Origin of the sequence: Lysinibacillus sp. NPDC058147 (assembly GCF_042884205.1) — a bacterium.
Lineage (GTDB): Bacteria > Bacillota > Bacilli > Bacillales_A > Planococcaceae > Lysinibacillus.
Genome location: NZ_JBHVUJ010000003.1, coordinates 171,273 through 228,943, shown reverse-complemented (window position 1 = coordinate 228,943; position 57,671 = coordinate 171,273). Strand labels below are relative to the sequence as shown.

Here is a 57,671-nt window from a genome sequence, read left to right as displayed (position 1 = left end):
GCGAAATACATAGCGAAATGCTCTGAAAAATTCTCGTCAGCTGCAGTTTGTGAAAAATAAGCAGGTGCTATTAGAACAAAAAGTAGCATCACGATGCCGTGACAATATAGAAAATCGGCTTGTAGCTGTGTTTTTCTCGTCAAAGGCAGACTATTTACGAACATTTCCCAATTTACTTTTTGATCGTCCTCATAGATCCCTCTAACAATGGAAGCAGAAAAAACTACAGCAAATATTACTATCGCGGGATTATCTAAAAAAGGTATTTCCATGTAACTTATGATCATACAAATAATGACTGCAAAAAGAATGGACCATTTTTGGACCATTATCCTTTGTAAAAGTAAAGCCTGCATTGTCTATTTCCCTCCTAGAATTCTTTGCGTTGATATATTGCGGTTGAAATGAGAGAGGACAGCCATAAGATTAAAAGTCCGGCAAAAGGAGCAAAAAACATATATTGTTTTAAGTTGGATAATGTTAATGTGATATCTGGTAAATACTCTTTTAAAAGATTAAATAAGATACTAGGTATGAAGCAAAGAGAAATAAGAAACAATCTGCCCTTTATAGAACCAAATTTAATGTAGATCGGTAATAATAGTGCTAGCATACAAAAGGCTAATGTCACAAGGAGATTAAATGTTAGAAAAAACTCTGCTGATGCCCAGTTATTTGTAAAACGATGAATGATAAATACAATCGGTAGTGCGAGGATAAGCCCAAAAAGCATAAGAAGGACACTAAGTATATATTTACTAAGTATTATGTCCCCTTTTGAAATGGGCAAAGTATTTGCATATTTATCCCAATTGCTTTGTTCATCATAAGTAAGAGCAGTTATAGCTTGAAAGGTCACGATAAATATAATAAGTGTAAAGAGTATTAAACTTTGTTGCATAAAAATTGATACAAATAGGAAGAAAATCAACAGGAAGGCCTGTGCTTTTATTTGACGCTGAATCGACATTAAATCTTTTAAGATAAGACCAGCCATAATCAAACACTCCCTTTCACATAAAATAGCATAATATCCTCTATAGAAGGTTTTTCAAGGGAAAATACCTCATTTACTTCATTTTTTAGAACTAAGGCTTCTATACCAAAGGCTCCATTACGTTTTCTTATAATGGCGTGTTCTGGTATTGCACTTACTTCCTCTTTATTAGCTTTAAATATTCCGTACTCATAGAGCAGTACGTCTTTACCTTCACTAAATAGAATTTCACCGTTATGAATAAATGTAATATAGTCCGCAATCTTTTCTAAATCGCTTGTTATATGAGAAGAAAATAGAATGCTATGCGTTTCATCTTGCATAAACGTTAAAAATAAATCGAGAATTTCATCACGAATTATCGGATCTAGTCCACTCGTTGGTTCATCTAAAATTAAAAGTTTTGGATGATGCGACAATGCTATTGCTATGGAAAGCTTCATCCTCATTCCACGGGATAATTCTTTAACCCTCTTCTTCTCGGGAACTTTAAATTGTGCTAATCGCTCAAAATAATAGCCTGAGTCCCACGTTTTGAAAACTTTTTTCATAATTTTGTCGAGTTGCGTCGCATTAAGTGTTTCAGGCACATGTAAATCGTCAAAAACCACACCGATGTCGTTTTTTATCGATAATTCATGTTCGACAACATCCTTACCGAATAGCAAAATTTCGCCATATTCTTTTTTGAGTAAATTAAGTATGCATTTAATTGTAGTAGACTTTCCAGCACCGTTTTCTCCTACAAAACCCATGACAGTTCCTTGAGGTACTGAAAAACTTACATCTTTAAGAGAAAACCCTTCAAAGCTTTTCTGTAAATCATGAACTTCAATAACATTCATTTAGTTGTCCTCCTCCAAAATTAATGAAAGTAACTCCTGTAATTCCTCTTTGGTCATTCCCGCAGTTTTGGCCGTTTTCACTGCTTTTTGCATGTGTTCTTCAACTTGACGCAATAATTCCTCGCGTAGAAAATCTTGATTTCGTTCTGTAACAAAGCTTCCTTTCCCAGCTACCGTTTCGATAAATCCATCCCTCTCTAAATCAGCATAAGCACGTTTCGTTGTCATAACGCTGATTTTTAAATCCTTTGCAAGTGCACGAATTGATGGTAGTGCGTCACCTGCCTGTAATTTATTGGCAAGTATCGCTTCCTTAAGCTGTACGGTTATTTGCTCATAAATGGGTTTATCACTGGCGTTGCTTAAATGGATATGCATAAATTTTTCACCTCGCACAACTGTATATATACACTATACACGGTTGGAATGGTAAATGCAACATTTTCATACTTTGGGTAAGGGTCACGAATTGCAAAATCTCGGCATATATTGGGGTAACGGTTCAAGGAGGGAGATGAGGCATGCTACTATCAGAGATGGTGGATAAAGAGTTAATTCAAATTGAGGGTGGCGTACATTTTGGTATATTGGCACATACAGAATGTCTAATAGATGTGCAAACAGGAAAGATTCACGGTTTTGAGATTGTTAAAGATAAATTACCATTCCAAAAAAAGAAAGTAAAAGTTAGTGAAATGATACCTTGGCATGAAATTATACTAATTGGAGAAGATCGTATTTTATTTAACAAAACAACGACGGTTCAGTCAGAATTTTTACAGTGAGGTGAGCTTTTGGAAAATGAAAAATGGCTTGTTATCGGTGAGGATCTAAGATTAAAGGAATTAGCTACAATGCTAAGAAGCCCATCGAGAACGGTATTTTATAAAAGAACATCAGTTTGGAATGAAGAGTTAAATAAACTTGTATTAGAATTCCAACCAAATAGAATTATCCTACCCATTCTTCCGCTTAAAATTGAAGTGGAACAGCTTTATGGGATATCTCAAGTTAAGTTTTACACAGGGCGTTTGACTATGCATTGGAAGCAATTGCTTGAGAAAAATGAAACAAATTGCTATTTACAACAAGAATCTTTTATTTGGCAAAACGCAAGATTAACAGCAGAGGGATTTATCGCCACGTTTTACGGACTCGAGCAAAAATGTATTTACGGACAAAACTTTACTATCGCAGGTTTCGGACGTACAGCCAAAATGCTCGCATCTTTACTCGTCAAAATGGGCGCTAATGTCCATATAGTTGCGCGTTCGGTTGTACAAGTGAGTGAAGCAAAGGCATATGGTTATAAAGCTACGAATTTAGATGATCGCAAATGGTCAATTAATGATGGGATTTTTATCAATACGATTCCAGCTAAATGGATTACAGAATCATTCCTAGATCATGTCCCAGCTGTCCTATATGATTTGGCTTCAGAGCCTGGATGTTTAGATATAGACACTGAGCAATTACAAACGTACGTACTATTGCCATCATTACCTGGGAAATACTTTGCACATGATGCAGCTACAATATTGTGCAAGGCAATAGAGGAGGAAGAAAATTGCTATTAGGTAAACGAATTGGTTTAGGTATTACAGCCTCTCATTGTACGTATGAGGATGTAGTACCTAAAATTCAAAACTTTATAGATGCAGGAGCAACTGTTATTCCAATAATTACGCATTCCGTGTTACATGCGGCTACGCGTTTTGGTACCGGAGAAGAGTGGATTGCAAAAATAGAGGAATTGACTGGAGAAAAGGTTGTTTCCTCTATTAAAGAGGCAGAACCATTTGGGCCATCTAATCCATTGGATGCGATGGTTATAGCACCAATGACAGGTAATAGTATTAGTAAATTTGCGAATGCAGCAACAGATAGTCCGGTATTGATGGCTGCTAAGGCAACATTGCGAAACGGTTCGCCTGTTGTCCTAGGCATCTCAACAAATGATGCTCTTGGCTTAAATGGTATGAATATTATGAGACTGCTAAATGCTAAAAACATTTACTTTATTCCATTCGGGCAGGACTCCCCACATTCCAAGCCAAATTCCTTGATTGCTGATTTTGATCAAATGGTCGCAACTGTACATGAAGCGATTACGGAGAAAAAGCAATTACAACCACTGTTTATACAATATTTCAAATAATTCACGAATTACACACAATTTTCAGTATTTTTGTGATACAATAGCACACATTATGTAACATGTATTCAAGGAGAGATGACAGATGACAAAGCAGTTAACAGTTGCGGTTGTTGGAGCAACAGGGGCAGTAGGCACAAAAATGATGGAGCAGCTAATTAAACGGAAATTTCCAATCGGAGATATTAAGTTCTTAGCTTCTGCACGTTCAGCAGGAAAACCAATCGAATTTAATGGTAAGACATATACAATTGAAGAAGCGACACCTGAAGCTTTTGAAGGCGTCAATGTCGCTTTATTCTCAGCTGGTGGATCTGTATCAGCGGTGTTGGCGCCAGAAGCGGCTAAACGTGGTGCGGTAGTGATCGATAATACGAGCCATTTCCGCATGGATCCAGAAGTACCACTAGTTGTTCCTGAAGTAAATAGAGGCGATCTTGCTAAGCATAAAGGGATTATTGCGAATCCAAACTGCTCTACAATTCAAATGATGGCTGCACTTGAACCTATTCGTAATACATTAGGTTTAACAAAAATTATTGTATCGACATACCAAGCAGTTTCAGGTGCAGGTATTTCTGCTATTCAGGAATTAAAGGCACAAAGTGCAAATTGGGATGCAGGTAAGGATGTAGAAGCAAATATTTTACCTTCTGGTAGCGACAAACGTCATTATCCAATCGCTCGTAATGTCATTCCACAAATTGATAAATTTACAGACAATGGCTTTACATATGAAGAAATGAAAATGATTAATGAAACGAAGAAAATCATGCACGCACCAGAGCTAAACGTAGCTGCAACTTGTGTTCGGGTGCCAGTTGTTTCAGGACACTCTGAATCTGTTTATATTGAAGTAGAAAAAGATGCAACGATACAGGAGATTTTTGAAGTATTACGCAATGCACCAGGTGTGGTATTACAAGATGATATCGCAACACAAACTTACCCTATGCCTATCTTTGCAGAAGGGGAAGATGCTACTTTTGTAGGGCGTATCCGTCAAGATTTAGACAACAAAAAAGGATTCCACCTATGGATCGTTTCTGACAATCTTTTAAAAGGCGCTGCATTAAACTCAATTCAAATTGCAGAAGCAATGCTGGAGGATAACTTACTATAAGAGGGGTGTAAGGATGAATTTAGGGCGAATTGGAACGGCGATGATTACGCCGTTCAAAGAAGATGGCACGATTAATTATCCAGAACTAGAACGTATTATTAATCATTTGATTGATAATGGTACAGATTGTATTGTCGCATGTGGCACAACCTCTGAAAATCCAACTATGTCCACAGAAGAAAAAATTGAAGTTGTACGCTTTACAGTAGAAAAAGTAGCAGGTCGTGTACCAGTAATTGCAGGTACAGGGGATAACGAAACTGCTTACTCTATTGCAATGACGCATAAGGCTGAAGAAAATGGTGCAGATGGTATCATGCTTGTAGCACCATATTATAATAAGCCAAATCAACGCGGTATTTTTGCGCATTTTGAAACAATTGCAAAAGAAACTAGATTACCTGTCATGCTTTATAACGTACCAGGACGTACAGGCGTCAATGTTGCCTATGAAACTTCCGTAGCTTTAAGTAAAATTCCTAATATTTCATGGATTAAAGAAGCAAGTGGCAATTTAGATCAAATGGGCGATATTATTGAGAATATTGATTCAGATGATGACTTTTTAGTGTATAGTGGGGATGATGGTCTAACACTTCCACTACTAGCAATCGGCGGAGCAGGAATTATTTCAGTTGCTGCTCATGTTGTTGGAAATGATATGCAATTAATGATTAAAGCGTTTGAAGAAGGAAATCACGAGCTAGCTGCTAAAATTCACCGAGCATTATTACCACTTGTACGTGCGCTGTTCGCACAGCCAAACCCATCGCCTGTAAAATATGCGATGACCAAATTAGGCTTTGATACACTTAATGTTCGTCTGCCAATGATGGAAATGACAGATGAAGAAAAAGCAAACTTTGACCGAATTTGGGATACGTATCAAGAAAAAGCGAGAAGCTTTAGAAAAATAAGTACCTTTAGTTAATTTACTTAAACCTTCAGACCGTAAACAAACTCGAGATTTTTTAGTTTGTTTACGGTCTTTTTGATTATATAGAAGAATAAGCTGTTACTTTCCACATTTCGGGTATTTCAGGGACATATATTTAATAAGAATGTCGGAATCTTTTCGTGAAAAATATCGGTATCATTCCTGAATTTATCGAAATACTTTTTAACTTGCTCTAATAGTACACATAAGTTGTTTTGTAAAAAATTTCTGTTTCCACCATGAAAGATGTATTTTTAATTTGTGCAAAAGCTTTGCAAACCGTATAATGAATCTTAAGTGGTTGCTGTTCGGGATATTTTTTAGGAGGAAATAAATTGACAAAAAAGAAAAATGAACTAATTCGCATCATTCCACTTGGTGGCGTGGGCGAAATTGGGAAAGCAATGTACGTAGTAGAGATTGACGAAGAGCTATTTGTAGTGGATAGCGGCTTAATGTTCCCAGAAGACGAAATGCTGGGCATTGATATCGTAATTCCTGATATTACGTATTTAGAAGAAAATAAAGATCGTGTGAAAGGGATATTCTTAACACATGGTCATGAAGATGCAATTGGCTCGATTGCCTATGTACTACAAAAAATAAAAGCGCCGGTGTACGGATCAAAATTAACTATTGCACTTGCAAAAGAGCATTTAAAAGAATTGCCTGCACCACATCAGGTGAAATTCTTTGAGGTTACGAACCGTAGTCGTATGAATTTTAACTCAACGTATGTGACATTCTTCCATACAACACATAGTATTCCCGATTCGTTAGGGGTAGTGTTCCATACATCTGAAGGAGCAATTGTTCATACAGGTGAGTTTAAATTCGATCAATCTGCGACAGGTAAATTTAAACCTGATTTAGCAAAAATGGCTCAGTTAGGAGAAGAAGGCGTATTTATTCTGTTATCTGAGTCGTGTGAAGCTGAGCGACCAGGTTATACGACATCTGAGATTGTGATTGAAGAGCAATTATCAAAAACATTCCATTCAGTACCAGGTCGTATTTTAGTTGCTGTTTATGCATCGAATTTTATTCGTATTCAACAAGTATTTACACAAGCTCAAAAGTCGTTCCGAAAAGTAGTCATTGTAGGAAAACCTTTAGAAAAAGCTGTGGATTTAGGTGTACAGCTTGGCCACTTAACGGTAGAGGAAGAAACAATCATCCCTATCTCAGAAATGCAAAAATATCAAGATGATGAGATTATTATTATTGCTACAGGTAATAAAGGGGAACCACTTGATGCATTAGAAAAAATCGTCCGCAAACATCACCGAGACATTAAAATTAAGAAAGATGATACAGTCTTAATTACATTTACTCCGTCTCCGGGTATGGAAGTACAGATGGCTAACACGATGAACTCTATCGCAAAAGCGGGTGCAGAAATTCTAACATCTAGCAAAAATGTACATGTGTCGGGTCACGGTAGCCAAGAGGATTTAAAATTAATGCTAAACTTAATGCAACCGAAGTACTTTATCCCTGTGCAAGGTGAGTATCGCATGCTTATTGCTCACTCTAAGCTTGCTCAACAGCTAGGTATGCAAAAATCACAAATTTTTATCGCCGATAAAGGGGATATTGTAGAATATAAAAATGGTAAAATGCGAATGAGTGGCCGTGTACAAGCTGGTAACGTATTAATAGACGGTATTGGTGTTGGCGATGTAGGTAACATAGTACTTCGCGATCGTAAGTTATTATCGCAGGATGGTATTTTCATTGTTGTAGTAACACTAAACCGTGCTCAGAAGAAAATTGCATCTGGTCCAGAAATTTTATCACGTGGTTTCGTATACGTACGCGAATCAGAAGAATTAATGGTAGAAGCTTCTGATATTGCGAGAAATGTTATTGAAAAATACGTTGGTAAAGATACATTTGAATGGACAAATATTAAACAAGAAATTCGAGATACACTGAATACGTATTTATTCCAAAAAACGAAGCGCCGCCCAATGATTATCCCAATCATTATGGAATATTAAAAATGACAGCTCATCATTAAATGAAAAAGGATTTTCTAGCCGAATGTGAACGGTGGAAAATCCTTTTTTTGGCTCAATCCTAAAAGATAGGAATGGCATTTATTGAAACATATACTATTTATATAAGTTGATCTTCGTTCCGGCGGGGTGACTCCTTGGTGCGAAAGCGAAGCGACAGTACAAAGCGATCAGCCGGAACAGAAATCAACCACACGTTATGGTGATGAGTCTTTTTTTTGAAATAATCAAGTTCTACATGTTATTATTCGCTACATATAAAGAATGGATTACAAAAGAAGGTGAAATAGATGGCGACTAGTAAAAAAAGAAAAGTCACTAAAGGAAAAACGACTACAGAAAAAAAAGAAATGCATCCGCTTATGTATGAAATTTTAGGGCTTATTTTAATTGCATTAGCGGTGATCATGATTTTTGAATATGGTATGACTGGACGTATTTTACAAACGATAGCAATGTTTCTTTTAGGAAATTTACATTTTGCTGTGCCATTTATGCTTATATTTGTTGCGTTATTACTGATGATTGGGCAGAAAAAAATAAGCATTTATGATCGTCTAATATTGGGTATGCTCCTCATTGTTATGAGTTTAACAATTTTTAGCCATGGTATTTTGTTTGAACAATTATCTAAATCTGGTGGTTTATTATCAGACTCTGTTTTGCGAGAATCTTGGCGAATTTTAATTAATTCAGAGGGTATTATCCATCGGAGTAATGCACTTGGTGGCGGTATGATTGGTGCACTGTTATTTAGTGCTCTACACGTATTATTTGAGGCAACAGGTGCGAAGGTCGTCGCATGGGTTATTTTCTTTATCGGCTTAATTTTAGTAACAGGAAAGGCACTTGTTCCATATTTAGCGGCAAAAATGCCCGACCTTTTTGGTAAATGGCAAAAGAAACATCGTGAGAAGAAAAAGGGTGTGCCAAAGAAACTTAAAAATCGCCGCTCAAAAGTAGAAAGCAAGGATGAAATTGCAGCTGTCGATCAGGAACCTGAGATACATGAGGAAGAAGAGGATTCTCATGAACCGATCATTTCTGCCTTCACTCAAAATGTGTCTCATGAACGAGAAACATATACAGTAGCTGAAAATGAAGATATTGAACATGGATATCTTGTTGATGATGTCCATATTGAAGGTGCAGATGCTGTAGAAAATGCAGATTATCAACTTCCGTCTTATAATCTATTACAATTACCGCCACAGCATGACCAAAGTGGGGAATATTCTGTCATTCAGGCAAATGCGAAAAAGCTTGAGCAAACTTTGCAAAGCTTTGGTGTAAAGGCAAAAGTAACGCAGGTACATTTAGGCCCAGCTGTAACGAAATACGAAATATTACCAGATATAGGTGTGAAAGTAAGCAAAATTGTAAACTTACAGGATGATCTTGCCTTAGCACTTGCTGCGAAGGATATTCGTATGGAAGCACCTATTCCTGGGAAGTCAGCAATTGGCATTGAAGTACCAAATAGTGAAGTAGCAATTGTTACACTACGTGAAGTGTTAGAGTCTAAAGATGGTGCAAAGCCAGAAGCATTATTACAAGTCGCATTTGGTCGTGATATTACTGGACAAGCAGTACTCGCTGAACTCAATAAAATGCCACATTTACTTGTTGCAGGTTCAACAGGTAGTGGGAAAAGTGTGTGTATAAATGGTATTGTCGTATCAATCCTAATGCGTACAAAACCACATGAGGTAAAGCTGATGATGATTGACCCGAAAATGGTGGAGTTAAATGTTTATAACGGAATTCCCCATCTACTGGCTCCAGTTGTTACAGATGCACGTAAAGCGTCACAGGCTTTAAAGAAAGTTGTATCAGAAATGGAACGTCGCTATGATCTATTTTCTCATACAGGTACTCGTAATATCGAAGGCTACAATGGCCATGTACAAAAGGTCAATGAACAAACGGGTGAAAAACAACCGAAATTACCTTATATTGTGGTAATTGTAGACGAGTTAGCGGACTTAATGATGGTTGCTTCAAGTGATGTAGAGGACTCTATTACTCGTTTAGCCCAAATGGCACGTGCAGCAGGGATTCATTTAATCATTGCAACCCAACGACCAAGCGTAGATGTGTTGACAGGTGTTATTAAAGCAAATATTCCTTCGCGCATTGCCTTTGCGGTGTCATCAGCAATCGATTCTAGAACGATATTAGATATGGGTGGAGCAGAACGCTTGCTCGGTCGAGGAGATATGTTATTTTTACCAGCGGGTGCTTCTAAACCAAAACGTGTGCAAGGTGCTTTTTTATCAGATCAAGAAGTTGAGTCAGTTGTTAACTTTGTTATAGAACAGCAAAAGGCACAGTATCAGGAGGAAATGATTCCGACCGAAGAAGAGGCAATTTTAGAGGAAACGGATGAATTATTTGATGAGGCTGTACAGCTAGTTGTGAGTATGCAAACGGCCTCAGTTTCGATGTTGCAACGCCGCTTCCGTATCGGCTATTCGAGAGCTGCTCGTATTGTCGATCAAATGGAGCAACGCGGTATTGTCGGGCCTCCAGAGGGTAGTAAGCCTCGACAAGTACTCATTCATCAATACGATAATTAGTGCCAAAAAGGCGACAAAAAAATGAATAATGTTGAATACTTCAAGTAGACCAAATTCAATTTAAAATTCGAAAGCAATTACGCTAAGGTGTAATTGCTTTCAGTCTATAAAAATGTTATATTAATGAACGATTAGTAGGAATGTTGTACATCAGATGTCTGATCTCTGATTTTGGTGGTGATATATGTGACTATTAAAGCAGATCATCGTCATCTCTATCTTCAAGTAATTGATCGTTTAAAGTCTGACATTGAAATAGGCGTTTTTAAAGAAAATGAAAAACTGCCTTCAGAGTTTGAATTATCGAAATCACTAGGAGTAAGTCGAGCAACACTAAGAGAAGCGCTACGACTGTTGGAAGAGGAAAATGTTATCGTGCGTCGACATGGGGTGGGGACATTTGTCAACCCTAAGCCGTTGTTTACATCAGGTATCGAGCATTTATCGAGCATTTCTTCTATGATCGAGGCGGCAGGTATGGAACCCGGTTCCCGCTTTTTAAAGGCGACGGAAAGCATACCTTCTGAGGAAGATTTAAAACGCTTCCAATGTGATGGCGAAGATAAGATACTCACAATTGAACGTGTCAGAACAGCGGATGGTGAGCCGGTAGTATACTGCATAGACAGATTACCAGCAAGCTTCCTGCCAACTGACTTTGTAGAAAAAAAGGAAGTTTCACTTTTCTCTGCACTTGAACAATCCGGTAAAATTCATGTTGCCTATGCTGTTACATATATTGATCCAATTGGGTATCATGAGCAAGCTTCACCGATTTTAAATTGCGGGCGTGAAACAGCTCTTTTAGTATTAAAGCAGTTGCATTACGATGATCATGATCAAGTAGTGCTGTATTCAAAAAATTATTTCCGAGCTGATAAATTCAGCTTCCATGTAGTTCGTAAACGGGTGTAGAACATTTCTAAATATTTCCTGCTAATTACAATACCTTTGGGGGGTTAATCAAATGAAAAAACGTAAATTTGGCTTAGTATTATCATCAGTTTTAGCTGCAAGTGCAATCTTAGGTGCATGTGGTACGAAAGACGAAGAAAAACCTGCAAAAGAAAATGAAAATGCATCATCTGGCGAAAGCAACAAAGAGGAAGCATTCTCAGTAGCAATGGTTACTGACGTAGGTGGCGTTGATGATAAATCGTTCAACCAATCTGCTTGGGAAGGTGTTCAAGCTTACGGTAAAGAACATAACCTAGAAAAAGGTAAAGGCTTCGACTACTTACAATCAAAAACAGATGCAGACTATGAAACAAACTTAAATAACTTAATACGTCGTAACTTCGATTTAGTATATGGAATCGGTTTCATGATGGCTGATGCAGTTGATGCTGTTGCTGCAGAAAACCCTGAAAAACAATTTGCATTAATCGACGCTGAAGTAAAAGCAGATAACGTTGTTAACGTTCTTTTCAAAGAGCAAGAAGGCGCTTTCTTAGCAGGTGTAGCTGCTGCGAAAATGTCTAAATCAGGTAAAATCGGTTTCGTGGGTGGCGTAGATATTCCAGTTATCAACCGCTTCGAGGCTGGATTCGTTGAAGGTGCAAAAGCTGTAAATCCAAAAATCGAAATCAAATCAAAATATACTGGCGCATTCGATAAAGCTGACCTTGGTAAAATTACTGCAAACAGCATGTACTCTTCTGGTGCAGATGTAATCTTCCACGCTGCTGGTGCAACTGGTAACGGTGTATTCTCTGAGGCAAAAGAACGTAAGAAAAAAGACCCTAATGCAAATGTATGGGTAATTGGTGTCGACGCTGACCAATACGAAGAAGGTAAAGTAGACGATAAAACAAATGTAACTTTAACTTCTATGTTAAAAGGTGTTAACACAGCAGTTGTAGATATTTCAAATAAAGCGAAAAAAGGTGAATTCCCAGGCGGCAAAACGCTTACTTATGGTTTAGCTGAAGACGGAGTGAAACTTGCAGATTCTCGTGGTGCAATCCCAGCAGATGTTCAAGCTATCATTGACGAATATAAAGAGAAAATTGCTAAGGGTGAAATTAAAGTTCCGGAAAAAGTGAAAAAATAATTCATCTTTTGATCATCATAAGGGACTTTTAGATGGCCCTTATGATGATTTTTCAATCTATCGTTATATTATGACTATTTGCAATACTCTATCGGATCATATTTCATAGAGGTAGTAATTTTTCTATGAGTTTATCGTAAGAATAGTAATGATGGTAACAAGTTGATAGAAGAAAGGTTTCTAACGATGACCTTTCCTGTATTAATTTATCTTCATTCAGAAGAATATCTACCTTTATTAGTGGGACAAGGTATGCATGAATTTTTGTTAATAGGGTACATAATGCCGCTGAACGAAGATGGAACCTTTAGCTAAGTCATTGCTGTGCTATGTTGAAAAACGTTGAACTAACAGTGACTATTGCTAGGATTATTAACAGGACGTATTGTTTATCTGTGCGCAAGCGGAGTGTTAACGAAGCGTCAGCAACACATGTTTTCCGTAGTGAAAGCAAAGTGATTAGCAACACATGTTTTCTGAAGCGAAAACAAAATGTCAGCAATACATGTTTTCTGTGGCGAAAGCAAAGCGACAGCCACAAGACGAAATTGCTAAAAGTGCCTATTAAGGGAGTGACGAAATTGGAACACGTGATTGAGATGCTAGGAATCCGAAAAGAATTCGGAAATTTCGTAGCGAATAATAACATCACCCTCCAACTGAAAAAAGGCGAAATCCATGCATTGTTAGGTGAAAATGGTGCAGGTAAATCGACTTTAATGAACGTCCTTTTTGGTTTGTATCAACCAGAGGGTGGCGAAATTCGAGTACGTGGGAAGGCTGTTAAAATTACAAACCCAAATGTGGCCAATGATTTAGGGATTGGTATGGTCCATCAACACTTTATGTTAGTGGAAAATTTCACAGTGACGGAGAACATTATTTTAGGTTCTGAACCTACAAAAATGGGGATTGTAAACATTAAAGATGCTGCGAAGAAAGTACAAGCACTTTCTGAAAAATATGGTTTAGATGTTGATCCATATGCCAAAATCGAAGATATTACTGTCGGGATGCAACAGCGTGTTGAAATTTTAAAAACACTATACCGTGGTGCAGAAATTTTAATCTTTGACGAACCTACTGCATCTTTAACACCACAGGAGATTACAGAGCTTATGCAAATAATGAAACGCTTAATTGCAGAGGGCAAATCCATTATTTTAATTACCCATAAGCTAAAAGAAATTATGGAAGTATCTGACCGTGTGACGATTATCCGGAAAGGGGAAGGGATTGGAACAGTAATAACTGCTGAAACAAATCCTAACCAATTAGCTGAAATGATGGTTGGTCGCCAAGTTGAATTTAAAACAGAAAAAACAGAAGCAAATCCTACTGATGAAGTACTTGCAATTGAAAACTTGATTGTTACAGACTATCGTAATATCGATAAAGTAAAAGGTTTGAATTTAAAAGTACGTAAAGGTGAAATTGTTGGTATTGCGGGTATCGATGGCAACGGACAATCCGAGTTAATCGAAGCCATTACTGGCCTACGTAAAGTAAAGAGTGGACATGTTAAATTAAATGGTACTGATATTACAAATATGAAACCTCGAAAAATTACTGAGGAAGGCGTTGGGCATATCCCACAAGATCGTCATAAGCATGGTTTAGTATTAGACTTCCCAATCGGTCATAATATTGCACTACAAACATATTATCAGTCTCCAATCGCTAAAGGCTTTGTCATGGACTACAAGAAAGTGTCTGAAAAAGCGCGCCAAATTATTGAAGAATATGATGTGCGTACTGGTAATGGTGAAATGACTCCAGCACGTGCCCTTTCAGGTGGTAACCAACAAAAAGCAATTATCGGCCGTGAAATTGATCGTAATCCTGATTTGTTGATCGCAGCATTACCAACACGTGGACTTGACGTAGGTGCTATTGAATTTATTCACTCTCGCCTTATCGAGCAACGTGATAAAGGAAAAGCAGTACTGTTAATTTCATTTGAATTAGATGAAGTCATGAATGTTTCGGACCGTATCGCTGTTATTTATGACGGTCAAATTGTTGATGAGTTAAATCCAAAAGAAACGACAGAACAAGAGCTTGGTCTATTAATGGCAGGACAAAGTAGTAAAAATAATATGAATGATGCGAAGGAGGGGAACGACTAATGTCAAATCGTGTCATTAATATACTCGTTCCTATTATCTCTATCATTATCGGTTTAATTGTTGGTGCTATCGTAATGGCAGTCAGCGGCTATGACCCAGTACTAGGTTATAGCGCCCTTTGGACAGGTATTTTTGGAGATTCATACTCAATTGGGAACACAATCCGTCAAATAACACCGTACATATTGGCGGGTCTTGCGGTAGCATTTGCCTTCCGCACAGGTTTATTCAACATTGGTGTTGAAGGACAGTTAATTTTAGGTTGGCTAGCAGCAGCTTGGGTAGGATATGCGTTTGAATTGCCTAAAATCATTCACTTACCATTAGCATTGCTTGCAGCAGCAGCTGCAGGTGCATTATGGGCCTTTATTGCAGGTTTCTTAAAAGCGAAATTTAAAGTTCACGAAGTTATAGCGACAATTATGTTAAACTACACTGCGCTTTATATTGCGAATGCAGTGATCAAAAAATTGTCTGACGGTAGCTTTAAAACAGAACGCGTTCATGAATCAGCTTCTTTACGTTCTCCGTTTTTAAGAGAGCTTACAGACAATTCAAGTCTTCACTATGGGATCATTGTTGCACTGTTAATGGTAGTAGTAATGTGGTTCATTTTAGAAAAAACAACACGTGGATATGAGCTGAAAGCGGTAGGCTTTAATAAACATGCTGCAGATTATGCTGGTATGAGCGTCAACAAAAACATTATTTTAGCTATGACCATTTCAGGTATGTTCGCTGGGCTTGGTGGTGCTATGGAGGCACTAGGTACTTTCGGAAACGCCTCTATTAAACCAGGCTTTACGGGTATAGGTTTCGATGGTATCGCCGTGGCCTTACTTGGTGCTAATACGCCACTTGGGGTTGTATTTGGGGCTTCATTATTCGGCTCACTTAAATACGGAGCGTTAAATATGCCAAATGCTGCGGGTATTCCAGAGGAAATCGTATCTATTATTATAGCGTTAATTATTTTCTTTGTAGCATCAGGCTATATCATAAGAGTAGCATTACAAAAATTGAGCAAGAAAAAGGAGGGGCAATAACATGAGCTTTTTAGAAATGTTATATTTCATCATCCCTTCGGCAATTCTTTATGCAACACCATTAATCTTTACGGCAATCGGTGGTGTATTCTCTGAACGTTCAGGAGTTGTAAACATCGGACTAGAAGGTTTAATGATTGTTGGTGCATTTGTTGGTATTTATGTTAATCTAGAATATGCTTCAACATTCGGTGCAGCAACAATTTGGGTGGCAATGCTGGCAGCTGTCATTATTGGGGGAATCTTCTCACTTCTCCATGCAGTTGCGTCTATTTCCTTCCGTGCCGATCAAACAGTATCGGGGGTTGCTATCAACTTATTAGGTTTAGCGGTATCCGTATTCTTGGTAAAAATGATTTATGATAAAGGTCAAACAGATATGATTACCCGATCAATAGACCGTTTTGGTATCCCGTATTTACAGGATATCCCGTTCTTTGGTCCATTATTTTTCCGTGATGTCTATAGTACGTCAATTTTAGCTTTTGCAGTAGCTATTGGGGCATGGTTTATCATTTATAAAACACCATTTGGGTTACGTTTACGCGCTGTCGGTGAACATCCAATGGCTGCAGATACGATGGGCGTAAATGTTAATAGAATGCGCTATATTGCTGTTGTTATCTCTGGTGCATTAGGTGGTCTTGGCGGTGCAGTATATGCGCAATCAATTACACTTAATTTCTCACATGCAACAATTGCTGGTCAAGGCTTTATGGCCATTGCAGCAATGATTTTTGGTAAATGGCATCCAATTGGTGCTTTAGGTGCAGCATTATTCTTCGGGGTAGCGCAAACGTTAAGTATTGCAGGAAGCGGAATTCCTTATGTGAAAGAAATTCCTGCTGTTTACCTACAAATTTTACCTTATGTATTAACAATCTTTGCATTAGCAGGATTTATCGGTAAAGCAAATGCACCAAAAGCTAGTGGCCAACCTTATATTAAGGGTAAACGCTAAAACAAACAGACAATTGTTTACAGAAAAGACTGGGCGAAAATACCTAGTCTTTTTTCTTGTACATATCTCAAGTGTTTGGGAAAATAATGGTTAGATGTAGATCTTTATTTGCTAATATGAATAGGCTCATAAATCGACCAAATGTAATTTCACATTTTTCATATACATACTTTGGATTCTTTTTGCAATTATAGACAATAGACATGTATAGTATGTGTAGTACTTTGTTATATTAAGAAAGATAAGGAGGGTTCTATATATGTTTAAAACAATACCTTTTGCAAAAGGTGTCAATTTGCATATCCGACAAACAACCCAATTTAAAACCGTGAATTTTTCAATTAAATGGAGAAGAGCATTAACGGCCACAAATGCGTCTGAACGCACTGTGTTAACAAACGTATTGCAACACAGTAATGAAAAATATAAAACAACAGCTGCATTCCGAGGTTTCTTGGATGACTTGTATGGCACAGTGTTGTATTTTGACACATCTAAACGTGGAAATGAACATACAGTACTGATGAATGTAGAAGCCGTTAATGATCATTATTTGGCAAATACAAGTGTTTTAAACGAGGTAATCGGTTTATTGCACACAGCAATATTTGAACCGAATTTAGAAAACGGTGTATTTAAGGAATCTATTGTAGAGCGTGAAAAGAAAACGGTCATTCAGCGTATTGAGTCTATTTTTGACGATAAATCTCGTTATGCGCAGCAACGTCTTCAACAAATTTTACGTCCAAATGAACCGGCCTCTATTTCTGCTAACGGAACTGTCGAGGACATTCAAAAAATAACTCCTACATCATTATTTGAAGCATATCAATCCATGCTTGCTAATGATAAAATAGACATTTATGTCGCAGGTGATATCAATGAAGACGAAATCGTAGCGAAACTAAAAAAAGCGCTACCATTTACTGATCGTACGCCTGATGAAATCCCAGCTGTGCTTCCGCAACAACATCCACAAAATGATTATGTACGTGAGCAACAAGAAATGAAGCAAGGAAAGCTGCATATTGGCTTTAGTACACCAGTACGATTTGGTGATCCGGATTTCACTAAAATGCAAATCTTTAACGGCGTGTTCGGTGGCTATCCTCATGCCAAATTATTTATGAATGTTCGTGAAAAGGAAAGTTTAGCTTACTATGCGTCTAGCTCATATGCGTCACATTATGGTTTAGTCTTTGTTGTGTCTGGGATCGAACCAAAGAATGAAGAAAAAGCATTCTCACTTATTAAGGAACAACTTACTGTTATGCAAGCAGGCAATATTACAGATTTGGAAATAGAGCAAACAAAGGCAATGCTGACAAATCAGCTAAAAGAAGCATTGGATTCTGCTCGAGGACAAATAGAAATTTTTGACCAATATAAAGATTTACCTGAGGAATTCTCTGTTGAAGCTTGGGCAAATAAATGGAAAGCTGTAACCAAGGAAGATATTGTTGAAATGGCGAAGCAAGTACAGCTAGAAGCGGTCTATTTCTTATGTGGAAAGGAGCAAGCCGCACAATGAAAACAATTGAATTCAAGCAATTAGATGAAACATTGTATTATGAAAAATTAGAAAATGGCTTAGATGTCTATATTTTACCGAAAAAAGGCTTTTCAAAAACGTTTGTGACGTTTACAACTAAGTACGGTTCTGTTGATCGTACATTTGTGCCGATTGGTGAGACGGATAGCATTACAGTACCAGATGGCATTGCTCACTTTTTAGAGCATAAAATGTTTGAAAAAGAAGATGGCGATGTCTTCCAAAAGTTTAGTGAATTTGGCGCGTCAGCCAATGCCTTTACATCATTTACACGTACGGCGTATTTATTTTCTTCGACGAACAATATTTATAACAGCACAGAAACATTATTAAATTTTGTTCAAGAGCCTTTCTTTACAGAAGCAACAGTCAATAAGGAGAAAGGCATTATTGGTCAGGAAATTACAATGTACGACGATCAGCCAGATTGGCGTCTATATTTTGGTACAATCGAAAATATGTATCATAATCACCCAGTAAAAATTGATATCGCTGGTACAATAGAGACAATTGATGGCATTACTGCAGACCATTTATACACTTGCTACAATACATTTTATCATCCATCCAATATGTTATTGTTTGTCATAGGCGCAGTAGATCCAAACGAAATGATGACGTTTATTCGTGACAATCAAGACAAAAAAGAATTCCCTGAACAAACACCAATTCAACGCTTCTTTGATCAAGAGCCGACTGAGGTTGCTATTAAAGAACGTGAGTTGCGTATGGATGTACAAAAGCCTAAGGTCTATATTGGCTTAAAAGCAAAAGAAACAAATCTTTCTGGTCGTGACATGTTAAAACATGAGCTGTCCGTTCAAATTGCACTTGAACTTATTTTTGGACGTACATCTAAATTTTATGAGAGTGTCTATGAAGATGGCTTAATTGATGAAACGTATGCATTTGATTTCACGTTAGAAAATGGCTTTGGTTTTGCTATGATTGGCTCAGATTCTACAGAACCGGCTGCATTAGAGAAAGCAATTAAGGAAGAATTAGCAAAGTATGATGGAGATGCACAATTTGAAAGTGCAGATTTAGAACGAGTGAAACGTAAAAAAATAGGTTTCTTCTTACGTGCGCTGAATTCTATTGAATTTATCGCCAACCAATTTACACGTTATTCATTTAATGATATGAATTTGTTCGATGTTGTTCCTGTACTAGAGGAACTAACGATTGAAGATTTGAAAAAAGCATTTTCTTCAATTCAGGGTGAATCTCAACAAACTGTCTTTAAAATTTTGCCAACAGAGAAGGGCGTACAGTGAAAAAGTTTGCCCTAGTGTTAGGTGCATCTGGTGAGATTGGCCGTGCTATTTGTCAGAGTCTGGCAGAGGACGGTTGGTCCATCTACATACACTTTTCAAACAATGAAATAGCAGCACAGGCTTTATACCGCTCTCTTTCAGAAAACTTCCCTATACAGGAATTTATGCTTGTACAGGGAGATTTTTCGAAAGAATCCGGGGCACAGTTGCTAGCATCGCAGATTTTTAATGTGCAAGCGATTGTCTTTGCAAACGGTCAAGCACATTATTCACTGCTTGAAGATACTACGGTGGAGGATATGGATGCATTATGGCGTGTTCATGTGCAAAATCCAATGCGTCTGACGGCATTGCTGTCATCGAAGCTTCGCACTCACGATGTCAGCTATGTGCTTTTTATCGGTTCGATTTGGGGAGAGGCTGGATCGGCTGGTGAAGCACTTTATGCCACCGTGAAGGGCGCCCAGCATGCTTTTGTGAAGTCCTATGCGAAAGAAGCGGCTCTATCACGCATTCGTGTTAATGCCATTGCACCCGGCTTTATTAATACCTCGATGAACAGTCATTTATGTGAAGAAGAGCTTGAATATATTTTAGAGGACATTCCACTAGGTATAGTTGGGCAAACAACGGATGTTGCTGAAATGGTGCGTTTCTACCTTTCTGGAAAAGCAGATTATGTAACGGGACAAATAATTCGATTAAACGGTGGCTGGTACATATAATGTTCTTTTTTGCACATGCTAAATGTGTAAAGGAGGAGAAGCATATGACGATTTTAGAAAACTGGCAAAAATGGACATCGTTTTTAGGTCAAAATGTTATGCGAGCAGAATCAAGCGGTATGTCAACGAAAATGATTCAATCGGCTGCTGTACAAATTGGGGAATATTTGGCGACAAATGTCGATCCTAAAAATGAACAAGAACGAGTGCTGTCGGATTTATGGAGCGTTGCCTCTGAAGATGAAAAACATGCATTGGCGAATTGTGTCATTAAACTTGTACAAGATAAGCATGTGCAGTAAAAAAAAGAGGAGAACTATCTCCTCTTTTTTCTGTTTATAAAGGAATTTTTTACGTTGAAAAGGGAACGTATGTAAGCCTATTTTATATGTTCAAAAAAAAAATAGTAAGTTTTTAAAAATAACGCCATAATTCCACGTATTCTAACTTTCCATTACATAAAAAATCAGCTATGATGGAACTTATAAAGGATTTTTTACGTTAACTAATAGGAAGGGAACGAGTGTGTTTGAGCGATTGGTACTTTGAATATGAAATTCAGGTGAATCGCCCTGGATTATTAGGAGATATTGCTTCACTTTTAGGGATGCTTCGTGTCAATATTATTTCAATAAATGGTGTCGATGAGGATCGACGTGGTATGTTAGTGCATACAGACAACGATGAGACAATTGAGCGTTTTCGTACAATTGTTTCGACAATGGAACATATTAACGTGACCAAATTTCGACAACCTAAACTCCGTGATCGTTTAGCTATTAGGCACGGTCATTATATTCCTCGAGATGCAGATGAAAAAAACACCTTTCGCTTCGTACGAGATGAACTTGGTATTTTAGTTGATTTTATGGCTGAACTCTTTAAAAAAGAAGGTCATAAACTCATTGGGATACGTGGAATGCCTCGTGTTGGAAAAACAGAATCGATCGTGGCGGCAAGTGTATGTGCCAATAAAAAATGGATTTTTTTATCATCTACAATGATTAAGCAGACCGTTCGCAATAAGCTCGCTGGTGATGAATTCAGTGACAATAATATTTTTATATTAGATGGCATTGTGACACGTCGTTCATCGGATGAGAGGCATTTGCAACTAGTGCGAGAAATGATGAGTATGCCTTCCATTAAGGTCGTCGAGCATCCAGACATGTTTGTTCAGCATTCAGAATATAAGATAGAGGATTTTGATTATATTATTGAATTACGTCATCATCCAGACGAAGAAATTACTTATGAAGTAATGGAAAAAAATCATATGATGTCCGAATCCAATACATTTGGAGGATTTAATTTTTAAATTGAGTTAAAGTAGGTGTTATTAGTGGCAGAATTAGGGACTCGACTGAAAGAGGCGAGACTGTCTAAAGGCTACAGTTTAGACGATTTACAAGAAATAACGAAAATTCAAAAGCGTTATTTAATAGGTATTGAAGAGGGCAATTATTCGATTATGCCGGGTTCGTTTTATGTACGAGCTTTTATTAAACAATATGCTGACGCTGTCGGTTTGAACGCAGAGGAACTTTTAGAAACGTTTAAAAGCGAACTACCAGGTACGCCAAACAATCAAGTAAGTCAATCGATAACGACTAGCCCAAGTAGAAGAAAAGTATCAAAGGGCCCTTCTACTAAAATGATGGAGGCAATGCCTAAAATAATCGTTGGTTTATTTATCATTGTCATCATTGTAGTAATTTGGGTGCTTATGCAATCTAGAAATAGTGCAGGACCAAATGTTATGGACGATTCAGCTCCATCAGAAATAGAATATGATACAAAAGCAAAACCAATAGATACAGAAAAAGATAAAGAAAAAGAGCGTAAAAAAGCTCAAACAAATGACAAACAAAACTCTACAGATTCAAAAGATTCAACAAAGGATAAAACTGACGAAAAGCAAACTGAAGATGTTAAGCAATCGATTTCAGAAGGGACTATTGAAACGGATGGAGCAACCACTTCATATACGTTAACAGGTGCTGATACATTAAAAATACGTATTGAAGTATCTGGTCCTACATTTATCGGTATTCGAAACCAACAGCAACAAGAATTACTAACAGATACTCGTGTATATAATGCTGGAGAAGTAGTAGAATTCGACGCAACATCTCAAAATTACGCTCGTATTCGTTTAGGTAATTCAACGCAAGCTAAAGTATACATTAATGACGAGCCTTTAACGTATGCACAGCAAATTGTAACGCAAAACATCGTCATCAATTTCAATAAAGAATAGTAGTCATCTAGAGATGACTACTTTCTTTCATCATGAAAGGTGTTAGAAAAATGAACATTCCAAATAAAATTACCATCTCTCGAATTTTACTTATTCCGTTCTTTGTCATTGTTATGATGTTTGATTTTGACTGGGGAACAATGTCACTATTCGGTGCGGAGATGCCTGTTCATCATTTTGTAGGTGCACTCATTTTTATTATTGCTTCAACGACTGATTGGGTGGATGGTTTTTATGCACGTAAATATAATCTTGTGACAACATTTGGTAAATTCTTAGACCCACTTGCTGACAAATTGCTAGTTTCAGCAGCTTTTATTTTAATGGTAGAGCTTAAAATGGCACCTGCATGGATAATTATTATTATTATTAGCCGTGAGTTTGCTGTTACTGGCCTGCGTTTAATATTGGCAGGTGAAGGAGAAGTTGTTGCGGCGAACCAGCTTGGTAAAATTAAAACTTGGGCTCAAATTGTGGCCATCGGAGCAGCGCTTTTACACAATACAATCTTTACACTTATTGGTATTCCATTTGATACAATTATGCTATATATTGCATTGTTCTTTACACTGTGGTCTGGATGGGATTATTTCTATCTAAATCGACGTGTCTTACTTGAGTCTAAATAAGAGAGGTCTTGAGGATCATGAATGCTGAAATTCTTGCAGTTGGCTCAGAGTTATTGCTTGGTCAGATTTCGAACACAAATGCAAGATTTATTTCTAGTCAGTTGTCCGAGTTAGGGATAAATGTGTATTATCACACTGTTGTTGGAGATAATGCACAACGTTTAGAAGAGGCTATTTCCATTGCAGAGGCTCGTGCTGATTTAATCATTTTCTCTGGTGGGCTTGGTCCTACAAAGGATGATTTAACAAAGGAAACGATTGCTCGCCATCTTGACGTACCACTCGAATTTGATGAAATCGCACTGGCAAATATTGAACAATTTTTTGCAAAACGAGGACGTCCAATGACGGATAATAATCGTAAGCAGGCTTTAATATTAGCAGGTAGTGAGGTGCTTGTAAATCATCACGGTATGGCGCCTGGCATGATATTAACAAAGAATGGGCGTACGTATATTTTGCTTCCGGGGCCACCTAAAGAACTTGAACCAATGTTCCAGTTTGAAGCAAAGCCAAAGCTTGGTGCGATGCTAAATGCCGGAGGGGTAATTACATCGCACGTTATGCGTTTTTATGGAATTGGAGAGGCGGAGCTTGAAGTAAGTGTCCAAGATATTTTAGATTCGCAAACAAACCCAACTGTTGCGCCACTTGCTTCTGACGGTGAGGTTACATTGCGTGTAACTGCCAAAGCAGAAACGGAGCAAGAAGCGCAGCAGCTTATTGCCTCGAAGGTAGCAGAGATTCAAGCACTTGTTGGGGACTATCAATATGGTATTGATGATGATTCTCTTGCCTCTAAAACAGTAGAAATGTTAGTAGATAATAAGTTAACAATTTCTGCAGCAGAAAGTTTAACAGCGGGATTATTTCAGTCAGAGCTTGCTGAAATACCAGGTGTAGGGGATGCCCTCGTTGGTGGCGTTGTTACGTATACAGAAGAGGCTAAGATTAAGCAACTTGGTATTTCGAAAGAATTATTAACTACACATGGAATTGTAAGTAGTGAATGTGCAGCGGCTATGGCTAGTGCTGTACGTAAAAAGTTTGATACGAATATTGGTATTGGATTAACAGGTGCGGCAGGTCCTACAGCGCATGATCATCAACCAGTAGGGACGGTTTGGATTGGTATTGCTATTGGCGATGAAAAACCAATAACGTATTTACTTCATTTATCGGGTATGCGTAATACAAATCGACTGCGCGCGGCGAAATTTACTTGCCATTATTTAATGCAGCTTTTGGGAGAAAGAGGCTTTAAAAAACGTTAATCAATTATGCCCCGACATAATATTGGTTCATCCCAAGTTGCGAATGACTTTTGTTAAAACGGCTATTATGTAAATAAGTTGATTGGGGCGACTCCTTGGGGATTAGCAATAGAGGAACGAAGGCTAAAACCTCACATCCTGTGATAACGCCTTCGTGACCAACATCGGTGCTGTTGTTGTCGCTACGTTGCACTTCGCTTTCGCACAGACAAAAACACTTTGCTGACGCTGCGTTAGCACTACGCTTTCGCTCAAAAAACATCTGTTGGCCCAAGCGGCTCATCGGACGCCCCCAGGAAGCTCTGCGCGAAAGCGAAGCGGCAGCGATAAAAGCGCCCAGTCGGAACGGAAATCAGCCACACGTTTTGGTGGTAATCCATAATATAGTTGAAAATAGGAATTTGGGTAATGGAAAGTTACCCAAATTTTTATTTTGAAGAAAAACGAATAAATGTTCGCTTTTTTCTTGCGTCTTCTCTTAAAAACAAGTATAGTAGAGATAGAGAAAAACAGTGAACAGTTTTCGAAGGAGGAAAAATGAATGAGTGATCGTAAAGCTGCCTTAGAACAGGCGTTAAAACAAATTGAAAAGAATTTTGGCAAAGGTTCTATCATGAAACTTGGCGAAAAGACCGATTTAGAAATCGCTACATCTTCAAGTGGTTCGTTAGCACTTGATGCTGCATTAGGTGTTGGTGGTTATCCACGTGGACGTATTATTGAAGTATACGGCCCTGAATCATCAGGTAAAACAACAGTTGCTCTTCATGCCATTGCAGAGGTGCAGGCAACTGGAGGACAAGCAGCTTTTATCGATGCTGAGCATGCTCTAGATCCAATTTACGCACAAAAATTGGGCGTCAATATTGATGAGCTTTTATTATCTCAACCAGATACAGGAGAACAGGCGCTTGAAATCGCAGAAGCATTAGTACGTAGTGGTGCTATCGATATCATCGTTATTGACTCAGTAGCAGCATTAGTTCCGAAAGCGGAAATCGAAGGAGATATGGGTGATTCACACGTTGGTTTACAAGCGCGATTAATGTCTCAGGCCTTACGTAAGCTTTCAGGTGCTATCAATAAATCAAAAACGATTGCTATTTTCATTAACCAAGTACGTGAAAAAATCGGTGTTATGTTCGGAAACCCAGAAACAACACCTGGTGGACGTGCGCTTAAATTCTACAGCTCTGTTCGCTTAGAAGTACGTCGTGCAGAAGCTATTAAACAAGGCAATGACATTATGGGTAACCGTACAAAAATTAAAATTGTGAAAAACAAAGTAGCACCACCATTCCGTACAGCTGAAGTTGATATTATGTACGGTGAAGGAATTTCAAAAGAAGGCGAAACAGTCGATTTAGGTGTTGAACTAGACATCGTTCAAAAAAGTGGTTCTTGGTACGCTTACGGTGATGAGCGCCTAGGTCAAGGTCGTGAAAATGCTAAACAGTATTTAAAAGAAAATCCAGCAGTACTTGACGACATCGCGAATAAAATCCGTGCTTCTTACGGTATTGCATCTTCATCTTACACAATTGCTGCGCATGATGAAGAAGAAGAGATGGATGAGGAATTAAAGCTTCTACTTGAAGATGAATAATATAAATGCATTGTTCCCACTCTTTATAGTGAGAGCAATGCATTTTTTTGTTTACACATACTGGGGAATATGGTTTTATAATATTTGTTAGGATATACATATATTTTATAGCGAAGGCAGATGTCCCGATAAAAAGTAACTAGTTCTAAAAAACACTTCCTAAGTACTGCTTCTACGCATGAAATTTTACTAGTTAAAATAAGTGTTAGTGTAAAAGTATTAGGTAATTACTTCTCTTAATGGATATGACTGACTTTTTTTCTTGGAGGGGCGAACATGTGCCCGACTATCCTTGACAGAGCTTGAGGCTAGCTATACAATTAAATATGTATAATTTCTGAATTATGACTTTAAATAGGCAGTACATTCTGTCTTCATTTAGTAGAGCCCATTAAAGACCTATTCAATGAAGATTGGGCCCTGGCAGATGTCATGGATATTGAAAGAACTTAATTAAGAATGTTGGCCTAAAATCTTCATATCTTGCGAAATGGCTAACTAATCTGCAACGGTAAAAACGCCACATCCGGTGACTTTACCGCATGACCGACATCGTATCGGTCCTCATGCAGACCTGAACGCAATTCGAAATCCGGGACGCAATACTTATGCCAAGGCGAAATTGATGTATGTGCCTACTGAAACTGTAATACCCAAATAGCAAGAGGAGGTGTTCATATGGATGGAATTACTATCATCTCCGCTTTGCTTGGACTCATCGTTGGTGCCGCTGTTAGCTATATCTACATGAAAAAAGTGAATGACTCAAAAATCACTGGTGCTAAACATGTCGCTGAAACAATCGTTGAAGAAGGAAAACGAGAAGCGGAGGCATTGAAGAAAGAAGCACTACTTGAAGCCAAAGATGAAACTCACAAATTTCGTACTGAAGCAGAAAATGACATTCGTGAACGTCGTTCTGAACTTCAGAAACAAGAGAACCGTTTATTGCAAAGAGAAGAGAATCTTGATCGCAAAGATGATGCTCTAAATAAGAGAGAAGCAGGCTTAGAGCGTAAAGAACAAGCTCTTAGCGAAAAACAACAGCATATTGAACAGATGGAAAGCAAAGTGGGCGAGCTAGTTGCAACGCAAAAAACAGAGCTAGAGCGAATTTCTGCTTTAACAAGAGATGAAGCAAAAGCTATTATCTTAGGAGAAGTAGAAAAAGAACTAACAACTGATATTGCTGTGATGACGAAGGAATCTGAAACACGTGCGAAGGAAGAATCAGATAAAAAAGCACGTGAAATTTTATCACTGGCACTACAGCGTTTTGCAGCAGATCATGTTGCTGAAACAACAGTATCTGTCGTGAACTTGCCAAATGATGAAATGAAAGGCCGTATTATTGGTCGTGAAGGTCGTAATATCCGAACTTTGGAAACGCTAACAGGTATAGATTTAATTATTGATGATACACCAGAGGCGGTTATTTTATCAGGCTTTGATCCAATTCGTCGTGAAACGGCTCGACTTGCACTTGAAAAACTTGTACAGGATGGCCGCATTCACCCTGCTCGAATTGAGGAAATGGTGGAAAAATCTCGTCGTGAGGTGGATGAACAAATCCGCGAAACCGGTGAGCAAACAACATTTGAAATTGGCATTCATAACTTACATCCAGATTTAATGAAGATATTAGGCCGCATGAAATATCGTACAAGCTATGGACAAAACGTCCTAAAACATTCAGTTGAGGTCGCATATTTAGCAGGCTTGCTCGCTGCTGAACTCGGTGAAGATGTAGCATTAGCTCGTCGTGCAGGTTTATTACATGACATTGGTAAGGCTATCGACCATGAAGTTGAAGGTAGCCACGTTGAAATCGGTGTGGAATTAGCAACAAAATACAAAGAACATCCAGTCGTTATCAACAGTATTGCTTCTCACCATGGCGATACAGAAGCAACATCTGTTATTGCCGTATTAGTAGCTGCAGCTGATGCGTTATCAGCAGCTCGTCCAGGTGCTCGAAGTGAGACGCTTGAAAACTATATCCGTAGACTTGAAAAGTTAGAGGAAATTTCTGAAAGCTATGATGGTGTAGAAAAATCCTTTGCGATTCAAGCTGGTCGTGAAATTCGTATTATTGTACAACCTGAAAAAATTGATGATTTGGCTTCACATCGCTTAGCGAGAGATATCCGTAAGCGAATTGAAGAAGAACTTGATTATCCAGGCCATATTAAAGTAACGGTTATTCGTGAAACACGTGCCGTGGAATACGCGAAATAATGTTAAATGTTAGAGGCTTCTCTAGATGAAAATCTAGAGAAGTCTTTTTTATAGGTGGAATTGTCATGATTGAAAGTTTTCTATCATAAAGAAAAGAAAGGGCGTTAATGATAATTTTAGAGAAAGTTGTGATAGTAATGATTGATATGCACACACATATTTTATATTGCGTAGATGATGGGCCGAGAACGGAAGAAGAATCATTACAAATGTTAAAGCAGGCTGTAAAAGAGGGAATTACGGAAATAATATCGACTTCTCATGCCCTTAAACCGCAGTTTCATGTAGACTATGCAACTGTAGTAAAACAACTAGACAACTTACGTGAATTAATCGAACATCACGATATACCGTTAACATTACATACTGGACAAGAAGTTCGAATAAACAATCATATTGACAACCTGTTTACTAATAATCAGCTACATGTGCTGGCAAACTCAAAGTATGTGCTGATTGAATTACCGTCAAATATAATTCCTAGCTATACAAATGACTTGATGACAAAATTATTAATAGCTGGTTATACACCAATTATTGCCCATCCAGAACGGAATCGTGCTATTGCTGAGAATCCGAGTCGGTTAGAGATCCTTATCCGTAATGGTGCATTTGCTCAAATTACAGCTGGAAGTCTTAGTGGACATTTCGGAAAAAAAATTCAAAAGTTTTCATTAGAGCTTGTTCGATCAAATTATGTACATACATATGGCTCTGATGTTCACAATTTGACAACCAGACCCTTTCATTTTGAGAAAGGACTTCGATATTTAGAAAAGAAAAAAGAATTAGATACAGTTGATATTTTATTGGAAAATAATAAAAGAATCATTAGTAATCAACCTTTAATTTTGTATGAGCCTGTTGAAATAAAAAGACGAGGTATTTTTTGAAAAAGGAATTATGGTAGAGAATTGGGGAGACATTTTATCCACTCTAGTGTTCTGATTTATTGATATATGCATGAATAACTTAGAAAATTAAGCAATATACTGACTACTAAACAAAGTAATTTATAAAATAATTCACGTTATTTTGAGAGTAGCTTATTAAGTACAAATTGAAATTGATGGTATTAATACTTTGAGATAAAAATACCAGTTACCCTTAATATAGTATAACATTACTGTCCTAATTGTAGCTGCGTTAGCCGTGCGTGTTATACGACTAGCGCAGCTTTTTGATTTTGAGTGTATTTTATTTCCCTGCATAAAATATGACAACGTTTAAATAATTACATTATTCATGTTCAATGAATAACAAGAAAATAGTATTCATATATGTATTAAATGGTGATTATCTAAAAATGACTAAATGATGGTTTAGACATTTAGGATTGAAGGGGTAGTGTATGGAGAAAACAATAAATTTATTTGATTTCATTAAGATATTGAAAAAACGTTTCATTCTTATAATGAGTCTTACTGCTCTTTTGGTAGGGATTGCGGCTACTATGAATTACTTTGTGCTCACGCCAGTTTATCAGTCAGAAACTCAAATTTTGGTTAATCAAAAGCTAGACACTCGGCAGCCAACGCAATTTGAGGCTCAGAAATTAGAGGTTGATTTACAATTAATCAATACGTATAGCATCATTATTAAAAGCCCTGTTATTTTAACGAAAGTGATTGAAAGGCTTGATTTGAATAGAACACCAGAGCAGTTAATGGATCAAATTTCGGTGACGAATGCAAATAACTCTCAAGTCGTTTCTGTTAAAGTAGAGGATTCTGATTCTAAACGGGCGGTAGAAATTGCGAATACTTTAGCTGAAGTGTTTAAACGGGAGATTCCAGTATTAATGAGTGTAGATAATATTACGATCTTATCTTCGGCAAAGATTAGTGAACATCCTGTTCCTATTAAACCAAATAAACTACTGAATTTGGTTATTGGGGGAGTATTCGGTTTTTTAGTAGGTATGGCAATTGCCTTTCTATTAGAAGTTTTCAATAAGAAAATTAAATCTGAACATGAAGTGGAAGAAATTTTAGAATTCCCGATCATTGGTTTTATCAGTCCAATTAAATAATTTAGAGCTAGGAGCGATTAGTATTGGTACTTTTGAGAAAAAGGAAAAAGAAGAAATTTACGACAATGCCAAGAAAATTAGTAACAGTGCTAGATGCAAGTTCCATTAGCTCTGAACAGTTCAGAGCTATACGTACAAATATTAAATTCGCTTTGCCAGATAAAGATTTAAAAACGATTTTAGTGACCTCCTCAATGGCTGGAGAAGGAAAATCCACTAGTGCAGCCAATCTAGCTGTTGTTTTTGCACAAGAAGGGAAAAGGGTGCTCATTGTTGATGCAGATATGAGAAAGCCAACGATTCACCATACATTTGAAATGTATAATACGTCAGGCTTATCTACTGTCTTAACAAGACAAGAAAAGTTACATGAAGTCGTACAGAAATCATCTATTGTAGGACTTGATGTCATCGTTAGTGGTCCTACACCTCCGAATCCTACTGATTTACTGGATTCGACAACAATGGATGTTTTTATGAAGGAAGTCCATCGAGATTATGACATTATTATTTTCGACGCTCCTCCTTTACTGCACATTGCAGATGCCCAAATTTTAGCTCATAAGTGTGACGGTACATTATTAGTAGTAGATATAGATGTTGCCTTAAAAGATGATATGTTGAAGGCAAAAACAATACTTACTACAGCTCGGGCAAAGGTATTAGGTGTTATTATGAATAATATGGCCCTAACTCGTGATCACTATTATTATCAATATTCCAATAATAAGAAATAAGTATTATTTTGTGACCAGGTGTGTTGATTGTTTTTATTCCTATACGAATCGTATTAGGTAAGGAGAAATATATGAATTATTTCGTTAATAAAGAAAATATTTCATACTTTTTATTAGTAATTATCGTGTTTCTTAGTTTGATATCCTTTGAAAAAACAATTTATAGCAATATTTATAGCCTAATATTAATATGTATTTTGTTAGTTGCATTGGTACTACTTGTGAATCAGTTTGTCATGGATAGAGAACGATTTGAACAGTTACTTTTTCAAGTAATAAACCATAACAATGTCGTCATTTTACTCATTTACTTCTTATTTTTCTCAAGCTTCCTCTCATCTTTAAGTAACGGTTTGATCTCTCTTGGTGGTCTTTTTAGACTGTTTAGTACGAGTTTGTCTCTGTTTGTGTTTTTTTTAATCATACCGAAGCTGACACATACAGTAATTGGAAAAGTAGATTATTTCATTATTTATCTCATTTCCCTGTTTTCCATTGTCGGCATTATGACAAAAATAAATGGTTCCTTTTTTATTTATGATACGTATTATGGGCGTGTGAATTCGATTTATTTTGATCCTAATTATTTCGGGGCGATAGCAGGTGTAGCAGTCATATTATCCGCTGAGAAAAAAGGGTTTCTATTTAAAGTTTTGTGTGTACTCAATTTTACAGCACTTTTTTTATCCAATTCTAGAACAGCATTTTTAGCACTTTGTCTCACAATGCTCCTTACTTTCTTTTATAGAAGAAGAGTGAAAATTGGAACGATAGTATTTACTGTTTTTTTCATTATGATATTAGGTATTAGTGTATATTTTTTAATTGAAGCGGATTTCTTTAGAATAGAACAAGGTTTGAATTCTCGCGGAGATTTGTGGGATATCGCCATAGACTTAATAAAAAAACAGCCACTTTGGGGATATGGACAAGAAAGTATTCCATATCTACTAAGAGAATATGGTGTCGATAATAGCAGTACACATAGTGCGTATTTTGACTACATGCTGTCATATGGTATTCCTTGTATGGTGTTATATATTTTCATAATGGTTATCGCATTTTATAGGGGAATTAAGTATAAAGTAAATCGTTCGATGATTCGAGTTCCTTTTTTCTTACTTATTTGTTCGGGTGCTATCAATATTAGTGTTGGAGGGCTAGGTGCCACTTCTTTATTATTCACTTTATATTTAGGTATGTGCAATAGTCTGCTCATTCAAGATAAAGGGTAGAAAGGATGAAATAATGGATACCGTTTCCGTAATTATTCCGGGCTATAATCAAGCAATTTCGACTCAATAATGGAATTAAGGAATCAAACTATATTTCTATACGTAATGAGGTAAGTGCTCGATTTTTCAAATGCCAATAAAGCAGAATAGTAGCTTCTTCTTATAAAGCGCATTTCGTGTTTGATATAAAAGAAAACCCTTTGAATAACATAGAGGAGTTGTACACATTGAAAATTAGTTTTGTGCATAGTGAAAAATCCTATTTACCTGAGATCAATGCATATGAGGCTTATTTTAATGAGCAAGAAGGAATAGATGCCCAAATCATCACGAATAACGAACTAAAAGAAATGAAAAGTAACGACTTCGATGTGTTATGGAAATTTCCCGGTATGGATATGAGGAGGAATTTTAAGGATGTCAAAGTGATTCACGAATATAATTCATTATCTACTGGGTATTTTCCTTCTTTCAAAAATTATTTAAAAAGACATTATAATATTATCCCAGATGGCAAAGTATTTTTGAATGAAAAAGTGGAAAGTGATTTGAAAACGAAAGATAAGATACCTGCTATTATTAGGGATATGGGTATTGCTAAGCAATTTTTCATACAAAACACAAAGAAAGAATTTGATTTTGTCTATGTGGGCACTATGGGGAAGGGAAGGAAGTTGGAATTTGCTCTACAACCTTTTACTACAACGTTAAAACATAAAAGTATGCTATTAATAGGCAAGCCGAATGATGAATTATATGCCCAGTATAAAAATCATTCCAATATCATTTTCACTGGGGAGATGCCCTATACTGAAATTCCTAGCATTGCGTCAAAAGCTATATATGGATTTAACTATATACCAGATATATATCCTTTCAATGTACAAGCGTCTACAAAATTATTGGAATACTGTGCTCTCGGCTTAAAAGTTGTGACAAGCGATTATCATTGGTTACGTGAATTTGAAAACTACAGAGAAGGCCGTTTTCTTAAATTGAATGCGGATCTAGCTAATTTTACACAGAACGAACTAGACAACTTTCCATTTATGACGCCAGATTTGCAGGATCTAGAGTGGCATCAACTATTTAATAATATTAATCTATTAGGTTTTTTGAATCAAGTTGTGCGCCATGAACCCTCTCGATAGGCTAAATCAAGATGCAAAGATAATGTTGTTTTTTCAGCGAGAGATTTGATTAGCAAAGAATGAATAAGAATATGGAGGCTAAAATTTTTTTCAACTTGAAAAGAAATAAAATGATTTATTATTGATGAATTTTATGATTTACATATGTTTATTATATTGATTATTATATAACTCCTAAGCAAAAACCACCTTATCCTACATACATCTGTATTCTTCTAGTACAGGAATACCTACTTCTAATCAATCAAAAGTTATCCCGAAAATAACGCTCATGTCAATCGTTATCCCAAAATAAATTTTAGCAGAAGCTAAGGTTATTTTAAGCATGGATAAATTTTAATAGTCAATTGAGAGTGCTATTTTTAAGTTACTAAAGAATTAAAAATAGATTGAATTAATATAATAATGAGTGGCTAATTATCAATATGGAGAGCTCAAAGGAAGGGACTGGGGAAAATGAATGAAATCAAAACTGCTGCAATTTTTTCCTATGTAACTATCTTTTGTACTTTTGTTGTTTCTATAGCGTTTACACCATTTATGATTCGCATGCTAGGGCAAGAAGAGTATGGTTTATATGCCATAATGATGGTGATTATTGGCTATTTTTCGATTTTAGATTTAGGATTTGGTAATGCGATTGTTCGTTACATATCGAGAAATCGTGCTCTTGGTGACAAAAACAGTGAAGCGGAATTAAATGGATTTTTTCTGAAACTATATATCTTAATTGGTTTGATTGCAATTGCAATTGGAATAATTTTGTATTCGCAAGTCGACAATATTTTTGGAAGTAGCTTATCAAATCATCAAATTGAGAAAGTAAAAATGATGGTTATTTTTATGACCATTAGTTTAGCAGTGCAATTTCCATTATGCGTTTTTTATTCAATCTTACAAGCGTATGAACGGTTTATCTTTATTAAAATAGTATCTTTAATACAGGTGATCATTCAGCCAATTACGATGCTGATTTTCCTTTTACAAGGTGCCGATTCTGTTACGATGATTGGTATTGTTGCAGTTTATAATGCTTTATTTATCCTAGTAGATGCATTGATTTGTATAAAAATTCTAAATGTAAAATTTACATTTACAAATAGTAATAAGAGCTTGCTGAAAGAGATTTGCCTTTATGCATTTTTTATTTCTGTCACTGTAATTGTAGATAAAATCTATTGGCAAACTGATCAACTACTTTTAGGTATTTTAAAAGGTACTGTAGATGGTGCTACTTATGCGATTGCCATTCAGATTGTCATGATATTTATGTCATTGGCACTAGCTATTAGTAACCTCTATTTGCCTAGAATATCTATATTAGTTACACAAGAAGATGGTCTAAAGCATATTAATCATCTATTTAAAAAAGTAGGGTCGATTCAGTTTTTAATAATTGGTTATGTTTTTGGGGGATTCATACTTTTTGGAAAAGACTTTATTATGTTATGGGTCGGAAAAGAGTTTCAACAAGTTTATTATATTGTATTGATCATTATGATCCCTTTCACAGTGGATCTTACTCAGAATTTAGGATTGAGTGTATTAAAAGCAAAAAACTTAGTTAAATTTAGAACAATTCTATTATTCTGTATTGCCTTGTTAAATCTTGTGTTATCGATTCCAGCTATTAAATATTTTGGTTTACTGGGAACAGCAAGTATAACAGCATTATCATTGTTAGTTGGTAATATTGTAATTATGAATGTGTATTATCACAAAAAATTAAAATTAGATATTAAAGGATTTTGGCAGAATATATCAAAATTAATGGTTGCTTTCTTTTTCTCAACAATCACCATGAAGTTACTATTATTTATATTTAATCCGACTATTACATGGGTTTCTCTCATGAGCTATATCATTTTATATGGCATTCTTATTTTCCTAGCTCTCATGGTGTTAGTGGTAAATGCGCAACAAAGAAAAACGCTCATACATTTAGCAAAAAATAAATTTACGAACTTAATAACAAGAAAAGTGGGACAGGAATAAGTATAAATTAGTCTCTTAAACGAAGCTTCAATGACTTACTTTAAAATATTCGAGGTAGTTAGTGGAAATATTTATTTGTGCTGCATGGTCAATTGCGGATCACCAGTTATAGATGGTAAACTAAAAGGTGCTAATTATAGAAAGAGTGGTTTTGAAAATGAAAGTACTATTTATTGGTGATATCGTTGGGTCAATTGGTCGTGACGCAGTGGAGAAATATTTGCCACGATTAAAGAGAAAATATAACACAGACGTTGTTATTGCCAATGGTGAAAACGCAGCAGCAGGGCGTGGAATTACACGAAATATTTATAATGATTTATTGCAAATGGGTGTGGATGTTATTACGATGGGTAATCACACTTGGGATAATAAAGATATCTTTGATTTTATTGACGATGCAGATTATTTAATCCGTCCAGCGAACTTTTCGAGTGAGGCTCCAGGTAAGGGAATGGTGCAAATTTCGAAAAATGGTGTCACATTATCGGTCATTAATTTACATGGACGTGTCTTTTTACCGCCTCATGAGGACCCTTTTGCGATGGCAGAGGAATTAGTCGAAGAAGCTCGTAAAACGTCACCGCTTGTGTTCGTTGATTTCCACGCAGAGGCAACAAGCGAGAAAATTGCACTTGGCTGGCATTTAGATGGGAAGGCATCAGCAGTCGTTGGGACACATACTCATGTGCAAACAGCAGATGCACGCATTTATCCGAATGGAACGGCGTATATTACAGATGTTGGCATGACAGGTCCCTATGATGAAATTTTAGGGATGACAAAGGAAAGTGTTATTTATAAATTCCAAACAAACATGCCATCTCGTTTTGAAGTGCCTAAAAAAGGACGCGATGTGTTAAGTGGTTTCTTTGTTGAGATTGATGATAAAACAGGAAAAGCTCTACATTGCGAGCGAATTTATATAAACGAAGATTATCCATTCCAAGCATAAGAAGAGAAACTATTGTGTATTAAAAAATGCACAATAGTTTTTTTGTTAAAAAAAATGATTAAGGGAATCTTTGAGAATGTTGTGGCACTTAAAATAAGAATGAATTCAGTTCCAGTCTATTTACTTTCCTGATCAAGCATCAAGCCGCTTCCTCCGCTAATGATGCCACTTCACAGAAAAATAACATTGTTGCTGCCTCTTAGCTTTCGCACAAAAAAAATTACTGAAGTTTCGTTCACTTTATATTAGAGTGACTTGCTATATGAAGCTCTTAGTCGTAACGGAAATCAATCCCCCGCTTTGCAGAATAGCTATGCTTTACTTCATTGATATAGATTTTCTAACGTAAATTTCCAGTCTTTTTAGATTGTTTCAATATATAAGAAATGAAAATAGTCTATTTTCTTCTTACCGAGCATAAAATGACCTATCGACAATAACTTGAGGTCCAAACAAGGGGGACATGAGTTGTTGAGCGTAAATACTATTCGCGAAACGGGGAGGAATAATTGTGGATTCATTAAAAGTATCATCACGCTCTAATCCAAATTCAGTTGCAGGTGCATTAGTCGCGGTAATCAGAGAAAAAGGGCAAGCAGAAATGCAGGCAGTTGGGGCAGGTGCACTTAACCAAGCCGTGAAAGCAGTGGCCATTGCACGCGGATTTGTAGCGCCAAGTGGCACAGATTTAATTTGCGCACCGGCGTTTGCCGATATTTTAATTGCTGGTGAGGAACGTACAGCCTTAAAGCTTCTTGTGGAAAAACGTATTCGATAAAAAGTAATGAAGTAAAATGCCTTGCACATAATAAGTTGCAAGGCATTTTTTTCGTTTATATAGACAATAAGGATTGAGGAAGAAAATCCTTCATGCTCTACATACTAACATGTTAAATGTCACTTGAAATCAGCAAGTTAATTTTTTAAACTTAATTGATTTGAAAATTACAACTTTTTGAACAGGATTTTCAGTCAAAGGTCTGATTTTCGTTTAAATCGAGGAATAACAATAGTGTAGACTGTTTCTTCGTGTTAAACTTATGAAGGAAAAATAATAGTATATACATTGGATCTAAGGAGTTGTTGACATGTTACATCAGCTTTCATGGAAAGTCGGTGGGCAACAGGGTGAAGGGATTGAAAGTACAGGGGAAATTTTCTCAATGGCAATGAATCGTTTAGGTTACTTCCTATACGGTTATCGTCATTTCTCTTCTCGAATTAAAGGTGGCCATACGAATAATAAAATTACAGTTCGTCCAACAGAAGTACGTTCAATTGCGGATGATTTAGATATTTTAGTAGCGTTCGACCAAGAAACAATCGACGTCAATTATAAAGAGTTAACAGAAAATGGAATTATTTTAGCGGATGCAAAATTTGATCCAGTGAAGCCAGAAGATTCAAAAGCGCCATTATTTGCGGTACCTTTTACAGAGGTAGCTGCAGAGCTGGGTACTTCGTTGATGAAAAATATGGTGGCAATCGGGGCAACAGCTTCTTTGTTAAACCTAGAAGACGAAGTGTTCCAAAATGTTGTAGATGATATTTTTGGTAGAAAAGGTGAAGAAGTTGTTCAGAAAAACATGGAAGCAATTACACGCGGCCATGAATTAATGAATGAGCTTTTAGGCGATCGTGTAGGTGAATGGGCTTTAGCGCCAGCAGATGGTAAACGCCGTATGTTCATGATTGGGAACGATGCAATAGCACTTGGTGCACTTGCAGCTGGGACACGCTTAATGGCAGCTTACCCAATTACACCAGCTTCTGAGATTATGGAATACCTTATTAAAAAATTACCGAATTTCGGTGGTACGGTTATTCAAACAGAAGACGAAATTGCTGCAGCGACAATGGCAATTGGGGCAAACTTTGGTGGTGTTCGTGCCTTTACAGCTTCAGCTGGTCCTGGTCTTTCATTAATGATGGAAGCAATTGGTCTTTCAGGTATGACAGAGCAGCCACTAGTAGTTGTTGACACACAACGTGGTGGTCCATCAACAGGGTTACCAACAAAACAAGAGCAATCAGATTTAATGGCGATGTTATATGGTACGCATGGTGAAATTCCAAAAGTAGTGATTGCACCTTCTACAATGGAAGAAGCATTCTTTGACACAATCCAAGCGTTTAACATTGCGGAAGAATTACAATTACCAGTTATTTTAATGACTGACTTGCAATTATCTCTAGGGAAACAATCTGTAGAGCCATTCGATTACAAAAAAATTGAAATTCGTCGCGGTAAAATTGTTACAGGCGACATTGAAGAAGCGGCTGATAAAGCATACTTCAAACGTTATGAAGATACAGAAGATGGAATTTCACCACGTGTGTTACCTGGTACGTTGAATGGTATTCACCATGTAACAGGGGTTGAGCACGATGAAACAGGTAAGCCATCTGAAGCAACTGGTAACCGTCAAGTACAAATGGATAAACGTTTCCGTAAACTAGCGGCATTGAAATTTGATAATCCAGTATTTTTAAATACGCCTCACGAAGAAGCGGATATTTTATTAGTCGGCTTTAACTCAACACGTGGAGCTATTGAAGAAGTACAAGAACGATTAAATGCTCAAGGTATGAAGGTGAATCATGCACATATTCGTTTAATTCATCCATTCCCATCTGCTGAAGTGGCACCACTTGTAGCAAAAGCGAAAAAAGTAATCGTTGTAGAAAATAACTACACAGGTCAATTAGCAAATATTATGAAGATGAATATTGGTGGTCACAATAAAATCGAGACAATCACAAAATATAATGGTACACCATTCTTGCCAGGTGAATTAGAAAATCGTGTGAAGGAGTTGACTCGCTAATGGCAACATTTAAGGATTTTCGTAATACAGTGAAACCAAACTGGTGCCCAGGCTGTGGTGACTTCTCTGTACAAGCAGCGATTCAGCGCGCCGCGGCTAATGTTGGTATTGAACCGAACGAACTAGCAGTTATCTCTGGGATCGGCTGTTCTGGTCGTATTTCAGGTTACATTAATTCTTACGGTTTCCATGGTATTCATGGCCGTGCATTACCAATTGCACAAGGTTTGAAAATGGCTAACCGTGATTTAAACGTTATTGCTTCTGGCGGTGACGGAGATGGCTTTGCGATTGGTATGGGTCATACAATCCATTCCATCCGTCGCAATATTGACATCACATACGTTGTTATGGATAACCAAATTTATGGTTTAACAAAGGGGCAAACATCTCCACGTTCTGCTGCAGGATTTATTACAAAATCTACGCCAGGTGGTGCAATAGAGCCTTCATTAAAACCATTAGAAGTAGCTTTAACAAGCGGAGCTACATTTGTCGCACAAGGTTTCTCAACAGATATTAAAGAGTTAACAGCTTTAATTGAAGCAGGTATTAATCATAAAGGCTTCTCATTCATCAACGTATTCTCACCTTGTGTTACGTATAACAAAGTGAACACGTACGATTGGTTTAAAGAAAACTTAACGAAGCTTGCTGATATTGAGGGCTATGACAATTCTGACCGTGGTATGGCAATGCGTACAGTGATGGAGCATGAAGGTTTAGTAACAGGTATTATTTATCAAGATACTGAAACGGCTTCATATCAAGAAAAAGTACCAGGCTATTCAGAGCTACCATTAACGGATATTGATATTAAAATGAGCGAAAATGATTTTAATGAATTAGTGAAAGAATTTATGTAAATCAAATTTTATATAGCATGATAAAAAGCATTTGGAATTCCTCCAAATGCTTTTTATGTTTTTGATAGACTGTTATGTTAATGAAATTAAGATGTTAAAACATTTTTCTTGCAGTCACTACGTTAGCACTACGCTTTCGCACATAAGAAGCGTAGTGCTGAAATTTGAGTTTTATCATTATAAATGAGTAGATACATGTTATGTGAAGTGGTTGATTGGAGTGGAGACTGAGTGACTCCTTGGGGATTAGCGTCTCATCGGACGCCCCCAGGAAGCTCTGCTCTGCGCGAAAGCGAAGCGTCAGCGGCAAATGTTTTCTGTAGCGAAAGCAAAGCGACAGCTACAATAGTTTTATCTGTGCGAAAGCGTAGCGACAGCAACAACAAAGCGCTCAGTCGGAACGGAAATCAACCTCTCGCTTTGCCGAAGCTAAACTCTATCATTGATGTTCCACAAAAAATTTTCGCTATCCTTATAAATTCCTTATAATCATTTTCTACACTATAGTCATCGAAAGGGTGATGACTAACTATGGAAGAAATTATTTTACAAACAGAAAATCTTAGTAAAAGTTTTAAAGGGCAAAAAATTGTAGAGGATCTGTCGTTGACGATACCACGAAATACTGTTTATGGTTTGCTCGGACCAAATGGTGCAGGGAAATCGACAACGTTAAAAATGATTACGGGTATGCTGCGTCCGAATGCAGGAAAGATACTTTTTAATGGACGTGAATGGAATCGTAATGATTTAAAAGACATTGGTATATTAATTGAAACACCACCGCTTTATGAAAATTTAACGGCAAGAGAAAATCTCAAGGTTCGAACGATTGCCCTCGGATTGCCACAGTCACGTATTGATGAAGTATTAAGAATCGTAGACTTGACCAATACAGGAAAAAAACGAGCAGGACAATTTTCGTTAGGGATGAAACAACGCTTAGGAATAGCTATTGCGCTATTAAACTATCCAAAGCTTTTAATTCTTGATGAGCCAACAAATGGTCTCGATCCAATCGGTATTCAAGAGCTTCGAAAACTGATTCGATCTTTTCCAGAGCAAGGGATTACAGTCATTTTATCTAGCCACATACTATCAGAGGTAGAGCAGGTTGTTGATGAAATTGGCATCATTGCGGGAGGAAAATTAGGCTATCAGGGAGTGGCCCCACAAGGTCAGGAATTAGAATCATTATTTATGCAAGTAGTGTCTGCTCATAGAAAGGTAGGCATGTAATATGATTTCAATTATGAATGCTGAAAGATTAAAATGGAAAAAGACTTTTATTGTTAAATTAGTTTGGCTAGCACCCATAGTGGCGATGGTACTAACTGCATTATTAATGGGAGGAAGTTTTTTTCAAAAGGGTGCTTATAATTGGTGGTATACAATGCTCTTACCAGGTGCTCTGACAATATGTTGTGCAATAGTGGTGGAAAAAGATGCTAAATTGAAATATCATAGTATTCTCGCAATGCCGATTGATCTGAAGAAGATTTGGTTTGGCAAAATACTTGCGTGTAGTGCCTGGTTGTTATTAATTACATTTATTTTTTTGGCAGGAATTACTGCTGGTGGAATACTTTTTGGCAATAGCTTTTCATTCGTAAATAGTCTTACAGGTAGTTTGTTAATTTTCGTAACTTTTTTATGGCAAATTCCACTTTGTTTATTCCTTGCGGCAAAATTAGGGACTTATATGGCTATTTTAATAAATTTAGTTGGCAATATTGCTGGTATGATTGCATTTGCGAATGGGGATTTTTGGTATAGTGTTCCTTACGCCATTACAGCAAGACTAATATGTCCAACATTGGAGATTTTACCAAATGGTCTGCCAGTGCCTGAGGGTAGCCCGTTATTAAGCATGTCGGTTATAGTTCCAGGTATATTAATTGCTTTAGCATGGTTTGCATTAATTAGCTTCTGTACTGCACGTTGGTTTGAGAAAAGGGAGGCGAAATAGTATATGGTAATGTTAAGATTACTGAGAGCTGAGTTTCTTAAAGTAAAAAGAACGCCATTTTTACTAACTCATTTCCTTGTACCGATTATTATTTCCGGCCTGTTTTTAGCATACTATTCTTATTCACCATGGAATTTTGATTGGAAAATATCCGGTTATTTTCAGGCTCTTTCATGCGGGTTTCCAATTATTATTGGATTAGTTTGTGCAATGGCAGCGGAGCAAGAAGCAAATGCAGGGCAATTTCAGGGGATGCTAACAGCTACTAAAACAAAAATAGTGGCCTATTTAAGTAAGTTGCTACTGTTATTGTTATTTAGTTTTGGAGCAATATTACTGACCTTCGGTATTTTTAGTGTAGGTTTTATTGAACTTTTGCATGAAGATACTTTTGGTTATCAATTTTATTTTATAGCTGGATGTATTCTATTTGTAAGCTTTGCATTTTTATATATTTTACATTTTTTTGTTAGTCTTCATTTTGGTAAAGGTGCCTCAATTGGTTTAGGTATTGTGGGATCACTAATAGTAGCCTTATTACTCACTGGACTAGGTGATGGTATTTGGTCATACATACCTTATGGTTGGGGTGGTCACTTTGTTTCATTATGGGCAATGAAGGCGTCAGGGCTTGATCTATCAACGGTGGAAACAGGACTACAGGAAGGTATTATTGCTTCAGTTTGCGGGACATTGCTCGCATTAGTCCTATCATGTTTATGGTTTTGGAAATGGGAAGGAAGAAAGTCTGATAATTAGGATATGAAAAAATGATGAGGGTAGAAATATGGCAAAAATACTAGCAGTAGATGATGAAAAAGATATTTTAGTATTGATAAAAAATGCATTACTAAAAGACGAACATTTAGTAACGGCAGTCTCTGAAGCAACAGAAGTAAGTAAAATGGATCTTGGTGCCTTCGATTTAATTTTATTGGATGTGATGATGCCCGAAATTGATGGATTTACTTTATGCGGTCAAATACGTCATGCGGTAGATTGTCCTATCCTTTTTTTAACGGCTAAATCGTTGGAGGAGGATCTAATGTATGGTCTAGGTCTTGGCGCAGATGATTATATTATCAAGCCGTTTGGCATTGGAGAGCTACGAGCAAGAGTGAACGCGCATTTGAGACGTGAAAAAAGAGAACGACGTAGCATTCTTTTTGTAGATAATGTTCATTTTAATCTATCAGGTAAAGAGCTGTTTGTAAATGAAGAGAAGGTAATGCTGACAAAAAGCGAATACGAAATATGCGAATATCTAGCTCGAAATCGAGGACAAGTGTTTTCTAAAGAAAAGATTTATGAAACTATTTTTGGGTTTGATGGGAAAAGTGACAGTACTGCTATTACTGAGCATATTAAAAATATTCGTTCAAAGCTACATGCCTTTAATGTTGACACCATTGACACTGTTTGGGGGATCGGATATAAATGGAGACACTAAAGCCTACTAAAGGAACACGACTACATACTTTTTTTCTTCGATACCTCCTTTTGCTATGTTTAGGCACTATTTTATTAGTAGGACTACTGTTTAGTATATTTTTATTTACCTTTTCTGCCAACATCGTTTTGCCAGCAAATTATGCAGAAAGTCAAATTTCATTATCAAAGGATCGTATTGCGTCTAGTAGTTCGATTACCGCTGATATTATTCCTGAACTTGTTGACTACGCTGTCTTTTCTAAAGATGGACAATTCCTTGCAGGGAATCTTTCAGAAAAGGACGCTTTTAAAGCTTGGGATGTAATGAAAAAAGGGGAAACGCAAAGTGGTTCCCAATTTTACTCGTTTATAGAGCGGGAAAATGAGATTTGTATATTACGATACTATTTAGTACCCCAGTATCGTTCAGAAATTTTAAGGAAATCTTTGCCTAATCCGCAATTATTAGAATTTCTAGTGTTTATTATAGGGATTATAGCTTATGCTACTGTCCTTGCGATCCATTTTGGAAGAAAGCTTAAGAAAAAAATGTTTGGCTTGCAGGAAGCGATTGAAAAAATACAAAATCAAAATTTGGATTTTACGATAAGCCCTTCAGGAATACGTGAAATAGATGAAATTTCCATTTCTCTTGAGCAAATGAGAGAGGCCTTAAACAGCTCCTTAAAACAACAATGGGAATCAGAACAAGCTCGTAGAGAACAAATTTCTGCTCTTGCTCATGATCTGAAAACACCACTTACAATTATTCGAGGGAATGCAGAGCTATTACAGGATACTGTTCAAGATGATATACAAAGAGAATATAATAATTATATTTTGAAAAATACAATGGAAATAGAAAAATTCACGAAAGAGCTTATTGATTTATCGAAAATGGAGAAAAATATCGTTCGTGAAAAAACGAATGTTAAAACGGATGTATTGATGACAGAAGTAGAACATCAAATGAGAGCTCTTTCGTTGGAAAAAAGGCTTCAAGTAGTTATCCAAAAGGAAATGCTTCCTGCACTTATATTGATCGATGAAGAGCAGTTCTATCGAGCAATTTTAAATGTCATAGCAAATGCTGTAGAGCACACACCTGAAAATGAAAAGGTGACATTATCTGTTCAAGGTGCTACTGATTTTATTCAATTTACCGTTACTGATAGCGGCTGTGGATTTTCTCCAAGAGATTTAAATGAGGCTACCAAACAATTTTATCGCGGAGATCCAAGCAGAAATGCAGGAAATCACCATGGGATGGGACTTTATATTGCCCAATCCATTGTTCAGAGTCATGGTGGCACACTGCTAATTGGAAATGATTTAACAGCTGGTGGCGGAAAAGTGACCGTTACAATCCCAATCACAATTCCAATCAAAGAAGTGCCCAGCCAGAACGGAAATCAACCCCACGCTATGATGACGAGCCTTTAAAAAGGTTGGTTAACATACTTATAAAATATCTCGAGAAAAGAATGATTATGGCAAATTTGCTAATATCATTCTTTTTGTTTTGATAAATGGTAAAAATGGGGAGTGTGTTCGGGCAATAGTATTGTAAAAAATGCTACAATAAAAGAAAAAAAGAAGAGGCGATGCACGTGGATAACGTCATTGATTTTATTGCAAAGAAAAGAGAACGTGAAGAAAGACAACGTGCCCAGGAGTTAGAAAGGTATGTTGCGACACAATGTAATTTTCAGCAACCAGAAAATATTGATGCACTTGTTGACGGAAAAGTGATTGAGGTCAAGGACCATACGTTGTTTTTAGGTTTTCTCTCGATATTAAAAGATGAAAAAATTGATCCACTTGATATTTTTCAGGATGTTTTTACATTAGAACCTGCCCATTTTGAGATATCCTACAATATGAGATGGTGGTCAGTTGTACAGCTTGCCTTTACATTTTTAACAATTTTAAAGGAAAACGAGCCCCATACATATGCAGATTTTCTTGGTTTATAAAATGAATCTAGAGTGTGTGCACGTCTAGGAACGCTACATAAACGTGCGCATACTGAACTAGATTTCTTCTTATTTCCTCTAAAACTTTTACAATCCCCCTTTAATTCATAATTGTTCATAGATTTTCATAATTCCTTAATAATTTTTACTGAATATTTTAACGTCCTCCATACTTGCTTAATGTTTGTTTCCTAACATGAATGTTGTAAGACAAATGAAAACAAACATAAACAAATGGAGGTTCCAACTCATGGCAATTCAAAAGTTGTGGAAGAAAGGTCTAATCGGAGCATTAGCAATTTCAATGTTGGCAGCTTGTTCTGAAGGTTCATCTGGGTCGAATGAAGTGAAAAGTGATTTGACACTTGAGGAGATGACGAAAAAAGCAAAAGAAGAAGGCACTGTAAATTCAGTCGGTATGCCAGATACTTGGGCTAACTGGGTAGAGACTTGGGATGATCTTGGTACTGAATATAGCCTTAAGCATAAGGATACAGACATGTCGAGTGCTGAGGAGCTAGCGAAGTTTGAGGCAGAAAAGGATGATGCCACTGCGGATATTGGTGACGTCGGAATTGCTTTTGGACCGATTGCTAAGGACAAGGGTTTAACATTACCGTACAAAACATCTTATTGGGATGAAATACCTGACTGGGCAAAGGATGATGAAGGCCATTGGATCGTGGGTTACACTGGAACAATTTCATTTTTAACTGATAAAAACAACGTCAAAAATGCCCCGAAATCTTGGGAGGATATTAAAAACGGAAATTACACTGTCAGCATTGGTGATGCTTTAACAGCGAATCAAGCACAGTTTGCTATTTTAGCAGCTGCTATGGCATTTGGTGGCGATGAATCGAATATTCAACCAGGAATAGACTTCTTTGTAGACTTAGCAAAACAAGGGCGTTTAAAAGGAGATCCAACTGTTGCGAATTTAGAAAAAGGCGAAATTGACGTAGCCATCCTATGGGATTTTAATTCACTTGGCTATCGACACCAAATTGATGAAAAACGTTTTGATGTCGTCATTCCATCAGAAGGCTCTGTAACATCAGGCTATGCAACGATCATTAATAAGTACGCCAAAAATCCTTATGCAGCAATGCTTGCTCGTGAATACATTTTATCAGATGCAGGGCAAGAAAATTTAGCGAAGGGTTATGCTCGTCCAATTCGTGACAAAGTTCAATTGTCTCAAGAAGTTCAAAAGCTATTATTACCTGCGGAAATGTACAAAAATGCTCAGCCAGTAAAAGATCAAAAGAAATGGGAAGATACAACAAAGCAAATTCCACAACTATATCAAGAGCAGGTATTAATTCATGGGAAATAATAAAGTTGTCTTAATTGTCGTCGATGCACTTCGTTTTGATACAGCTTGTACCCATATGGGATTTATGCACCATTTAGTTGAACGTAAGATTGCAGCACGCTACAAGATTTGCTCAGAGGTCCCGTCTCTATCAAGGCCTTTATATGAAACGATTTTAACGGGGACACCACCCATTGTACATGGAGTTACGAGCAATATGACAGTGCGTTTATCCACACAAAATAGTCTATTTCATTTAGCAAAAGAAAACGGGCTGTCTACAGCAGCTGCTGCCTATTATTGGGTCAGTGAGCTATACAATCGTGCACCATTTGCGCATATGGAGGACAGGTTACAATTAGATACTCAATTGCCGATTGAGAATGGCTTGTTCTACTTTGAGGATCACTATCCAGATAGTCATTTATTTGCTGAGGCTGCTTGGCTAATGGATCAAAAGCAACCAGATTTCTTATATATTCATCCGATGAATGTAGATGATGACGGACATAAATTTACTGCTGACTCGGCACAATATCGAAATCGTGTTTTAGCAGTGGATGCTTTATTATCTTTATTTATCCCAAAATGTCTAGCGCGGGGCTATGAAGTGATCGTGACAGCAGATCATGGGATGACGAGTGATGGTAATCACGGAGGCACAACAGCAGAGGATCGCCATGTACCCATGTTTGTTATTTCGAATCACGTTAAGGCAGGCATTAAGGATGAGATTGTATCACAGTTACAAATTGCTCCGCTGTGCTGTCATTTATTGAATATCGAACCTTCTGATGAAATGGTTCCGCTGTTATTAGAAGGGATGCATTCATTAAAAAGGGTTTAATTATCAATATTTATTCAGGCGTGTTGGTTAGGGGAAAAGGTTTATTATTGAGTGAGTGATTAAACATAGCGTGGGTTGATTTCCGTTCCGGCCGGGCGCTTTGTAGCTGTCGCTTTGCTTTCGCTACAGAAAACATTTGCCGCTGACGCTTCGCTTTCGCGCAGAGCAGAGCTTCCTGGGGGCGTCCGATGAGCCGCTTCACTCGCGTTGCTCGCTCCAGGGTCTCATCTGTGACGCTAATCCCCAAGGAGTCGCCCTGCCTCCACTCCAATCAACTTATATATGGTATACGTTTTTACAAATATCATCACTAATTTTGGATGACGAGCCAATATAAAAGGTTTTTGTTGCTTATATATACCCATCTTTAACTGATTGTTGGGGGCTAATCGAGTGCTCCTACCACTTTGCTTTTGTCATAGAGCAAAGCTTCCATTGGGAAACATAAGTAGTCGTTTTAGAAATGCGCGTCCTCTAATTAAGATGGATAAAATCAATATTCTCGCCTTTCGCCACTTGGTAGTACTTTGCTAGTTTCAGGGCGCGAATTTTATTAATCTAAATGGCTGCTATTAAATATTGAAAGAAGTGATTGTTTTGATTTCGAAGCGGCAAACAGTTGCCTGGCTTTCTCCTTTTCTAGTACTTGTACTGTTATTTTTCTTAGTACCGTTACTGTATATGCTCATCACAAGCTTTCAAAATAGTGATGGTTTTACACTCGCACAATATCAATCTGTACTAACGAACGATTACATTTTACAAGGTTTTAAAAATAGTATTACACTGTCCGTTCTTTCGGCAGTCATTGCCTTAATCGTTACCCTATTTGCGGTTTATGCGATTATGAGATTTTCTGAGCCAGTGCGCGAGAAAATTTTAATACTAACAAACTTAACATCAAATTTTTCAGGTATTCCGTTAGCTTTTGCCTTCATCGTATTACTTGGCAATAGCGGGCTCTTTACATTGCTATTCGATAAATGGGGTATTAGCACATTATCGTCCTTTTCTCTTTATAGCTGGGGTGGCTTGTTAATAATTTATATTTATTTTCAGCTACCATTAGCATTAATGCTTCTATATCCAATTTATGATGGAATTCAGCAACAATGGAAGGACGCAGCGGCACTACTTGGAGCATCTACGTGGCAGTTTTGGATGAAGATTGGGATCCCTGTTATGCTTCCAGGGATTGTTGGAACATTTAGCGTATTGTTTGCCAATGCTATGGGAGCGTACGCCTCTGCCTACGCGTTAACTAGCAGTAATTACAATTTAGTTGCTATTCGTATTGGTTCTCTTATTAAGGGAGATATTTTTGCCCAGCCAGAGCTAGCAAGTGCAATTGCCGTAATATTAGCAGTAACGATGGTGACGGCGATGCTATTAAGTGAATGGAGCATTTCCAAAACAAGGAGGAAATTATAGTGAAAAAAAGAGGCTTTGCTGATTTATTTTTCCTCCTATTAGTTATGTATTTAGTGTTGCCAGTAGTTGCAACAATGCTTTATGCTTTTGCGACGAATTGGAATAAAACCATTTTGCCAGAAGGATTAACATTTAAATGGCTTGCAACATTATTTCAGGATGCCGAATTTATACAGGCGTTTGGACGTTCTGTTTTATTGTCGGGTGGAGCTGTAATAATCGCATTGCTTGTTATCGTACCGGCAATATTCGTAATCGTGTTGTATTTTCCAAAATACGAAAAATGGATTCAAATGGCTGTTGTAATGGTGTATTCATTTCCAGGAATTATTTTAGCAGTCGGACTCATTCGTGTTTACAGTAAATTTGGTGTGCCGATGATTTTAGTAGTTTTAGGGGCCTATGTTATCGGTATCCTACCATACATTTACCAAGGGACACGTAATAGTTTACGAAATGTAGATGCACGGCAGCTTTTAGATGCAGCACAATTACTGGGAGCGTCGAAATTGCAGGCATTTACCAAAATATTGTTACCTACTGTTTACCCTGGTTTATTTGCCGGCGCATTATTATCGTTTTCCGTTCTTTTTGGAGAGTTTGTTCTGATAAATCTTGTTGTCGGTTCTCGCTTTGAAACGGTGCAAATTTATTTAATGAAGAAGCTTAGTACAAGTGGACATATTGCTAGTGCAGTTGTCTTTATTTATATCGTTCTTATGGGCTTATTAACGTTCGCTATTGCAACATTAACGAAACGATCGAAAGGTGCTACAAATCTATGAGCTATATTGTGATTGAAGGGCTTCATAAAAAATATGGATCAACGACAGTTTTATCAAATATAAATATGAAGATTGAAAAAGGTGAATTTATAACTCTTTTAGGTCCAAGTGGCTGTGGTAAGAGTACCATTTTACGTATTTTAGCAGGCTTAACAGATGCATCTACAGGGAAAATTATCATTGAAGGTAAGGATATGATTGGTGTTCAATCAAAGGATCGTCAGGTTGGTATGGTGTTTCAATCATATGCTCTATTCCCAAATATGACGGTGAAAGAAAATGTAGCCTTTGGTTTACGCATGCAAAAAGTAAATACTGCTGAAGTGGACCAACGTGTTCAAGAAATGCTTGAGATCGTGCATTTAAGTGAAAAAGCCGACTCATATCCGAAAGAATTATCTGGTGGTCAGCAGCAACGTGTTGCCCTTGCTCGTGCTTTAATTGTACGTCCAAAGGTATTACTGTTAGATGAACCGCTCAGTGCACTAGATGCCCAAATTCGTAAGAAACTACAAGCTGATTTACGAGCCATCCAGCAAAAGCTAGGCATCACGATGATTTTAGTTACACATGACCAAGAGGAAGCGATGGCTGTTTCAGACAGAATATTTGTTATGAGCAATGGGATGATTGCACAAAGTGGAACACCTACTGCGATTTATACAAGTCCTGAAAGTGAATTTATCGCTAATTTTATTGGACATTACAATGTTTTTACGCGTCAAGCTCTAGAGAAAATGATTGGCGAGACATTGCCAAAAGAATACTCAAAATTTGCGATTCGGCCAGAAGCCATTCATCTCGATCAAAGACAGGGGGATGTTTGTATTACTGGAGAGGCAAAGCAGTCGTTAATGAGCGGCAATGTTATTCGAACAACGTTAGAGGGTGAATGTCTCTTTACGATGGAGCAACTACATCAACGAGGGCATTCATTTGAGTTGGGTAAGAAATATATGTGTTATGTAGCGAAAGAAGATGTGATTGCATTATCATGACATATGCAAAAATTGAGCGTTTCGAATTTATTTTAAAACAGTTAGAGGTTGATGGGAAAATTGTTGTTGCTAATATTGCAGAAGAATTACAAGTGGCACCAGAAACGATTCGTAGAGATTTTGATGAGCTAGAGCAACAGCATTTATTAACGAGAGTACACGGCGGAGCTGTAAAGTATACGAACGTTAGAAATGAACCAGCATTTTTGCGGAAGCTTCAAATGCAAAAAGAGGCTAAACGTAATATAGCTCGTTTAGCAGCTAGACGTATATGTGACGGAGATACAATTGCGGTTGATACAGGTACAACGACGGTGCATATTGCAGATTTTTTATTGGCGGTCAATGATATAACTGTTGTAACCAATTCGATCGCTGCAGCTGTACAGTTTAATTTAGCTATAGAAGAGCGACGAATGACGGGGAAGGTTATATTACTTGGTGGAACAACAAATCCAAGGCAATCCTCAATAACAGGAGCAATGACATTAGAATTATTAGGGAATATGAATTTTGATAAATCATTTATATCGTGTGGTGGTATAAGTGAAGGTATCGTATACGATTATGATTTGGATGAATCGTTAATTTCTAAGAAAATGCTTGACCGTAGCAAGATAAACTATTTATTAGCGGATGCATCTAAAATAAATAGTAAGTCCTTTTATCAAATATGTCACATAGAAGAATGCTCAGAAATTCTTTGTGATATAGCTTGCCCATTAGAGTGGCAAGCGTATGAGGAGAAATGGACAATATGCAATGGAGGGAAATGCGGATGATTGATTATCATGTACATTTAGAGGAGGGCCCATACTCATTTCGTTGGCTAGAGCGTACTTCTCAGGCAATTAGATTTTTTAATGAAGATGAAGGAGCAGCAAAAGGTTCTAAAGCATTTATAGAGTTGCAAATGCAGCAGTTATCAAAGCGATTACAGAATGGCTGTTATAGTGAGGAATGGTTAGATTTATATTTACAACAAGCAAAGCAGCTCGGTTTGCGCGAGGTTGGAATTGTTGACCATCTGTATCGTTTCAAGGAGACGCGGACATACTTTGAACGTTATATGCAGTTAGATAACAATGAAGTTGGTAGAGTTCAGCGCTACTGGCTTGATCGAGTGATGACGGAAAGCATGGATGATTTTGTGTCAGCTATTAATCGAGCAAAGGAAAAGTGGAGTCGCCATGGTATTTCCTTAAAGCTTGGCATTGAGGCCGATTATTTTGTCGGTGGTGAGGAAGCGTTAGCATCATTATTGGAACGATATCAATGGGATTATGTTATCGGATCTGTCCATTTTGTGGATGGCTGGGGCTTTGATAATCCTCAAACACAATATATTTTTGAGGATATGGGCGTCGCAACTTTACAGCAGAACTATACTCGTTTTTTTGCCACAGTCGAAAAAATGATCCTCTCGAATATGTTTGATTTTGTGGCACATTTAGACAATTTTAAAGTGTTTGACTATCAAGTGAAGGATATGGCTTTTCTTGACTCTTGGTATGAAAGAATTGCAAAGGCACTTGTAACTACACAAACTGCGACTGAAATAAATGCCGGCTTATATTATCGCTATCCAGTAAAGGAAATGTGCCCTGGACCCCGATTTTTGCAAATTTTAATTGATCATGATGTAGCCTTTACAGTTTCCTCAGATGCGCATTTCCCAGATGATTTAGGCAAGTATACATTTGCCAATGCAAATTTGCTTAAGAGCTTTGGTGTTCAATCGATTGTCAGCTTTGAACAGCGTATGAGAAAATTAATTGAGATATAGCATACTGTGGTTCATAAATATATAGGCACTGAAACAAAAATGATGTTTCTTAAGAAATTCATTTTTGTTTCAGTGCCTTTAATTAATTTATTTTATTAGTTACATAAGTACAAGACAGATGGCATACAAATGATTAAATTCATTTTTTTAATGAGAGGCGAGTAAAATTGTCAATAACAGTAGATCAAAGCTTTTTGCCAGTTATCATACAATCGGGCCACAATGCATATGGGGTAGCCCGCTCCTTTTACGAAGCATATCGTATAAAAAGCCTTGTATTAGAACCAGCTTTGAAGACAAAAAACATTCGAGCGCTCTTTTTAGGTGGGGTACGAGGAATAGCAACTCAAAATAGTCAAATCATCGACTTTCAATATGTGGACCGTTTAGATGAACCGGCTTATTTTGTACAAGCTTTGATCGGCATCGCGATGCAGTTCAAAAATAAGAAATTGATTTTACTTGCAAGTAATTGTTACTATGCGGAGCTTATCATTATCAATAAACAGACGCTACAACAATATTTTATTTTGCCATATATAGATGAGGATTTAATGAAGCGGATTCGAACAAAGGAAGAGTTTTATAAGTGCTGTGATTTATATAATATTAAATATCCAAAAACAGTGATAGTGACAAAGGAACATCATGCAATAAGTGATATCCCATTCGATTATCCGATAATTATAAAACCATCGAATACAGTCGAATATACGAGTTGTTCCTTCCCTGAGAAGAAAAAAGTATTTCTTGCAAAAAATGAAGAAGAACAGCAACAGATTATTAAAAATATTTATAGCTCTACGTATAAAGATTCTTTAATTTTTCAAGAATTTATCCCAGGTGATGATTCATATATTCGTGTATTAGATGTTTACGTAGGGAAGGATAAGAAGGTTAAATTGATGTGTTTAGGTAACAAGCTTCTCGAAGACCCTTCACCACAAAACATTGGCAATTCAATGGCGATTATGACGGATTTCGATGAACAGCTAATGGACAAAATACGTTATTTTTTAGAAGACATTAGCTATAATGGATTTGCAAATTTTGACATGAAGCTAGATGTTCGTGACGGGGAATATAAATTATTTGAAATGAACTTACGATCTGGCGCTTCTAGCTATTTTGTGACAGCGAGTGGCCATAATTTAATGCAGTACGTCGCAAATGATTATGTTTTCAATGCAGATCAAAAGCTAACGTATGTACAGGCAAAGCATTTGTGGTCACTTATTCCAAAAAGGATACTATTTAAAGGTTTAAAAAATGAAAAACTGAAAATAGAGGCAAAGCGACTAATAAAACAGGGGAAATATTCGAATGCCCTGTATTTTAGAGAAGATATGAACGTAAAACGATGGACAAAGCTGAAACTATATAATTATTATTTGAATCTAAAATTTAAAAAGTACTACAAATAAGATCGAGAGGGACACCCTTTGGCAAAGGTGTCCTATTTCTTTTGAGAAAACACTGATGTTTGGAAAAGTGAGATAGTTAATAGTAATTAAGTCTAAACCACGACATTTAGTACGCAAACCTTGTAGGATGTTGCCATTATTCAGTATAATAGTAAAATGGGAATTCAAATGTATGGAATTCGTTTGAAAGGAGTTACCTGATTGCGATGAATGAAGAACAACGCTTAGCAAATCAACAAGTCAATCAACTAAAAAAAGAAGACAAGCCTGAAAAGGATTATAGTAAATATTTTGAAACAGTCTTTACGGCACCTTCATTAAAAGATGCTAAAAAACGTGGGAAAGAAGAAGTTAAGTACCATAAGGACTTTAACATTGCAGAAGAATTTGCAGGTATGGGTAATGGGCGTACTTTTTATATTCGTACGTATGGCTGCCAAATGAATGAGCACGATACAGAAGTGATGGCTGGGATTTTTATGCAGCTAGGTTATACGCCTACAGATATAATTGATGAGGCTGATGTCGTTCTTCTGAATACGTGTGCCATTCGTGAAAATGCGGAAAACAAAGTATTTGGAGAACTGGGCTTCCTACTAAAATATAAACGTAAAAATCCAGAAATGCTAATTGGAGTTTGTGGCTGTATGTCACAGGAAGAATCCGTTGTAAATAAAATTTTAAGAAGTTATCCACATGTCGATATGGTGTTTGGTACACATAATATTCACCGTTTACCGAACATTTTAAAAGAAGCATATATGTCTAAGGAAATGGTCATTGAGGTTTGGTCTAAAGAAGGCGATGTTATTGAGAATCTGCCGAAAAAACGTCTTGGTTCCATCAAAGCATGGGTAAATATTATGTACGGCTGTGATAAATTCTGTACGTATTGTATTGTACCTTATACGCGTGGTAAGGAGCGTAGTCGCCGTCCAGAGGAAATTATTGCTGAAGTTCGTGAACTAGCAGCTGCAGGCTATAAAGAAATTATGCTACTAGGACAAAATGTCAACGCTTACGGTAAGGATTTTGAGGATATTGAATATCGACTTGGTGATTTAATGGATGAATTACGAAAAATTGATATTCCACGCATTCGTTTTACAACGAGTCATCCACGTGACTTCGATGATCATTTAATCGAAGTTCTTGCAAAACGTGGTAACTTAGTTGAACATATTCATTTACCAGTACAATCTGGTTCAAATGACGTGCTAAAAATTATGGCACGCAAGTATACACGTGAGCATTTCCTTGGATTAGTAGCGAAAATTAAAGCGGCTATTCCTGAAGTAACACTAACGACTGATATTATCGTGGGCTATCCTAATGAAACAGAGGAGCAATTTGAGGAGACATTATCCTTGTACCGTGAAGTAGGCTTTGAAATGGCCTTCACTTATATTTATTCTCCTCGTGAGGGTACACCTGCTGCCAAAATGGTGGATAATGTACCTGAAGAAGTGAAAAAAGAACGTCTTCATCGATTAAATGAGGTTGTAGGGGAATACTCTCGCAAAGCATTAGAGGGATTGAAGGGTGAAGTAGTAGAAGTTTTAGTCGAAGGTACAAGTAAAAAACGCGATGATGTGTTAGCTGGCTATACGCGTAAAAATCGTCTTGTAAACTTTAAAGCGCCAGCAGATCTAATTGGTCAATTAGTGAAGGTAAAAATAGTTGAAGCTACTTCTTATTCACTAAGCGGTGAGTTCGTTGAAGTAGTAAAAAATGAAAAGGTGGAAGCGTAAATGTCACAAGTATTATTTACAAAAGATGATTTAATCAAGAAGTCACACGAAATTGCGCATATGATTGCCAATACGCCAGAAGTTGAATTTTTCAAAAAGGCAGAAGCACAAATTAATGAAAACCAACAGGTACGTGAGCGTATTGCAAGTCTAAAAAGCCTACAAAAGCAAGCTGTTAACTTCCAACACTTAGGGAAAGAAAAAGCGCTTAAATTAATTGAAGATAAAATCGTAAAAATCGAAGAAGAAATCAACGCGATCCCAGTGGTTCAACAATTTAAAGAATCTCAAGGTGATGTAAATGATTTATTGCAATTAGTTTCGAACACAATTGCTAACAATGTTACAAATGAAATTATTCGTTCAACTGGTGGGGATGTACTTCGTGGAGAAACTGGCTCATACGTAGCCAATACAACACCAGGCAGCTGCTCATAAACATAATAGAAGTAATAGCTCGAATGCTGGCATTCGGGCTATTTTTATGTATTCAGACAACATAGTAGGAAAAATCAGTAATTCGATTCTATAAAAATATATGTTCACCCAATAGGCGCTACCTGCATATGATGGAGTGAAAAGAGTCGAAGGAGGAATTGCGCTGAAACGTTTACGACAAATCGTGACGAGAGCAGTAGTTGCCAAAGGGAAGAAGAGAACGGAAGAACGTGTAACATTAAGTCCATCAAATAAACCGACGAGTATTCTCGGGTGCTGGGTCATCAATCATACTTGTTCCGCGAAAAAAGTCGGTAAATTTGTAGAAGTATCAGGGAAATTTGATGTCAATGTATGGTATGCCTATAGTAGTCATTCGAAAACAGCAGTGTTTTCTGAAACGGTGCACTATAAAGACAAAGTGAAGCTTTCTTTTAGAGAAGGCGAAGTGAGCGCTGGTGATGATGTTCGTGTACGTGTCATTCAAGAGCCAAACTGCATAGAGGCAATCATTTCTCCATGTGGTACGAAGTTTGAAATCGTAGTAGAACGTGAAGTCGTAGTAGAGGTAATGGGAGAAACGACGATTTGCATTAGTGTACATCCACTAGATTTCGAAGAGGAATGGAACTTTGATGAGAGCTCATCATCGTCTTCATCTAGCTCCAGTTCCAGCTCATCGTCTAGCTCCAGTGAAGAAGGTAGGTATGTTTTAGAGTCCTCATCGTTTCCTGATGAAAGACCAAGATAATACTAAGGATTTTATACATGCGAAGCGCTAGCATCTTAAAAAAGGTGAATTAAGCGTTTCGCATGTATCTTTTGTTATAATAAAAATATCTATATTGTTAGAGCGAGGGAAATTTATAAATGACAACATATACACCAATGATGCAACAGTATTTGCAGGTAAAGGAAGATTACAAGGATGCCTTTTTATTTTTTAGATTAGGCGACTTTTACGAGATGTTTTTTGAGGACGCTATTAATGCTTCTCAACTTTTAGAAATTACATTAACGAGCCGAGATGCGGGTGCGAAAGAGCGTATTCCAATGTGTGGTGTTCCACATCATTCGGCAAAAAATTATATTGAAACTCTTGTGCAAAAGGGCTATAAGGTTGCAGTTTGTGAGCAAACAGAAGATCCAAAGCAAGCAAAGGGTGTAGTGAAGCGTGAAGTTGTACAACTTATTACACCGGGTACGATTATGGAAGGTAAGTCGCTTGATGGTAAAACCAATCATTTTATAGGCGCTGCGGAGCAATTCGACGATACGACATATGGCTACGCTTATTTAGACTTATCTACA

55 protein-coding genes (2 of these 55 cut by a window edge) are annotated in these 57,671 nt (G+C 37.1%); 50 read left to right on the top strand and 5 right to left on the bottom strand.

The annotated features are described in order from the left end of the window. The 4 genes in view from ACFVT8_RS10640 to ACFVT8_RS10625 are tightly spaced (at most 14 nt apart) and all read right to left on the bottom strand, a layout consistent with a single transcriptional unit that may run on beyond the window. A protein-coding gene (locus tag ACFVT8_RS10640; protein ID WP_387080052.1) for an ABC-2 transporter permease crosses the window boundary here: on the bottom strand, positions 1-356 show its 5' portion. The gene continues 262 nt to the left of window position 1, outside the view; only the first 356 of its 618 coding nucleotides appear in the window; it begins with the start codon at positions 354-356; its stop codon lies beyond the left edge, outside the window. A 14-nt stretch (positions 357-370) separates the two neighbouring features. Then, the gene (locus ACFVT8_RS10635) at positions 371-997 is read right to left on the bottom strand and encodes an ABC-2 transporter permease (RefSeq protein WP_387080054.1); all 627 of its coding nucleotides are present in this window, start codon (positions 995-997) and stop codon (positions 371-373) included. A gap of 2 nt (positions 998-999) precedes the next feature. Further along, positions 1,000-1,842 carry an ABC transporter ATP-binding protein gene (locus ACFVT8_RS10630; RefSeq protein ID WP_387080055.1) on the bottom strand — a complete coding sequence of 281 codons (843 nt, stop codon included), beginning with the start codon at positions 1,840-1,842 and terminating at the stop codon, positions 1,000-1,002. Then, positions 1,843-2,220, bottom strand: coding sequence for a GntR family transcriptional regulator (locus tag ACFVT8_RS10625; RefSeq protein WP_134018882.1), 378 nt, complete (start codon positions 2,218-2,220; stop codon positions 1,843-1,845). It lies immediately after the preceding gene. 143 nt (positions 2,221-2,363) lie between these two features. On the opposite strand from ACFVT8_RS10625, the gene ACFVT8_RS10620 reads away from it, so the two are divergent. The 20 genes from ACFVT8_RS10620 to ACFVT8_RS10525 all read left to right on the top strand — a co-directional run bounded on the left by ACFVT8_RS10620 (position 2,364) and on the right by ACFVT8_RS10525 (position 24,563). Then, positions 2,364-2,627, top strand: coding sequence for a YlmC/YmxH family sporulation protein (locus ACFVT8_RS10620; protein ID WP_387080057.1), 264 nt, complete (start codon positions 2,364-2,366; stop codon positions 2,625-2,627). A 9-nt stretch (positions 2,628-2,636) separates the two neighbouring features. Next, the gene (locus ACFVT8_RS10615) at positions 2,637-3,419 is read left to right on the top strand and encodes a dipicolinate synthase (protein ID WP_370075184.1); all 783 of its coding nucleotides are present in this window, start codon (positions 2,637-2,639) and stop codon (positions 3,417-3,419) included. Continuing rightward, positions 3,410-4,000, top strand: a complete 591-nt coding sequence (locus ACFVT8_RS10610) for a dipicolinate synthase subunit B (protein WP_387080059.1) — start codon at positions 3,410-3,412, stop codon at positions 3,998-4,000. Before ACFVT8_RS10615 ends, ACFVT8_RS10610 begins: the two co-directional genes overlap by 10 nt. Before the next feature lie 82 nt (positions 4,001-4,082). Beyond that, positions 4,083-5,120, top strand: coding sequence for an aspartate-semialdehyde dehydrogenase (locus ACFVT8_RS10605; protein ID WP_387080061.1), 1,038 nt, complete (start codon positions 4,083-4,085; stop codon positions 5,118-5,120). Between the two features lie 13 nt (positions 5,121-5,133). Beyond that, on the top strand, positions 5,134-6,051 hold the full coding sequence (gene dapA, locus ACFVT8_RS10600) for a 4-hydroxy-tetrahydrodipicolinate synthase (protein WP_387080063.1): 918 nt from the start codon (positions 5,134-5,136) through the stop codon (positions 6,049-6,051). 341 nt (positions 6,052-6,392) lie between these two features. After that, on the top strand, positions 6,393-8,060 hold the full coding sequence (locus ACFVT8_RS10595) for a ribonuclease J (RefSeq protein WP_387080065.1): 1,668 nt from the start codon (positions 6,393-6,395) through the stop codon (positions 8,058-8,060). 308 nt (positions 8,061-8,368) lie between these two features. Further along, positions 8,369-10,657, top strand: a complete 2,289-nt coding sequence (locus tag ACFVT8_RS10590) for an FtsK/SpoIIIE family DNA translocase (RefSeq protein ID WP_387080066.1) — start codon at positions 8,369-8,371, stop codon at positions 10,655-10,657. A 186-nt stretch (positions 10,658-10,843) separates the two neighbouring features. Continuing rightward, a complete protein-coding gene (locus ACFVT8_RS10585) occupies positions 10,844-11,572 on the top strand; it encodes a GntR family transcriptional regulator (RefSeq protein ID WP_387080068.1) in 729 nt (242 codons plus the stop codon). 52 nt (positions 11,573-11,624) lie between these two features. Beyond that, positions 11,625-12,710, top strand: a complete 1,086-nt coding sequence (locus ACFVT8_RS10580; protein ID WP_387080070.1) for a BMP family lipoprotein — start codon at positions 11,625-11,627, stop codon at positions 12,708-12,710. Between the two features lie 581 nt (positions 12,711-13,291). After that, positions 13,292-14,839 (top strand): ABC transporter ATP-binding protein, encoded by a 1,548-nt coding sequence (locus tag ACFVT8_RS10575; RefSeq protein ID WP_387080072.1) that lies wholly within the window; start codon positions 13,292-13,294, stop codon positions 14,837-14,839. Continuing rightward, positions 14,839-15,885, top strand: coding sequence for an ABC transporter permease (locus ACFVT8_RS10570; RefSeq protein WP_387080074.1), 1,047 nt, complete (start codon positions 14,839-14,841; stop codon positions 15,883-15,885). The genes ACFVT8_RS10575 and ACFVT8_RS10570 overlap by 1 nt, the downstream gene beginning before the upstream one ends. A 1-nt stretch (position 15,886) precedes the next feature. Continuing rightward, positions 15,887-16,846, top strand: coding sequence for an ABC transporter permease (locus tag ACFVT8_RS10565; protein WP_387080075.1), 960 nt, complete (start codon positions 15,887-15,889; stop codon positions 16,844-16,846). A gap of 259 nt (positions 16,847-17,105) precedes the next feature. Further along, positions 17,106-18,377: an EF-P 5-aminopentanol modification-associated protein YfmF gene (gene yfmF / locus ACFVT8_RS10560; protein WP_387080077.1), complete on the top strand. Its 1,272-nt coding sequence runs from the start codon at positions 17,106-17,108 to the stop codon at positions 18,375-18,377. After that, entirely contained in the window at positions 18,374-19,675 is a 1,302-nt protein-coding gene (yfmH, locus tag ACFVT8_RS10555) for an EF-P 5-aminopentanol modification-associated protein YfmH (RefSeq protein WP_387080079.1), read from the top strand. Before yfmF ends, yfmH begins: the two co-directional genes overlap by 4 nt. Continuing rightward, positions 19,672-20,400 carry an elongation factor P 5-aminopentanone reductase gene (gene ymfI, locus ACFVT8_RS10550; RefSeq protein ID WP_387080081.1) on the top strand — a complete coding sequence of 243 codons (729 nt, stop codon included), beginning with the start codon at positions 19,672-19,674 and terminating at the stop codon, positions 20,398-20,400. Before yfmH ends, ymfI begins: the two co-directional genes overlap by 4 nt. A gap of 44 nt (positions 20,401-20,444) precedes the next feature. Then, positions 20,445-20,702, top strand: a complete 258-nt coding sequence (locus tag ACFVT8_RS10545; RefSeq protein WP_387080083.1) for a DUF3243 domain-containing protein — start codon at positions 20,445-20,447, stop codon at positions 20,700-20,702. A gap of 227 nt (positions 20,703-20,929) precedes the next feature. Continuing rightward, complete coding sequence (locus ACFVT8_RS10540; protein ID WP_387081486.1) at positions 20,930-21,718, top strand: DUF3388 domain-containing protein; 789 nt, start codon at positions 20,930-20,932, stop codon at positions 21,716-21,718. A gap of 15 nt (positions 21,719-21,733) precedes the next feature. Beyond that, complete coding sequence (locus ACFVT8_RS10535; protein WP_387080085.1) at positions 21,734-22,660, top strand: helix-turn-helix domain-containing protein; 927 nt, start codon at positions 21,734-21,736, stop codon at positions 22,658-22,660. A 50-nt stretch (positions 22,661-22,710) separates the two neighbouring features. Further along, on the top strand, positions 22,711-23,289 hold the full coding sequence (gene pgsA, locus ACFVT8_RS10530; RefSeq protein WP_387080087.1) for a CDP-diacylglycerol--glycerol-3-phosphate 3-phosphatidyltransferase: 579 nt from the start codon (positions 22,711-22,713) through the stop codon (positions 23,287-23,289). A gap of 17 nt (positions 23,290-23,306) precedes the next feature. Then, the gene (locus ACFVT8_RS10525; protein WP_387080088.1) at positions 23,307-24,563 is read left to right on the top strand and encodes a competence/damage-inducible protein A; all 1,257 of its coding nucleotides are present in this window, start codon (positions 23,307-23,309) and stop codon (positions 24,561-24,563) included. 4 nt (positions 24,564-24,567) lie between these two features. Here the strand turns inward: ACFVT8_RS10525 and ACFVT8_RS10520 are convergent, their stop codons facing one another. Continuing rightward, positions 24,568-24,846 carry a hypothetical protein gene (locus tag ACFVT8_RS10520; RefSeq protein ID WP_387080090.1) on the bottom strand — a complete coding sequence of 93 codons (279 nt, stop codon included), beginning with the start codon at positions 24,844-24,846 and terminating at the stop codon, positions 24,568-24,570. Between the two features lie 258 nt (positions 24,847-25,104). Between ACFVT8_RS10520 and recA the strand changes: the two genes are divergently transcribed. The 30 genes from recA to mutS all read left to right on the top strand — a co-directional run. Further along, positions 25,105-26,169, top strand: coding sequence for a recombinase RecA (recA, locus tag ACFVT8_RS10515; protein ID WP_387080092.1), 1,065 nt, complete (start codon positions 25,105-25,107; stop codon positions 26,167-26,169). Positions 26,170-26,847: 678 nt separating this feature from the next. Further along, positions 26,848-28,407 carry a ribonuclease Y gene (gene rny, locus ACFVT8_RS10510; RefSeq protein WP_387080093.1) on the top strand — a complete coding sequence of 520 codons (1,560 nt, stop codon included), beginning with the start codon at positions 26,848-26,850 and terminating at the stop codon, positions 28,405-28,407. A gap of 107 nt (positions 28,408-28,514) precedes the next feature. Beyond that, positions 28,515-29,300, top strand: a complete 786-nt coding sequence (locus tag ACFVT8_RS10505; RefSeq protein WP_387080095.1) for a tyrosine-protein phosphatase — start codon at positions 28,515-28,517, stop codon at positions 29,298-29,300. A gap of 458 nt (positions 29,301-29,758) precedes the next feature. Beyond that, entirely contained in the window at positions 29,759-30,439 is a 681-nt protein-coding gene (locus ACFVT8_RS10500; protein WP_387080097.1) for a YveK family protein, read from the top strand. Positions 30,440-30,462: 23 nt separating this feature from the next. After that, positions 30,463-31,176, top strand: coding sequence for a CpsD/CapB family tyrosine-protein kinase (locus ACFVT8_RS10495; protein ID WP_387080099.1), 714 nt, complete (start codon positions 30,463-30,465; stop codon positions 31,174-31,176). A 71-nt stretch (positions 31,177-31,247) separates the two neighbouring features. Beyond that, on the top strand, positions 31,248-32,411 hold the full coding sequence (locus ACFVT8_RS10490; protein WP_387080101.1) for an O-antigen ligase family protein: 1,164 nt from the start codon (positions 31,248-31,250) through the stop codon (positions 32,409-32,411). Positions 32,412-32,638: 227 nt separating this feature from the next. After that, on the top strand, positions 32,639-33,562 hold the full coding sequence (locus tag ACFVT8_RS10485; RefSeq protein ID WP_387080103.1) for a glycosyltransferase family protein: 924 nt from the start codon (positions 32,639-32,641) through the stop codon (positions 33,560-33,562). A 456-nt stretch (positions 33,563-34,018) separates the two neighbouring features. After that, on the top strand, positions 34,019-35,557 hold the full coding sequence (locus ACFVT8_RS10480) for an oligosaccharide flippase family protein (RefSeq protein ID WP_387080105.1): 1,539 nt from the start codon (positions 34,019-34,021) through the stop codon (positions 35,555-35,557). 157 nt (positions 35,558-35,714) lie between these two features. Next, complete coding sequence (locus ACFVT8_RS10475; protein WP_387080107.1) at positions 35,715-36,512, top strand: TIGR00282 family metallophosphoesterase; 798 nt, start codon at positions 35,715-35,717, stop codon at positions 36,510-36,512. 511 nt (positions 36,513-37,023) lie between these two features. Then, positions 37,024-37,290: a stage V sporulation protein S gene (locus tag ACFVT8_RS10470; protein ID WP_004224903.1), complete on the top strand. Its 267-nt coding sequence runs from the start codon at positions 37,024-37,026 to the stop codon at positions 37,288-37,290. A gap of 310 nt (positions 37,291-37,600) precedes the next feature. Further along, entirely contained in the window at positions 37,601-39,340 is a 1,740-nt protein-coding gene (locus tag ACFVT8_RS10465) for a 2-oxoacid:acceptor oxidoreductase subunit alpha (protein ID WP_387080109.1), read from the top strand. Next, on the top strand, positions 39,340-40,206 hold the full coding sequence (locus tag ACFVT8_RS10460) for a 2-oxoacid:ferredoxin oxidoreductase subunit beta (RefSeq protein ID WP_387080111.1): 867 nt from the start codon (positions 39,340-39,342) through the stop codon (positions 40,204-40,206). Before ACFVT8_RS10465 ends, ACFVT8_RS10460 begins: the two co-directional genes overlap by 1 nt. A gap of 531 nt (positions 40,207-40,737) precedes the next feature. Next, on the top strand, positions 40,738-41,445 hold the full coding sequence (locus ACFVT8_RS10455; RefSeq protein ID WP_387080113.1) for a lantibiotic protection ABC transporter ATP-binding protein: 708 nt from the start codon (positions 40,738-40,740) through the stop codon (positions 41,443-41,445). A gap of 1 nt (position 41,446) precedes the next feature. Continuing rightward, positions 41,447-42,175 (top strand): lantibiotic immunity ABC transporter MutE/EpiE family permease subunit, encoded by a 729-nt coding sequence (locus ACFVT8_RS10450; protein ID WP_387080114.1) that lies wholly within the window; start codon positions 41,447-41,449, stop codon positions 42,173-42,175. A gap of 3 nt (positions 42,176-42,178) precedes the next feature. Next, positions 42,179-42,934, top strand: a complete 756-nt coding sequence (locus ACFVT8_RS10445; protein WP_387080116.1) for a lantibiotic immunity ABC transporter MutG family permease subunit — start codon at positions 42,179-42,181, stop codon at positions 42,932-42,934. 28 nt (positions 42,935-42,962) lie between these two features. Then, the gene (locus ACFVT8_RS10440; RefSeq protein ID WP_387080118.1) at positions 42,963-43,625 is read left to right on the top strand and encodes a response regulator transcription factor; all 663 of its coding nucleotides are present in this window, start codon (positions 42,963-42,965) and stop codon (positions 43,623-43,625) included. Further along, complete coding sequence (locus tag ACFVT8_RS10435) at positions 43,613-45,049, top strand: sensor histidine kinase (RefSeq protein WP_387080120.1); 1,437 nt, start codon at positions 43,613-43,615, stop codon at positions 45,047-45,049. Before ACFVT8_RS10440 ends, ACFVT8_RS10435 begins: the two co-directional genes overlap by 13 nt. Before the next feature lie 161 nt (positions 45,050-45,210). Beyond that, positions 45,211-45,582: a 2-oxoglutarate ferredoxin oxidoreductase subunit beta gene (locus tag ACFVT8_RS10430; RefSeq protein WP_387080122.1), complete on the top strand. Its 372-nt coding sequence runs from the start codon at positions 45,211-45,213 to the stop codon at positions 45,580-45,582. 250 nt (positions 45,583-45,832) lie between these two features. Continuing rightward, the gene (locus ACFVT8_RS10425; protein ID WP_387080124.1) at positions 45,833-46,921 is read left to right on the top strand and encodes an ABC transporter substrate-binding protein; all 1,089 of its coding nucleotides are present in this window, start codon (positions 45,833-45,835) and stop codon (positions 46,919-46,921) included. Further along, positions 46,911-47,747, top strand: coding sequence for an alkaline phosphatase family protein (locus ACFVT8_RS10420; RefSeq protein ID WP_387080126.1), 837 nt, complete (start codon positions 46,911-46,913; stop codon positions 47,745-47,747). The genes ACFVT8_RS10425 and ACFVT8_RS10420 overlap by 11 nt, the downstream gene beginning before the upstream one ends. A 588-nt stretch (positions 47,748-48,335) precedes the next feature. Then, on the top strand, positions 48,336-49,178 hold the full coding sequence (locus ACFVT8_RS10415; protein ID WP_387081487.1) for an ABC transporter permease: 843 nt from the start codon (positions 48,336-48,338) through the stop codon (positions 49,176-49,178). Then, positions 49,178-49,963, top strand: a complete 786-nt coding sequence (locus ACFVT8_RS10410) for an ABC transporter permease (RefSeq protein ID WP_387080128.1) — start codon at positions 49,178-49,180, stop codon at positions 49,961-49,963. The genes ACFVT8_RS10415 and ACFVT8_RS10410 overlap by 1 nt, the downstream gene beginning before the upstream one ends. Further along, positions 49,960-50,961: an ABC transporter ATP-binding protein gene (locus ACFVT8_RS10405; protein ID WP_387080130.1), complete on the top strand. Its 1,002-nt coding sequence runs from the start codon at positions 49,960-49,962 to the stop codon at positions 50,959-50,961. The genes ACFVT8_RS10410 and ACFVT8_RS10405 overlap by 4 nt, the downstream gene beginning before the upstream one ends. Then, positions 50,958-51,743 carry a DeoR/GlpR family DNA-binding transcription regulator gene (locus ACFVT8_RS10400; protein WP_387080131.1) on the top strand — a complete coding sequence of 262 codons (786 nt, stop codon included), beginning with the start codon at positions 50,958-50,960 and terminating at the stop codon, positions 51,741-51,743. Before ACFVT8_RS10405 ends, ACFVT8_RS10400 begins: the two co-directional genes overlap by 4 nt. Beyond that, on the top strand, positions 51,719-52,747 hold the full coding sequence (locus ACFVT8_RS10395) for a histidinol phosphate phosphatase domain-containing protein (protein ID WP_387080133.1): 1,029 nt from the start codon (positions 51,719-51,721) through the stop codon (positions 52,745-52,747). The genes ACFVT8_RS10400 and ACFVT8_RS10395 overlap by 25 nt, the downstream gene beginning before the upstream one ends. A 173-nt stretch (positions 52,748-52,920) precedes the next feature. Beyond that, positions 52,921-54,171, top strand: a complete 1,251-nt coding sequence (locus ACFVT8_RS10390) for a carboxylate--amine ligase (protein ID WP_387081489.1) — start codon at positions 52,921-52,923, stop codon at positions 54,169-54,171. Positions 54,172-54,377: 206 nt separating this feature from the next. Continuing rightward, a complete protein-coding gene (miaB, locus tag ACFVT8_RS10385; RefSeq protein WP_387080134.1) occupies positions 54,378-55,922 on the top strand; it encodes a tRNA (N6-isopentenyl adenosine(37)-C2)-methylthiotransferase MiaB in 1,545 nt (514 codons plus the stop codon). Next, the gene (locus tag ACFVT8_RS10380) at positions 55,923-56,360 is read left to right on the top strand and encodes a YlbF/YmcA family competence regulator (RefSeq protein WP_387080136.1); all 438 of its coding nucleotides are present in this window, start codon (positions 55,923-55,925) and stop codon (positions 56,358-56,360) included. 136 nt (positions 56,361-56,496) lie between these two features. Further along, positions 56,497-57,111, top strand: coding sequence for an outer spore coat protein CotE (gene cotE / locus ACFVT8_RS10375; RefSeq protein ID WP_387080138.1), 615 nt, complete (start codon positions 56,497-56,499; stop codon positions 57,109-57,111). Between the two features lie 119 nt (positions 57,112-57,230). Continuing rightward, positions 57,231-57,671: the start of a DNA mismatch repair protein MutS gene (mutS, locus tag ACFVT8_RS10370; protein WP_387080139.1), read on the top strand. The gene runs 2,139 nt beyond the window's last position; 441 of the gene's 2,580 nt are visible here — the first part of the coding sequence; it begins with the start codon at positions 57,231-57,233; its stop codon lies beyond the right edge, outside the window.

What these genes read in the sequence shown, in the direction of transcription:
- ACFVT8_RS10480 (WP_387080105.1), top strand. Translation starts at nt 34,019, where the DNA reads ATGAATGAAATCAAAACTGCTGCAATTTTTTCCTATGTAACTATCTTT.
- ACFVT8_RS10395 (WP_387080133.1), top strand. Translation starts at nt 51,719, where the DNA reads ATGCAATGGAGGGAAATGCGGATGATTGATTATCATGTACATTTAGAG.
- ACFVT8_RS10520 (WP_387080090.1), bottom strand. Translation starts at nt 24,846, where the DNA reads ATGAGCCGCTTGGGCCAACAGATGTTTTTTGAGCGAAAGCGTAGTGCT.
- ACFVT8_RS10440 (WP_387080118.1), top strand. Translation starts at nt 42,963, where the DNA reads ATGGCAAAAATACTAGCAGTAGATGATGAAAAAGATATTTTAGTATTG.
- ACFVT8_RS10380 (WP_387080136.1), top strand. Translation starts at nt 55,923, where the DNA reads ATGTCACAAGTATTATTTACAAAAGATGATTTAATCAAGAAGTCACAC.
- yfmH (WP_387080079.1), top strand. Translation starts at nt 18,374, where the DNA reads ATGAAAACAATTGAATTCAAGCAATTAGATGAAACATTGTATTATGAA.
- ACFVT8_RS10430 (WP_387080122.1), top strand. Translation starts at nt 45,211, where the DNA reads ATGCACGTGGATAACGTCATTGATTTTATTGCAAAGAAAAGAGAACGT.
- ACFVT8_RS10400 (WP_387080131.1), top strand. Translation starts at nt 50,958, where the DNA reads ATGACATATGCAAAAATTGAGCGTTTCGAATTTATTTTAAAACAGTTA.
- ACFVT8_RS10570 (WP_387080074.1), top strand. Translation starts at nt 14,839, where the DNA reads ATGTCAAATCGTGTCATTAATATACTCGTTCCTATTATCTCTATCATT.
- ACFVT8_RS10545 (WP_387080083.1), top strand. Translation starts at nt 20,445, where the DNA reads ATGACGATTTTAGAAAACTGGCAAAAATGGACATCGTTTTTAGGTCAA.
- ACFVT8_RS10435 (WP_387080120.1), top strand. Translation starts at nt 43,613, where the DNA reads ATGGAGACACTAAAGCCTACTAAAGGAACACGACTACATACTTTTTTT.
- ACFVT8_RS10455 (WP_387080113.1), top strand. Translation starts at nt 40,738, where the DNA reads ATGGAAGAAATTATTTTACAAACAGAAAATCTTAGTAAAAGTTTTAAA.
- ACFVT8_RS10630 (WP_387080055.1), bottom strand. Translation starts at nt 1,842, where the DNA reads ATGAATGTTATTGAAGTTCATGATTTACAGAAAAGCTTTGAAGGGTTT.
- ACFVT8_RS10635 (WP_387080054.1), bottom strand. Translation starts at nt 997, where the DNA reads ATGGCTGGTCTTATCTTAAAAGATTTAATGTCGATTCAGCGTCAAATA.
- yfmF (WP_387080077.1), top strand. Translation starts at nt 17,106, where the DNA reads ATGTTTAAAACAATACCTTTTGCAAAAGGTGTCAATTTGCATATCCGA.
- ACFVT8_RS10405 (WP_387080130.1), top strand. Translation starts at nt 49,960, where the DNA reads ATGAGCTATATTGTGATTGAAGGGCTTCATAAAAAATATGGATCAACG.
- miaB (WP_387080134.1), top strand. Translation starts at nt 54,378, where the DNA reads ATGAATGAAGAACAACGCTTAGCAAATCAACAAGTCAATCAACTAAAA.
- dapA (WP_387080063.1), top strand. Translation starts at nt 5,134, where the DNA reads ATGAATTTAGGGCGAATTGGAACGGCGATGATTACGCCGTTCAAAGAA.
- ACFVT8_RS10525 (WP_387080088.1), top strand. Translation starts at nt 23,307, where the DNA reads ATGAATGCTGAAATTCTTGCAGTTGGCTCAGAGTTATTGCTTGGTCAG.
- ACFVT8_RS10590 (WP_387080066.1), top strand. Translation starts at nt 8,369, where the DNA reads ATGGCGACTAGTAAAAAAAGAAAAGTCACTAAAGGAAAAACGACTACA.
- ACFVT8_RS10620 (WP_387080057.1), top strand. Translation starts at nt 2,364, where the DNA reads ATGCTACTATCAGAGATGGTGGATAAAGAGTTAATTCAAATTGAGGGT.
- ACFVT8_RS10505 (WP_387080095.1), top strand. Translation starts at nt 28,515, where the DNA reads ATGATAATTTTAGAGAAAGTTGTGATAGTAATGATTGATATGCACACA.
- ACFVT8_RS10490 (WP_387080101.1), top strand. Translation starts at nt 31,248, where the DNA reads ATGAATTATTTCGTTAATAAAGAAAATATTTCATACTTTTTATTAGTA.
- ACFVT8_RS10460 (WP_387080111.1), top strand. Translation starts at nt 39,340, where the DNA reads ATGGCAACATTTAAGGATTTTCGTAATACAGTGAAACCAAACTGGTGC.
- ACFVT8_RS10625 (WP_134018882.1), bottom strand. Translation starts at nt 2,220, where the DNA reads ATGCATATCCATTTAAGCAACGCCAGTGATAAACCCATTTATGAGCAA.
- ACFVT8_RS10605 (WP_387080061.1), top strand. Translation starts at nt 4,083, where the DNA reads ATGACAAAGCAGTTAACAGTTGCGGTTGTTGGAGCAACAGGGGCAGTA.
- ACFVT8_RS10565 (WP_387080075.1), top strand. Translation starts at nt 15,887, where the DNA reads ATGAGCTTTTTAGAAATGTTATATTTCATCATCCCTTCGGCAATTCTT.
- ACFVT8_RS10475 (WP_387080107.1), top strand. Translation starts at nt 35,715, where the DNA reads ATGAAAGTACTATTTATTGGTGATATCGTTGGGTCAATTGGTCGTGAC.
- ACFVT8_RS10420 (WP_387080126.1), top strand. Translation starts at nt 46,911, where the DNA reads ATGGGAAATAATAAAGTTGTCTTAATTGTCGTCGATGCACTTCGTTTT.
- ACFVT8_RS10500 (WP_387080097.1), top strand. Translation starts at nt 29,759, where the DNA reads ATGGAGAAAACAATAAATTTATTTGATTTCATTAAGATATTGAAAAAA.
- ACFVT8_RS10465 (WP_387080109.1), top strand. Translation starts at nt 37,601, where the DNA reads ATGTTACATCAGCTTTCATGGAAAGTCGGTGGGCAACAGGGTGAAGGG.
- ACFVT8_RS10445 (WP_387080116.1), top strand. Translation starts at nt 42,179, where the DNA reads ATGGTAATGTTAAGATTACTGAGAGCTGAGTTTCTTAAAGTAAAAAGA.
- ACFVT8_RS10425 (WP_387080124.1), top strand. Translation starts at nt 45,833, where the DNA reads ATGGCAATTCAAAAGTTGTGGAAGAAAGGTCTAATCGGAGCATTAGCA.
- ACFVT8_RS10580 (WP_387080070.1), top strand. Translation starts at nt 11,625, where the DNA reads ATGAAAAAACGTAAATTTGGCTTAGTATTATCATCAGTTTTAGCTGCA.
- ACFVT8_RS10450 (WP_387080114.1), top strand. Translation starts at nt 41,447, where the DNA reads ATGATTTCAATTATGAATGCTGAAAGATTAAAATGGAAAAAGACTTTT.
- recA (WP_387080092.1), top strand. Translation starts at nt 25,105, where the DNA reads ATGAGTGATCGTAAAGCTGCCTTAGAACAGGCGTTAAAACAAATTGAA.
- rny (WP_387080093.1), top strand. Translation starts at nt 26,848, where the DNA reads ATGGATGGAATTACTATCATCTCCGCTTTGCTTGGACTCATCGTTGGT.
- pgsA (WP_387080087.1), top strand. Translation starts at nt 22,711, where the DNA reads ATGAACATTCCAAATAAAATTACCATCTCTCGAATTTTACTTATTCCG.